Source organism: Streptomyces poriticola (assembly GCF_036689765.1).
Lineage (GTDB): Bacteria > Actinomycetota > Actinomycetes > Streptomycetales > Streptomycetaceae > Streptomyces > Streptomyces poriticola.
The window spans coordinates 1-41,626 of sequence record NZ_JBAGKH010000042.1; the positions used below are offsets into that span (position 1 = coordinate 1).

Here is a 41,626-nt window from a genome sequence, read left to right on the forward strand (position 1 = left end):
CGGCAGCTCGTCCAGATCGGGGATGCGCCAGGGCTCGCTGCCGTTGGCCAGGTAGCCGTCGGAGAGCAGCATCACCGGGGTGCGGTAGGTGAGCGCGATACGGGCCGCCTCCAGAGCCGCGTCGAAGCAGTCGGCGGGTGTGCGCGGCGCGACGATCGGGACCGGTGCCTCGCCGTTGCGTCCGTACATCGCCTGCAGCAGGTCCGCCTGCTCGGTCTTGGTGGGCAGACCGGTGGAGGGGCCGCCGCGCTGGATGTCGACGATCAGCAGCGGCAGCTCAAGGGAGACCGCCAGACCGACGGTCTCGGCCTTCAGGGCGACACCGGGGCCGGAGGTGGTGGTGACGGCGAGCGAGCCGCCGAAGGCGGCGCCCAGCGCCGCGCCGATCCCGGCGATCTCGTCCTCGGCCTGGAAGGTGCGCACGCCGAAGTTCTTGTGCCGGCTCAGCTCGTGCAGCACGTCCGAGGCCGGTGTGATCGGGTAGGAACCCAGGAACAGCGGCAGGTCCGCCTGGCGGCTCGCGGCGATCAGGCCGTAGGCGAGGGCGAGGTTGCCGGAGATGTTGCGGTACGTGCCGGGTGGGAAAGCGGTGGCGGCGGGCGCGACCTCGTAGGAGACGGCGAAGTCCTCCGTGGTCTCCCCGAAGTTCCAGCCGGCCCGGAATGCGGCGATGTTCGCTGCGGCGATGTCCGGCTTCTTCGCGAACTTGGTCTTCAGGAAGGCCTCGGTGCCCTCGGTGGGCCGGTGGTACATCCAGCTGAGCAGACCGAGCGCGAACATGTTCTTGCTGCGCTCGGCTTCCTTGCGGGTCAGGCCGAAGTCCGCCAGTGCCTCGACGGTCAGCGTGGTCAGCGGTACCGGGTGCAGGTGGTAGCCGTCCAGCGAGCCGTCCTCCAGGGGGGAGGCGGTGTAACCGACCTTCTGCAGGGCCCGCTTGGTGAACTCGTCGGTGTTGACGATGATCTCCGCGCCGCGGGGCATGTCGGTGATGTTGGCCTTCAGCGCGGCGGGGTTCATGGCGACCAGGACAGTGGGCTGGTCGCCGGGGGTGAGGATGTCGTGGTCGGCGAAGTGCAGCTGGAAGGAGGAGACGCCGGGCAGGGTGCCGGCGGGGGCGCGGATCTCGGCAGGGAAGTTCGGCAGGGTGGACAGATCGTTGCCGAACGACGCGGTCTCGGAGGTGAAGCGGTCGCCGGTGAGCTGCATCCCGTCGCCCGAGTCCCCCGCGAACCGGATGATCACCCGATCCAGCCGGCGGACGTCCTTGGCTCCCGCCGGTTTGCGCTGCTCTCCTACGACGGCTCCGTCGGCCTGCTCCGCTGGGCTGCTGACCTGGCTGGTCACTGAACTGGACCTCCCTCGAGGCGGCTGTCCGGGGCGTGGTCTCCCGCAGACCATCCCAGGCTCAACCCTACGTCTGCAGGGGTTGACGTCTGCTGGACATTTGCATGATGGACCTCTTCGGGACCGCCCCCCGACCCTGCCGCGCCGCGGCTTCTCCGGCCCGGCAACGGAGAGGACGCCCGCCACTCGGCTTTCGGTTTCTCGTCCGTTCGGGGGACGGGGGCGTGGCTGCGCAGGCCGGCCCCCGGTCGCGGAGGGTGCGGCCGGGACATCGGGCCGCCCGGACGACGGGGCCCGGCCGCGCACGGGGACCCACCAGCGGCGGCGGCCCCGGGCCCGACCGAGCCGACGGCAGCAGCGGGCGTGGCGACGGCCGTGCGCCGCCCGACCGCGGCGGAGGTCCCGGGACCACTCACCGGCCTGCTCACCCCGCGCTCACGAGTTCAGGTACGTCAGGACCGCGAGCACCCGGCGATGGTCGCCGTCGCTCGGGGACAGACCGAGCTTGAGGAAGATGTTGCTGACGTGCTTCTCCACGGCTCCGTCGCTCACGACGAGCTGACGGGCGATCGCCGAGTTGGTCCGGCCCTCCGCCATCAGCCCCAGCACCTCACGCTCCCGCGGGGTGAGCCCGGCGAGCACGTCCTGCTTCCGGCTGCGCCCCAGCAACTGCGCGACCACCTCCGGGTCGAGAGCCGTACCGCCCTCCGCGACCCGCACCACCGCGTCCACAAACTCGCGGACCTCGGCCACCCGGTCCTTGAGCAGATAGCCCACCCCGCGGCTGGAACCGGCCAGCAGCTCCGTGGCATAGCGCTCCTCCACGTACTGCGACAGCACGAGCACGCCGACACCCGGGTGTGCCTTGCGCAGCTGCACCGCCGCCCGCACCCCCTCGTCGGTGTGGGTGGGCGGCATCCGCACATCCGCCACGACGACGTCCGGCAACTCGCCCTGCGCCGCCAGCTCGGCAATGGTCTTGATCAACGCCTCGCCGTCACCGACCCCGGCCACGACCGCGTGCCCACGGTCGGTCAGCAGCCGGGTCAGCCCCTCCCTGAGCAGCACCGAGTCCTCGGCGATGACCACCCGCACTCTGTCCTCCACGATCTTCGGCCCCCCACAGCCCACGCCGGCACCATGCCCGCTCTTGCGACAAGTCCAGCATTCCAGCAATGACCGCCGCGTGCCTGGGCTGTGGAAAACGTGGGCCGCTGAGCTGTGGAAGACGTGCGCCGCGAGAGCGATGCAGGGCGGTCCTGCAGGTCATGCTGGGGCCTGCAGGCCAGGGGCCGCCCGGTTACGGGGCCCGCCCGGTTGCGGCGCCCGCCGTTACAGGGGTGGCCCGGTCATGCGGGCCCCCGGTCATGCGGGCTCGGGCCCCGGTCTTGCGGGCCCGGCCCCGGTCTTGCGGGCCCGGCCCCCGTCGACCGGCCGGTCACGCCGGAGCGGTCCCGCTGGTCGGTTCGGCTGGTGCCGTCCCTCGCCATGGCAGCTCCGCTGGTCGGTTCGGCTAGCGCCGTCCCCGCCACGGCAGCTCCGCCGTCACCCGGGTCGGGCCCCCGGCCGGAGAGTCCACCACCAGGATCCCGTCCACCGCGTCGAGCCGCTCCGCCAGGCCGGCCAGCCCCGACCCGGCTGATGCCTCGGCCCCGCCCACCCCGTCGTCCACGACCTGGAGCAGCAGCCGGTTCTCCACCCGCCAGACCTCCGCTGCCGCCCAGGTCGCCCGCGCATGCTTGCTGACGTTCTGCAGCAGCTCCGACACCGTGAAGTATGCGATGCCCTCGATCGCCGGAGCCGGCCGCTCCACGAGGTCCACCTCGACCCGCACCGGGACGGTGCAGCGCGAGGCGACCGAGGACAGCGCGGCGTCCAGACCGCGGTCGGTCAGCACGGCCGGGTGGATGCCGCGGGCCAGATCACGCAGCTCCTGCAGAGCCGTCTTCACCTCGCCGTGCGCCTCGCCCACCATCCGGGCTGCGGCCTGCGGGTCCTCCTGCAGCTTCTCCTTGGCCAGCCCGAGATCCATGGCGAGGTTGACCAGGCGGGCCTGGGCGCCGTCGTGCAGATCGCGCTCGATGCGCCGCAGATCTGCCGCGGCCGTGTCGACCACGACCCCCCGGTCCGACTCCAGCTCCACTACCCGCGTCGCCAGCCGCGACGGCCCGAGCAGGCCGTGCACCAGCACCCGGTCCACCGTCGTCAGCCCCCGAACGATCCACGGCGCAGCCAGGACGAACAGCAGTCCCACCAGTGCGGTCACCGTGATCTCGAAGGGGTTGTCCAGATAGACCTGGTGGGTCTCGTCGCCGTAGAGCTGGAGCCCGTCCTGCCCGACGTAGGCCGGGAAGACCCAGAACCACAGCGGATACGTCAGCATGGACCAGCCCCACGCCCAGACCGTCACGGCGACGGTGAACGAGAACACGGCCCAGGGCAGGTGCAGCACGGCGTACAGCAGCGCCCGCCATGAGGTGCCGCTCTTGAACACGGCCCCCATCCAGGCCGACGCGCCCCGCCGCGGAGCCCGTAGCGGCTCCGGCTCTGCCACCTGGAGCCCCAGCAGCGAACGCGCCCGCATCCGCTCCAGCACCCCGAACCCCCGGCAGCCCGCGAGCGCCGCCGCCAGCACCGGAATCCCCAGGAACGTCACCAGCAGGCCCGCCCCCAGCGACACCATCGTGACGGCGTACGTGAAGACCAGGATGCTGATCGGCAGGCTCAGCAGCACATAGCCGAACTCCCGCCAGCTGCGTCCCTCGAACGGCGCACCCAGCCCCGCCGGCAGCCGGCTCCGCCGAGCGCGGGCGGGGCGGCCGAAGCCGGGCTCGCTGGGCAGTCCGTAGTCCTGTCCGTACTCCGTGGCCATCGGCGTCTTCCCTCTCCCTCGTCCCTGCGGCCGGGTCTGCCGTCCTACCGCCACCCTCCTCGCCGACGAGGCCGTCCACCATGGAGCCCGTCGGCGTCCTGGACGGGGGGTTTTCCCCACCATGGGCACCGCCATGGTGGGGAAACCACCATGGGCACCGCCTTGGGCACTGAGCGTTGACACCGCTATGGCGCCGAGCGCTGGCGCCGGGCATGGGCACCCAGCATGGGCACCACGTTCGGCACCGACATGGGCACGACATGGGCGCCCCAGGGTGGGCCGGTCCGGAGCTCAGCGCCCCGCCCGCTGGGCGTCGCGGTCGCCGTCCTCCCGGTCGCGCCAGGGCAGCTCGGCCGTCACCGTCGTCGGACCTCCCTCCGGCGAATCGACGACGAACAGCCCGTCGACCGCGCCCAACCGGTCGGCGAGCCCTCTCATCCCCGTACCGCCGTCCAGATGCGCACCCCCGCGTCCGTCGTCCCGCACCTGGATGAGCAGCCGCTCCCGAGTGCGCCACACCTCCACCGAGGCGGCCCCGGCCCCGCTGTGCTTGCTGACGTTCTGCAGCAGCTCGGAGACGGTGAAATAGGCGATGCCCTCGATGGCTTCCGCCGGCCTGGCCGGCAGATCGACCGTCACCTTGACCGGGACGGTGCAGCGCGAGGCGACCGAGGACAGCGCGGCGTCCAGACCGCGGTCGGTCAGCACGGCCGGGTGGATGCCGCGGGCCAGATCACGCAGCTCCTGCAGAGCCAGCTTCACCTCGCCGTGCGCCTCCTCGACCATCTCCGCCGCCGAATCGGGGTCCTCCAGGAGCTTCTCCTTGGCCAGCCCCAGCCCCATGGCCAGGTTGACCAGGCGGGCCTGGGCGCCGTCGTGCAGATCGCGCTCGATGCGCCGCAGATCTGCCGCGGCCGTGTCGACCACCACCCCTCGGTCCGACTCCAGCTCGGCGATGCGCCGCTCCAGCTCGTCGGAGGGCGACAGCAGGCCGCGCACCAGCACCCGGTCCACGTTGGTCAGCGCCCGCGCGACGAACGGCAGCACCGGCCACAGCACGAACAGCGAGATCAGCGTCACGGTGAAGGTGAGGATGCCCCACGGCATCCGGATGAAGTCGTACAGCACCGTGCGCCAGCTCACCGGGTCCTTCAACGCCATCCAAAGCCGCTGGACGAGGCCTCCCCGGCCCCGCAGCGGCAGCGGACTCGGCTCGTCGACCCGCACCCCGAGCAGCGCCCGGGCTCGCGCCCGCTCCAGCTTCCCCAGCCACCGCGCACCCATCAGCCCGGCCGCGAGCAGCGGGAGGCCGATCACGGTGACGGCCAGCCCCAAGCCGGTGAACAGCACCGTCACGACGTAGACGAATCCCAGAAGCGCCAGCGGCAGATTCGCCAGCAGGTGGGCGATCTCCTTCCAGGTGTGCCCGCTGTAGGCGAAACGGACCGGCGGCAGGCGGTCGTTGTCCGCTGCGGCGCCGCTTCCGGTGGGCGTCGGTGACGAGAGGTGTTCGGTCATACAAGTCAGCGTGCCGTCCGACGGGGGCCCCGCGCCATGCGGTGGGCTGCCGGGATCCCCTGGGGAAAACCCCACCCTTTGTCTCAAGGTGTGACGGGCTGCTTACCGTCTCTTTATCAGGGCCTAGACTCCCGTGCGTACAGATCGTCGAACGCAGACACACGGGCCACGAGCACAACACGGGCAGAACAGGGAGCGAGGGACGGACGTGCGGGAACCGACCGTCGCACACACGACTGTCGTGGACACGACCGTCGTGCACACGGCTGCCGTGGACACGACCGTCGCGGACATGACCGTTGTCGCGGCCGACTACTTCGAGTCCTACTCGGTCGTCGGGCTGCTCGCCGTCGTCGGCGTGCTCTTCGTTGCCGTGGCCTTCGGCGCCGGGCGTCTGCTGCGGCCCGTGGTCCCCACGCCCGAAAAGCTCCTGACCTACGAATGCGGGGTCGACCCCGTCGGCGAGGGCTGGGCCCACACTCAGGTCCGCTATTACGTCTACGCTTTTCTGTACGTGATTTTCGCGATCGACTCGATCTTCCTGTTCCCGTGGGCAACGGTCTTCGCCGACCCCGCATACGGTGCGACGACCCTCGTGGAGATGTTCGTCTTCCTGGGATTCCTGGCCGTGGGCCTGCTGTACGCGTACAAGAAGGGCGTCCTGGCATGGACGTGAACCCCACCCCCGTATCCGAAGGGCCGGAGCAGGCACCGGATCCGACGCCGGGCCGGGACCCGCAGCCGGTGCCGCTGCCCGAGCCCAAACGACTCGGTGGGCTCGCCCGCCTCGCCCCCGAGCCGATGAAGGTCGTCCTGAACTGGGGCCGCCGCTACTCGCTCTGGGTCTTCAACTTCGGCCTCGCCTGCTGCGCCATCGAGTTCATCGCAGCGTCCATGGCACGCCACGACTTCATCCGCCTCGGCGTCATCCCGTTCGCGCCGGGCCCCCGCCAGGCCGATCTGATGGTCGTGTCGGGCACGGTGACGGACAAGATGGCGCCCGCAGTGAAGCGCCTGTACGAGCAGATGCCCGAACCGAAGTACGTCATCTCCTTCGGCGCCTGCTCCAACTGCGGCGGCCCGTACTGGGACTCGTACTCCGTGACCAAGGGTGTCGACCAGATCATCCCGGTCGACGTCTACGTCCCCGGCTGCCCGCCGCGTCCGGAGGCGCTGCTCCAGGGGGTCCTCAAGCTCCAGGAGAAGATCGCCAGGGAGTCGCTGGGGGAGCGCTACGGCACGGGTACGTCGTCGCGACCGTCGCCGGCGGCGCTGCAGAGCGGCCTGGTGCAACCGCCCGGCAGAGGACGGGAGCAGCCGCCGGGCCCGTCGTCCGGCACCGGCACTGGCACCGGCATCACCGGCATCACCGGCACCGACACCGGGGAGGGCCGATGACCGCGGTCGGCTGGCTGCCCGGCGACGCCGAGGAAGTCTTCGGTACGGGGGCCACGGCCGAGGAGGCGTACGACGTCCTCACCGTCGACGTTCCGCCCACGGCCTGGATCCCCGCGCTGGAGACCGCGCGTGACCGGCTGGGCTGTACCTATTTCGACTGGCTGAGCGCGGTCGACGAGCCGGGCACCGGCTTCCGCGTCACTGCGCATGTCGTGGCTCTGTCACCGGTACGGCGCCTGCTGCTGCGGACCACGATCCCGCACGAGTCCCCGGTACTGCCCTCGGCGGTCGACGTCTACGCGGGTGCGGCCTGGCACGAGCGCGAGACCCATGAAATGTTCGGCGTCGTTTTCGAGGGCCACCCGGCACTGGACCATCTGCTGCTGCCGGAGAGCTTTGAGGGACACCCGCTGCGGAAGGACTTCGTCCTCGCGGCCCGGGTGGCCAAGGCCTGGCCGGGGGCGAAGGAACCGGGCGAGCCCGCCGCAGGCGCCGGTCACGGTGGCGCCCGGCGCCGGCAGATGCTGCCGCCCGGCGTCCCCGACCCCAACGAGTGGGGCCCGCTGAAGGGGCAGCTCCCTCCTGCCCCGGCCCGGCCCGCGCGTGGCGCCGGCCGTGCGGCGGGTGCCGACCGGCCGGCCCGAGCGGCGGGTGCCCGTGCCGCGGGGGACCGGCCGGTTCGCCGGGCCCGCACGGCCGCCCAAGGCTCCGCCAGCCAGACGGCCCCGGATTCCGCTGCCGCCCCCGAGGCACCGGAGCCACCGGCCGCTCCGGAGCCACCGGCCGCTCCGGAGTCCCCGGCCGCTCCGGAGTCCCCGGCCGCTCCGGAGTCCCCGGCCCCGGTCGCGCGGCGTACGCGGAGCGCGACCGAGGGCTCGGCATCGCAGCGGCCGGCGGCCGGCGGCCGCTCCGCCGGCCCGCGGCGCGCGCGCAGCGCCTCGGAAGGCTCGGCGAGCCAGCGCACCCCGTCGACCGACGCGACACCCGACGGCATGAGAGAAGACGCCGAGGGCACGAGCGGCACGGAAGAAGACGCCGGGCGCCACAGCAGCACGGGAGAGGACGCCACTCCGCCGAGCAGCGCCGGAGTGGGCACCGGGCAGCCGAGCGGAACTGGGGAAGGCACCGGACGGCCCGGCAGCGGTGGGGAAGGCACCGGACGGCCTGGCGGCACCGGAGCGGGCCGTTCACCACAGGGTGGCGGGGAGCAGCCGCCCCCGCAGTCGACCTCCCTGGCGCCGAAGCCCGCACCAGCCACCCCGCGCAGCCCGGACGCGCCCTGGCACCACGCGCGCCCGGCCTTCGAGGAGTCCGGCACGGAGTCGCGTGACGAGGCGGGGCCGCAGGACGAGGCCGAGCCACGAGGGGAGGGCGAGCCCCACGGCGAGCAGCCACCGGACAACTCCGAGGACTCGGAACACCCCCAGCACTCGGACCCCCCTGAGGATCCACAAGACCCCCAGGCCGCCGAGGATCCCCAGAACTCCCAGAACCTCCAGGACCTCCAGAACCCTCAGAACCCCCAGAACCCTCAGAACCCTCAGAACCCCCAGAACTCCGCAGGAGGCTCGCAGTGAACGACGCGGTCGACGTCGCCCTGCGACTCCTGATCGTCTTCGGCGTCTTCCTCACCTTCCCGCTGCTCATCGGCCAGACCGAGCACAAGGTGATGGCCCATATGCAAGGCCGAGTCGGCCCCATGTACGCCGGCGGCTTCCACGGCTGGGCCCAGCTCGTCGCGGACGGTGTGAAGTTCGCGCAGAAGGAAGACGTGGTCCCCGCCGGCGCGGACCGCCGCATCTTCCAGCTGGCGCCGGCGGTCGCCCTCCTGCCGTATCTCCTGGTGCTCCTGGCCATCCCCGTCGGCCCCGGCGAGGGCGCCGTGGGGCAGGTCATCGACGCCGGCATCTTCTTCGTCCTCGCCGTCATGGGCGTCGGCGTCCTCGGCTCGCTCATGGCCGGCTGGGCCTCTGCCAACAAGTTCTCCCTCCTCGGCGGTCTGCGTACCGCCGCCCAGCTGCTCGCCTACGAACTGCCGATGCTGCTCGCCGCCGCCTCGGTCGCCATGGCGGCCGGCACGGTTTCGCTCGTCGGCATCCTCGAGGCCTTCGAGTGGTGGTGGCTGCCCTGGCAGATCGTGGGAGCGATCGTCTTCTTCGTCGCCGGTCTCGCCGAACTGCAGCGCCCGCCGTTCGACATGCCCGTCGCCGACTCGGAGATCATCTTCGGTGCGTACACCGAGTACACCGGTCTGCGATTTGCTCTCTTCCTCCTCGCGGAGTACGCCGGAATCGTCATCCTGTGCGGCCTGACCACCGTCCTGTTCCTGGGCGGCTGGCACGGCCCCTGGGGCGCTGACGGGCTCGGCTGGGTGTGGACCCTGCTCAAGACGGCAGTCCTCGCCTTCATCGTGATCTGGCTTCGCGTGACCTACCCCCGGCTTCGCGAGGACCAGCTCCAGAAGCTCTCCTGGACCGCGCTCGTCCCCCTCTCCCTCGCCCAGATCGCCCTCACCGGCATCGTCAAGGTGGTGATCCAGTAACCATGGCCCCCATCCCCGGCTCGGGCCTGGCCAAGGGCCTGGCCGTCACCCTCCGCACGATGACGAGGAAATCGGTCACCGAGCACTATCCGGACACGCAGCCCGAGCTCCCGCCCCGCACCCGGGGCGTGATCGGTCTGTTCGAGGAGAACTGCACGGTCTGCATGCTGTGCGCCCGCGAGTGCCCGGACTGGTGCATCTACATCGACTCCCACAAGGAGACGGTCCCCGCGGCGACCCCGGGCGGCCGTGAACGCAGCCGCAACGTCCTGGACCGCTTCGCCATCGACTTCTCCCTGTGCATGTACTGCGGTATCTGCATCGAGGTGTGTCCTTTCGACGCCCTGTTCTGGTCCCCGGAGTTCGAGTACTCCGAGACCGACATCCGCGACCTCACCCATGAGCGCGACAAGCTCCGCGAGTGGATGTGGACGGTCCCCGCCCCGCCCGCGCTCGACCCTGCGGCGGAGGAGCCGAAGGAGCTCGCCGCCGCCCGCAAGAACGCCGAGAAGCTGGCAGCCCAGCAGACGGACCGGCCGGGGCAGGAGGGCCGGGAATGACGCTGTCCCTCGCCGCAACCGCTGGTCTCCTCACGGCGGAAACCGCCTCGGCCGGCTTCCCGGCCGCCTCCGAGCTCGCCGCCGAGTCCCCCGGCTTCCTCTCCCCGACCGGCGTCGAGATCGCCTTCCTTCTCGTCGGCCTGGTCACCTTCGGCGCCGCCGTCGTCACCGTCACCACACGGCAACTGGTGCACGCCGCGCTGTGGCTGGTGGTGACCCTCGGCGGGCTCGCCGTCGAGTACCTCCTGCTCACCGCCGAGTTCATCGCCTGGGTGCAGGTCCTTATCTACGTCGGCTCCGTCGTGGTCCTCCTCCTGTTCGGTCTGATGCTCACGCGGGCCCCCATCGGCCGCTCCCCGGACGCGGACTCCGGCAACCGGTGGGCCGCGCTCACCGTCGCCGTCGCCTCCGCCGGTGCGCTGGTGTGGGTGGTCGTGGACGCCTTCCGGACCACCTGGATCGACCTGGACGGCCCGGCCGCCGGCTCCACCGCCGTGACCGGGGCGAGCCTCTTCCAGAACTGGGTCCTTCCGTTCGAAGCCCTCTCCGTCCTCCTCCTCGCCGCCCTCGTCGGCGCGATCGTCCTGTCCCGCAAAGCCGCGAGGGCGGACCTCCCAGCCGGCACCGACCCGGACACCCCGGCCAAGTCCGATGCCGGGTCCGGCCGTGGAGCCGACGCGGACCGGTCGACCTCCGCCGACGGCACTGGCACCGGCACCGGTACGGGCACGGGCACCGGCACGGACGGTGACCGCTGATGCACCTCGCCTATCCCGCCGTCCTCTCCGCCCTCCTGTTCTGCACCGGCCTCTACGGCGTCCTCGCCCGTCGCAACGCGATCCTCGTGCTGATGTCGGTCGAGCTGATGCTCAACGCCGTCAACCTCAACCTGGTCGCCTTCGACGTCTGGCTGAGCAGAACCGCCCGGGAGACGCTCCACTCCGGCCAGGCCCTGACCCTCTTCACCATCGCCATCGCCGCCGCCGAGATCGGTATCGGCTTGGCGATCGTCCTCGCCGTCTACCGCAACCGCGGCACCTCGGACATCGACAAGCTCCGCGACACCGCCGAGGGCCCCGGCCCCGAGGACCCGGAAGCCGACGGCCCCGACGGCAGCACCCCCGCGGCCGGGACGACCGAGAAGGCTGAGGCCAGCGCGTGACCACAACCACTCTCGCCGTCCTCGTCCCCCTCCTTCCGTTCCTCGGCGCAGTGACCGGTCTCCTCCTGGGCCGCCGCGCACCCGGCTTCGTCCGTCCGCTCGCCGTCCTGCCGACGCTCGCCTCGCTCGCGCTCGCCGCGGTGGTCGCCGCACGCCAGGGCGGCGGCCGGGCGATCGATGCCGCCTCGGAACTGACCCCTACCGGATCGGTCCCGATCGAGCTCGCCCTGCACATCGACGGCTTCGCCGCCCTCGTCGCCGTCCTGGTCGGGGTCGTCGCCACCTGTGTGCAGGCGTACTCCACGGGCTATCTGCGCGACGACCCGCGCTACTCCTCCTACGCCGCCCTCGTCTCCCTGTTCACCTCCGCCATGCTCCTCGTCGTCTACTCCGGCGACCTGATGGTGCTGCTGGTCGGCTGGGAGATCATGGGCATCTGCTCCTACTTCCTGGTCGGCCACTACTGGGAGACCCCCGAGGCGCGCGCCGCCTCGCTCAAGGCCTTCCTGGTGACCAAGCTCGGTGACGTCCCCTTCCTGATCGGCCTGTTCGCTCTCGCCACCGACGCCGGCTCCTTCCGCATCACCCAGATCCTCGGTGTGGTCGCGAGGGGCGGGCTCGACCATCCGACACTGATCGCGGTGCTGCTCCTGGCCGGTGTGGCGGGCAAGTCGGCGCAGTTCCCGCTGCACACCTGGCTCCCCGACGCCATGGCGGGCCCGACACCCGTCTCCGCGCTGATCCACGCCGCGACGATGGTCGCCGCCGGTGTCTACTTCATCGCCCGGCTCCTTCCGGTCTTCGAGGCCTCCCAGGCCGCGATGGTCGTCCTGGCCGTCATGTCTGCGATCACGATGGTCGGCTCTGCGCTGGCCGCGCTCGCCCAGGACGACATCAAGCGCGTCCTCGCCTACTCGACCATCGGCCAGCTCGGCTATATGACCGGTGCCCTGGCCGTCGCCGACCGCGGTGCCGCCGTCTTCCACCTCCTGTCCCACGGCGCCTTCAAGGCGCTGCTGTTCCTCGCCGCCGGCGTGATCATCCACGCCGCCGGCACCAACTCGCTGGCCGCGATGTCCCGGATGCGGAACCTGCGCGACCGGGTCCCCGACGCCTTCTGGACCATGACCGTGGCACTGCTGGCGCTCGCCGCGATCCCGCCGTTCAGCGGCTTCTTCTCCAAGGAGTCCGTCCTCGGCGCCGCCGAGCACGTCGTCACCGGCCACACCGGCCACAGCCCCGGCGCCGCGGGCTGGACCGTCCTCGTCGCCGGCCTGCTGACCGCCCTGCTCACCGCTGCGTACGCGATGCGCCTGTGGCTGCTCACCTTCCGCGGCCGGGGTGCCGAGGCTCCCGACCACGGCCGGCAGCCGCTGGTCATGAACGCCGTGCTGTGGGTGCTCGCCGTCCCGTCCCTGGCCGTCGGCGGGCTCGCCTTCCGGCTGCTCCCCGACTGGTTCGACGGTCACGACCTGACCCCGACCCTCACCACTTCCGTGCTGGGCACCGGCATGGCCCTGGTCGGCGGCCTCGTCACCTACGGCGCCTGGCGGCACACGACCGCGATCGCCGCCGGTGTCCCCCTGGGCGCCGTCGCCGCCCACCCGGAGGGTGACGCCGGGCGGGTCGAGGCCGAGGCCGTCGCCACCCACGAGCCCGCCTACGGAGACCTGGCCTACGCCCCCGACCCGGCCGACCCCGGTCGGCTCCTGCTCGGGCCGCTCCACCGGCACGCGGCCGTCGGCTTCCACCTGGACGCCGTGTACACGATCCTCTTCGTCCGCCCGGTCCGGTCCGGGGCGAGCCTCGTGGCCTTCCTGGACCGAGAGGTCGTCGACACCTACGTACGCGGCGCGGGAACCCTGCCCCGCTGGCTGGGCGCGGCCGTCCGCCGCGCCCAGACCGGCAACGTCCAGACCTATGTGAGCGCGCTGCTCGCCGGCACCGTCGTCCTCGCGGTCGCCGCCGTCCTCTTCGCCACGGGAGCGTGAGCAGGCGTGATCGATATCAGCGAGTCCGTGATGCAGTTCCTTCTGGCGTTCGTCGTGGTCGGTCCGCTCCTCGGGGCCGCCGCCGCCCTGCTGCCCGCCCCGCCCGGGCTGAAGGGGAAGTCACCCGAGCAGGCCGTGCTGCGGCACGGGGTCACCGTCACCGGCGCCGTCCTCATCGCCGCGATCGTCCTCGCGCTCGGCTTCGACCACGACCAGCCTTCGAAGATGCAGGCCACGACCGACATCAGCTGGATCCCCGCACTCGACGTACGGATCCACCTCGGCATCGACGGCATCTCCCTCCCCCTCCTGGTCCTGACCGCGCTGCTGACCTTCCTCTGCGCGCTCTACTCGTACTTCAAGATGCCTGCGGGCCCGGCCCCGAAGGCCTTCGTGGCCCTGCTGCTCGTCCTGGAGGCCGGCACCCTCGCCACCTTCGCCGTCCTCGACCTGCTGCTGTTCTTCCTCGCCTTCGAGATGGTCCTCATCCCGATGTACTTCCTCATCGCCCGCTGGGGTGGCGAGGGCCGGGCGGCGGCAGCCTGGAAGTTCATCCTCTACACGCTGCTCGGCTCCGTCGTCATGCTGCTCGGCCTGCTTCTGATCGGAATCACCGCAGGCACGTTCGACATGATGGCACTCGCCACTGACAACGGCCGGTCGCTGACCACATCCGTGCAGGTCATCGGGGTTCTGGCGGTCGGGATCGGGCTGGCGGTCAAGACGCCGATGTGGCCGCTGCACAGCTGGCTGCCCGACGCCCACACGGCTGCGCCGACGGTCGGCTCGGTCCTACTGGCCGGGGTCCTGCTGAAGATGGGCACCTACGGGTTCGTCCGGATCCTCCTGCCCGTCGCACCGGACGGCTTCCGCACCTTCGCGCCGTATCTCGCCGCATTCGCCGTCGTCGGCATCATCTACGGGTCCCTGGCCTGCCTGGCCCTCGCCAAGCGCGGTGCGAAGGGCGACCTGAAGCGGCTCATCGCCTATTCGTCCGTCGGCCACATGGGCTTCGTTCTGCTCGGCATCGCCACGATGACCCCCACCGGGGTCAACGGCGCCCTGTTCGCCAACATCGCCCACGGCCTCATCACCGGCCTGCTGTTCTTCCTGGTCGGCGCTTTGAAGGACCGCACGGGCAGCACCGACCTGGACGCACTCGCCGAAGAGACCGGCGCCGCCCTGTACGGCAGGGCGCCACGGCTGGGCGGACTGCTCGCCTTCGCCGCCGTCGCCTCGCTCGGCCTGCCCGGCCTGGCCGGGTTCTGGGGCGAGATGCTCGCCCTGTTCGGCGCCTTCGAGCCTGCCGCAGGCCTCAGCCGGCCCGCCTTCCTCACCTTCATGGCCGTCGGCGCGTTCGGGACCCTGCTGACCGCCGCGTACCTGCTGGTCGTGGTGCGCCGCGTGTGCATGGGCGCCGGCGCACAGGACGCCCCCGCGCTCACCGATGTACGCCGCTACGAGTTCGCGGCCTGGACCCCGCTCGTCGTCCTCACCGTCGTCGCCGGGCTGTGGCCGAAGGCCCTCCTCGGCCTGACCGACCCTGCCGTGCAGCAGCTCCTCGCAGGAGGCACCCGATGAGCTCCCTGGCCCAGCCGACGGCCCAGAGCCTCGTCCAGTCCGTCGACTGGCTCGCCATCGCGCCGCCCACCATCGCGGCGGTCGTCGGACTCGTCGTGCTCGTCGCCGACCTGTTCGTCGGAGCCCACCGCAAGGCGCTGCTCGGCTGGATCTCGGTCGCCGGACTCGCCGCCGCGCTGCTCATGCTGCTGCCCCTGCTGGACGGTGACGGCAGTACCTTCTGCCTCAACCGTGCCCCCGACGTCTGCAGCTATGTGGCGGACCCGTTCACCCTGGTCATCCAGTTCCTGGTACTGGCCGGAGCCCTCGTGACCGCGCTGCTGTCGCTCACCGCACTCAAGGACGCCGGCCGAAGGCTCCCCGAAGGGGAGTTCTGGTTCCTGCTGCTCACCTCGGCGGCTGGCGCCGCCCTGCTGCCCGCCTCGCGCGACCTCGCGACGCTCATCGTCGCCCTGGAGGTCGCCTCCCTGCCTGCCTTCGCCCTCGTCGGCCTGCGGTACGGCGACCGGCGTTCCTCCGAGGCCGCCCTGAAGTTCTTCCTGTCCTCGGTCACCGCGACCGCGGTCAGCCTGATGGGCGTCAGCTTCCTGTACGCCTCCACCGGCACCCTCTTCCTCGACCAGATCGCCGAGCGTGTCCAGACCGTCGACGGCCAGCTCACCACCCTCGCCCACGCTGGCGTCGTCCTGACTCTGGTCGGCTTCGCGTTCAAGACCGCCGCAGTGCCCTTCCACTTCTGGGTGCCCGACACCTACGTGGGCGCGCCCCTGCCCGTCGCGGCCTATCTGTCCGTGATCGGCAAGGCCGTCGGCTTCTCCGGCCTGATCCTGGTCACCGTCGTCGCGCTCCCGTCGTACGCCGACGTGTGGGGGCCGGCCGTCGCGGTGCTCGCCGCTCTCACCATGACCGTCGGCAACGTCGGAGCCCTCCGCCAGCAGGGCACGCGCGCGTACAGCGCGGTACGCCTCCTGGCCTGGTCGTCCATCGGCCAGGCCGGCTACCTCCTCGTACCGATCGCCGCCGCCGCGTACTCCGACGACCCGGAGCGCTCGATCGGCTCCACCATCGCCTACGCCCTCATGTACGGCGCTGTGAACCTCGGTGCATTCGCAGTGGCAGCCCTGGTGGGCCGTACGAGGTCCCGTAACCGGGTCGCCGACTACCGCGGCCTGTACGCGACCAACCCCCTGACCGCCCTGCTCCTTGCGTTCTTCCTGCTCTGCCTCGCCGGGCTGCCGCCAGGCATCATCGGCCTGTTCGCCAAGGTCACCGTCTTCTCCGCAGCCGTCGACGCGGGGCTCGGCTGGCTGGCGGTGGTCATGGCCGCCAACGTCGTGATCGCGCTCTACTACTACCTCCAGTGGACGGCCCTGCTGTTCCGGGCCCCCGAGGGCGTCCCGCGCAGGTACCAGGCCCCCGCTCCGCTCACGGCGTCACTCGCCGTCACCGCGGTCCTCGCCGTCGCCCTCTCCGGAGCGCCCCAGCTGGTGCTGCGTTTCACCGACACCGGCCTCTTCTGAGCCCGGGCCGCTGCTGCGGCCCACGCGCGCGGAGGGACGTCACGTCCGCACGCGCGCGTGCAGCATGCGGACACGGTCACCCGGACGGCTTACCCCGCCACCGCGTCCACCAGGGAACTGGGGACCTTCGCCTGGCGTTGACCAGTACGGGAGGGTCCACTGGACGTGACATCACGGCACCGGTGGGCTCGTCGGACCGGGGAAGCAACCACAGCGAACATCAAGAGCAAGCAAAGGGTTCCCCTGCTGCACCACATGGAGGGCGTACCGTGCACCGCCGGCACAACGGGCTCAGGACCGCAGTACTCCTCGGGGGGCTGTCGGCCCTCATCATCGTCATCGGCAGCTTCTTCGGCCGAACGGGGCTCGTCGTCGCCGTCCTGGTAGCCCTGGGCACGAACGCATACGCGTACTGGAACAGCGACAAGCTGGCGCTCCGCGCGATGCGTGCCCGGCCGGTGAGCGAGTTCGAGGCACCGGCGCTCTACCGCATGGTGCGTGAGCTGTCCACCCAGGCCCGCCAGCCCATGCCGCGCCTGTACATCTCCCCGACGGACGCGCCGAACGCCTTCGCCACCGGCCGCAATCCGCGCAATGCCGCCGTGTGCTGCACTGAGGGCATCCTCCGCCTTCTCGACGAGCGTGAGCTGCGCGGCGTCATCGGCCACGAGCTCAGCCATGTCTACAACCGCGACATCCTTATCTCGTCGGTCGCCGGAGCCCTGGCCTCCGTGATCATGTTCCTGGTCAACTTCGCCTGGCTGATCCCGGTCGGCCGGTCCAACGACGACGACGGTCCCGGACTGCTCGGCCTGCTTCTGATCATGATTCTCGGCCCGCTCGCCGCCAGCCTGATCCGGCTGGCCATCAGCCGCTCCAGAGAATACGAGGCCGATGCCTCCGGTTCCCAGCTCACCGGCGACCCGCTCGCACTCGCCAGCGCCCTGCGTAAGCTGGACGCAGGCACCAAGCAGTTGCCGCTGCCTCCGGAGCCCCGTATCGAGACGGCCAGCCACATGATGATCGCCAACCCCTTCCGGCCCGGCCAGGGGATGTCGAAGATGTTCTCGACCCACCCGCCGATGTCGGAACGCATCGCCAGACTCGAGAAAATGGCAGGTGGACCCCGATGAAGACTATTCTCAACGTCATCTGGCTCGTCCTCAGCGGCTTCTGGCTGTTCCTCGGCTATCTGGCCGCGGGCCTGCTGCTCTGCATCACCATCATCGGCATCCCGTTCGGCATCGCCGCCTTCCGTATCGGTGTCTACGCCCTGTGGCCCTTCGGGTACACCACGGTCGAACGCCGCGATGCGGGTGCTCCGTCCTGCATCGGCAACGTGCTGTGGCTGGTCCTCGCGGGATGGTGGCTGACCATCGGCCACATCGTCACGGGTCTCGCGCTCTGCGTCACGATCATCGGCATCCCGCTGGGCATCGCCAACTTCAAGCTGATCCCGGTCTCACTGCTCCCTATGGGCCGCGAGATCGTCCGCACGGACGAGCCGTTCACAGGCCGCTGAGACACGGCCGACGGGGCGAGTTGTCCACACCCGGCGGTTTATCCACAGGCCGGCCCGGCTGTCAGCGGCGCCTTGCATGATGAACCCATGAGCGCGAACGAGCAGTTGCTTGCACGACTGGCGGACAGGACCCACAACACCCGACCACGGGGCTGGGCTTCACCGCCCGGGCCGTCTGCCGGGCCACCCCGGGCGTCCCCATGCCCCCGCTGCCCGCCGAGCCGGACCTCCGCATAGCGGGCGGCGAGTTCAGACCGGAGCAGGGGTTGCTGCCCCTGCTCGACAGCCCGCCCTCCGGCGAACGGGCTGCGGCGGCGGTGCGTCGCCGACTGCGACCACGGACGCAGGAACCCCGACGAGGAGGTCTGGGGGCCCACTCCGGGGAGGGCCTACCGCGAGACGCCCCGCCGTGCCCGATATCCCCGGCGCACTCCGTAGGCGATCGCCCCCGCCATCAGCACACCTGCACCCGCGGCGACCGAGGCCACCGGCAGTGAGAAGGCCAGCACCGCACAACCGGCGAGCCCCACCGCCGGTACGAAGCGCGCCGCCGGAGCGGTGTCGAGCGTCCAGGCCGAGGCATTGGCCACCGCGTAGTAGGCCAGTACACCGAAGGAGGAGAACCCGATCGCGCCCCGGACGTCCACCGTGGCCGCAAGCAAGGCGACCACCGCACCCACGGCCAGCTCCGCCCGGTGCGGCACCTGGAACCGCGGATGAACGGCGGCCAGTGCGCCGGGGAGATGGCGGTCGCGGGCCATGGCCAGCGTGGTCCGTGAGACACCCAGGATCAGCGCCAGCAGCGAGCCCAGCGCGGCCACCGCGGCACCCGCCCGCACCACCGGCGCCAGCCCCTGGAAGCCGGCCACCCGGACTGCATCGGCCAGCGGCGCCGTGGCCTGCCCGAGCCCGGCAGTCCCCAGGACGGAGAGGACAGCCACCGCCACGCAGACATACACCGCGAGGGCGATGCCCAGGGCCAGTGGGATCGCGCGGGGGATGGTGCGTGCCGGGTCGCGTACTTCCTCACCGAGCGTGGCGATGCGCGCGTACCCGGCGAACGCGAAGAACAGCAGACCGGCCGCCTGAAGCACGCCGCCGGCATCCACCGAAGTCCCGAACTCCAGACGCCCTGCATCGGACCGATCCGAGGCCAGACACCCGACCACGACCATCGCAAGGACGGCCATGACCACAGCAACGATCACCCGGGTCAGCCAGGCGGATTTCTGGACGCCGCCGTAGTTCACCGCGGTGAGTGCCACCACCGACGCGACCGCGACGGCGTGCGCCTGTTCCGGCCAGACGTAGGCGCCCACGGTGAGCCCCATCGCGGCACAGGACGCCGTTTTGCCGACCACGAACGACCAGCCGGCCAGATAGCCCCAGAACTCCCCGAGCCGCTCACGCCCGTAGACGTAGGTCCCGCCGGAGGCCGGGTAGCGGGCTGCCAGCCGGGCCGAGGAGGCGGCATTGCAGTAGGCGACCAGGGCAGCCACCGCGAGTGCGAGGAGCAGCCCGGAACCGGCGGCACGCGCGGCGGGGGCCAGGGCGGCGAAGATCCCCGCTCCCACCATCGATCCGAGCCCGATGACCACGGCGTCGCCCACGCCCAGGGTGCGCCGCAGTCCGGGACCGGCGGGAGATGTCATGAACGGCACCCTACTGATCACTGCAACCGCAGGGTGCGGTCGTGTCGTCCTTCTCGCCAGGACAGCGTGAAATCGCGTGGTCGAGAATGTGTGAACACCATAGGAAGGGCAGGTTCAGGGCATGACCGTCATCAGTTGGATCATCCTGGGGCTGCTGGCCGGAGCCATCGCCAAGTTCCTGTTGCCGGGCCGAGACCCGGGCGGCCTCATCGGCACCACCCTCATCGGCATCGCCGGTGCTTTCCTCGGTGGCTGGATATCGGCCCGCTGGCTGGATCACCCCATCACCAAGGACTTCTACGACGGTGCCACCTGGGCAGCGGCGGTAGGCGGCTCACTCGTCCTCCTGATCGCCTACCGCATCCTGTTCGGCAACTCACGCGACTGACCCGGAAGACCGCGGGCGCAGCCCACAGCGGAAGGGTGGACACCGACAGGTGCCCACCCTTCGTCCCAGCCGCGGCTGACCGGCTTCCTCAGAGCCGGATCGGCCGTCCGGCTTCCGCCGGTTCAGCGTCTCACCGGTAGTTGACGAACTGCAGCGCGAAGTCGAAGTCCTTGCCCTTCAGCAGGGCGATCACTGCCTGGAGGTCGTCGCGGCTCTTGGAGGTGACCCGGAGCTCGTCACCCTGCACCTGCGCCTTCACGCCCTTCGGGCCCTCGTCGCGGATGATCTTTGCCACCTTCTTGGCGTTGTCCTGGGAGATGCCCTCCTGGAGCGACGCGAAGATCTTGTACTCCTTGCCGGAGATCTGGGGCTCGCCCGCGTCCAGCGCCTTCAGCGAGATGCCGCGCTTGACCAGCTTGGACTGGAAGACGTCGAGAACGGCCTTCACGCGGTCCTCGGAGTTGGCCTCCAGGAGGATCTTGTCACCGGACCAAGAGATAGAGGCACCCACGCCCTTGAAGTCGTAGCGCTGCGAGATCTCCTTGGCGGCCTGGTTGAGGGCGTTGTCGACCTCCTGCCGCTCGACCTTCGAGACGATGTCGAAACTGGAGTCGGCCATGTCCTGTGGCTCCTTGTGTCCGAGTGCGTGTGGGGTGCGGGTCGGGTCCGTACCGGCAAACGTGGACGGCCGCCGAGCCCCGGCAGGGCCCGGACCGCATCCGGACAAGCCTAGCCACACCCCGCCCCCGCGGTGCAGATCAATCCGGTGGCGAAGCACCCCTCCGCATCGGGTATTGTTTACGTCGTTGCCACGGAGCACCGCCGAAGAGCGGCGTGACGGGCAGCGACCCAGGCGGTGTGCCCGAGCGGCCAAAGGGAGCAGACTGTAAATCTGCCGGCTCAGCCTTCCCAGGTTCGAATCCTGGCGCCGCCACAAGATCAAAAGGGCCTGTGACCAGCAGCAATTCTGGTCACAGGCCCTTTCGGCGTTCACGGGCGAGGCTTGATCGCTATGGGTGCTTTTTCCCAGTGTGTCTCACTCTGATTCGGGTGCTGATCAGCCCGTGTGGGGCAGGTGTGGGGCAGCTTCCGGCCCTTCCTACCTGCCGTTCTTTAGTGCCCGCTCGATCCGGGAGTTCGCCGTGGCGGCGGCGCCGTCCAGGCACTTCGCGTACACCCGGAACAGCACGGCCACACTGTGGCCGGCGCGCGCGGCTACCTCCTGCGGTTCCACCCCGGAGCTGAGCCACGTGGACACGGCGGCATGGCGAAGATCATAAGGGCGCTTCGCCAACGGCGACGCGCACTGAGCGGGCGCGAGAGCGAGTGCGCGGGCTTCCGCCCATACCTCGCCGTATCCGGTGTCCTGGATGAGTCCGCCGCGTTGCGTCCGGAACAGCCGCCCGTCGGGGGCCACGCCGTACGCCGTGACGTGCCACCGCAGCAGGTTCACGAGATCGGGCGGGATCGGCACGGTGCGGACTGCCTTCCGAGGCCGGTGCTTGAGTCCGCGCCGGTCGTGCGCTTCCCCGCTGTCCGTCCAAGCCGACCCCGAGCGCGGACGGGTCTCTCGCAGTCGCAGAGCTCCCCATCCCCGGCGGGGCAGGTCGCAGTCCTGGAGACGCAGACCGATGACTTCCGCCGGCCGTGCCGCCGCGTAGTACATGCAGCCGAAGAACGCGACCAGGCGCCGCCCGCGGGGGCTCTGCTTGCGGACGGCATCGAGCAAGGCGAGAGCCTGCCGGGGCTCTGGCACTGAAGCGAGGTCCAGTTCCTCAGCTACCTGCTCCGGAGCCTTCCACTGCACCTGTGGCAGGGGGTTGTCCGTCAGGCGTCCGGCGTCAACAGCGTAGCCGAGTGCGTTGTGGAAGATGGCCCGCTTCCGGCGGATGGTCGACGCCGCCGCTGTGGCGCCGTCCAGCTTCCTGGTCAGAGCGTCCAGGGCGGCGCGTACCTGCATACGGTCGGCCAGCGCGGACGTGGGCAGGGACTTCCGCTCGAACCATGCCAGCACGGCGGCCACCTCGTCGGGAGGGTCCTGGTCGCGGCGGCTCACGTTGAATGCCCAGCTGTAGAGGGCCGTGCGAACCGCCGTGGCATCGGCCATGCCCTTGGTGTCTTTGACGAGAGCCGGCGTCACGGTGGCCATGGCTTCCGCGAGCGTCCGGCGAGTCGAGCCGGGGGAGTGCTGCCATTTCATCTCGATGTACTCGCGGGCGTGCTGGTACCAACTCACGTCGTTGCGCTGCCGCAACTCGGAGAGCGGAAACCCGGTGGACTCGTCGAACGGCTCGCCGGCGTGCGCAGCCCGCAGCAGTTCAGCGCGCCGGCCCTCCGCCAGTGTCTTGGTACGGAACGTCTGTGAGTGAGGCGTCCCGCCCGTCTTCCAGCGCAACTCTGCGGAGCTCTGTCCACGGTCCTTCCGCTGGCGGACGGACCAAATCCGAACGTCGTACGTCTTCCCCATCGAGGGCCTTCCTGCGAAAGGGGCCCCGCCATGGCGGGGCCCCATCGGTGCGGTCAGGGATCAGGCTGCTATCTCGTGCGTGGCCCACCACGCGTCCAGGTCGCTGCGGCGACACCGGAGATGTCCGTTGGGGAGCTTGATGAGTTTGGGGGCCTTGCCGCGGGCGCGCATGCGGTAGAACGCGGCGCGGCTCATCTCGATCTCTTCGAGTACTTCGCGGAGCTTGAGCATCTTGGGGCGGGCCATTGTTGCGACTCCTCGTTCGGGGTGGTCTTGGGGGAGTGCGTCTGTCCGAGGTGCGGATTTCTGCGTCATCTGCGTCATCTGCGTCATTCGTGGGTCTGACCTGCAATTTCGGGGTGACGCAGGGCCTTGGGGGTGTGTCACCGGTGACGTAGAGCCGCCTCAGGGGGTGACGCGGGTGACGCGGGGTGACGCAGGATTCGGCCGTCTGCGTCACCCGTCTTTCGGCAGGTCACCGGCCGCTTCAGGGGCCCGGGTGACGCAGGTGACGCAGGGTCTTCCTACTTCGGACAAAGGAGGGGGTGGTGGTGTCTGTTGCGGTGCGGCTCAGAGAGCGAAGAAGGGGCCGCTTCGCGGCGCGACCCTCGCAGGGCGGCGCTGCCGCCGAACAGCAAGAGGAGCACGCGGGGACGGGTGCTCCTCTTGCTGTTCGGGCGGTCGTGGTGCCGCTCGGTCAGAACGCCGTTTCCTGCTCGGACGGTGACGGGGCGGCGGCCGGCCGCGCGATCTGGATGTAGCGGGCCGTTTTGGTGCGTCCCCAGTCGATGAGGACGCCTCGGGCGGCGAGGGTGGGTTGTAGGCGCTTGAGGCGGTCGGAGAGCACCTTGCCGGTGGTTGGCCACCCTTTGGGCAGGGGACGGAAGTCCTCGCCCGTGTAGAGGCCGGTGAGGCGGTGCAGCCATTCGGCGGATGTCATCCGATGTTCGGTGCCCGGGTCGATGTCGGCGGCGTGCTTGAGGACCGTCTGTGCCAGCAGGTCGCCCTCGATGACGTCGTCGTTGAGGTCGTCCAGGCTGGCCCGGTAGGCGGCGAGAGCTCCGAGGCCGGTGGCTGCGTCGAGCTGTGCGCACAGGTGCGCGAAGTCGGCCATGCGCAGGTCCGTGGGGATGTCCGCCTCAGCCGCGCGGACCTGCACGGTGAGGTCCAGGAGCGAGCCGAGGATCACGGGCAGCGCTTCGGCGAAGTCGGACCACAGTTCCGCCTCGGTGCGCCGGAAGCGGGGGCGTTCCAGGCGGAGCGGCAGGAGCCGTTCGGCGAGGTCGGGCCGGATCACGCCGACGTCGATGCCGGTCAGGAGCAGGGGGCGGCGGTAGCCGATGCGGAAGACGTCCCCGTCGGTGAACAGGGCGCGTTTGACGTTCTCGGCGCCGGTGACGATGCAGCACATGGCGTCGGAGAGGTCCGGGGTCATGTGGGAGAGGTTGTCCAGGGCGGTGATCCATCCGGCGGCCACGGCCGTGGTCAGGTTCTCCTCGTCCTTCGGGGCCCGGCGCAGGTCCCCGGTCATGCCCTCGATGATCCGCACGAGCATCCGCCCGCCGGTGGACTTGCCAGCGCCCTGCGGGCCGGTGAGGAACGGCGCCGGGACAGGTACCGATGGTGCGAGGCAGCCGATGAGCCAGGCGATGGCCAGGCACTCGGTCTCGGCGGTGGCGAAGTTGCACAGCCGCATCAGCAGATCGATGCCCTTGCCGTCGGTGTCCTTCACCGGCAGGGGCAGCTCCCCTGTGAGCTGGGTGCGCCGCCAGCAGACTTCCTGCGGGTCGGGGGTGAGGATGTCCCAGCCGGTGGGGTGGACGCGTACGGACTGCCCGTCGCTGCGCCCGAGGTCCAGCCAGGAGGCCCCGTCGTATCCGGGGGCGACGCGGATGTGCACGGGCTGGACGTCCTCGGTCAGCGCGAGCGCTTCGATCAAGTCGAGGGCCTCTTTCATGGCGGTGCCGTTGAACACGCCGATGCCGTCCCGAAAGAGGCCGACCATGAGTTCCTGCCGGTGGCTTCCCGTGGTGCCCTGAGAGCGGATCGGGCGGGCCACGGGGTGGCCGTTGCGCTGCGCGTACACGGTCCCGTCGGCGGTGCGGAAGTACCGGAAGTGGGATTGCGCGTAGTCGGTGATGATCTCGCGGGCGGGGCTCTTGTCGTCGTCGGACATGGTCACAGTCCCAACGTGGTGCGGGCGTTGGTCCACGCGTCGGTGCAGTGCCGGGCCGTCTCCCCCTTGGTCTGCGCGGCGGTGAACAGACGGGCGACGTGCGTGTCGGTGAGGCAGCCGCACCGGCCGTGCGTGGACAGCACGGCGAGGAAGGTGCGGTACACGGTCGCGTGGACCGCGCTGGACGCTTCGGTGATGCGCTGCTCTGCCATGGCGATGCCACGGGCCAGGTAGGCGGGCGTGCGGTGGGGGCACTCCCCGCCCCCGGCACCGGTGGGCACGACGGCCGCATGTGGCGCCGGGCGGGCCGGGGAGGGTTCCTTGGCGGCCAGCGCGCGCACGGCGTCCGGCAGGTCGGCCATGTGGCCGGTGCCGGGTCCGAGGTAGCGGGCGTAAGCCATGGTCGATTTGATGTCGACCCCGGGACGGGCCGCGTTCCGTGACGTCATGGCGCCCCGGTAGATCCAGTGCTGACCGCGCGTGGTCGGCACGGTCCGTGTGGTGGGCAGGGCGGTGCGGGCCCAGGCGATGGCGTCCGCGTCGTCCAGGTCGACGACGGTCAGGCCGGCGCCGCCGGGGTGGTAGCCGACGCACACCGCCCGCCGCCACGCCGCCGCCCACTCGGGCGAGACGATGACGGCCGGGTCGGTGGTGGCGGCGGCCCAGGCGTGGCACGGGGCCGGGCAGCGGCACGGGCCCGGGATCTTCATGTTCGGCCGGCCGCCGCACGCGTTGTCCGCGCACGCCGTGCAGTTGGAGAACGGGCCCTTGCCCCGGCGCAGGGGCAGCACGGGCACGCCGGAAGCGGCGAGACTCAGCGCCGTGTGCTGCGGATAGAGCGTGGGTTGCGTCATGCTGGGGTATCTCCAGTTCCTTGACGGGTTCTGGCTGGCAGGGGCGGCCCCGCGTTCTTTGGCGAGAGGTGGGGGCCGCCCCTGGCGTAGCTACTGGTGGTCGGTCAGGGTGAGCGCGTACTGCTGACGGACGTAGGCGCGCGGGTCGCAGATCACGTCGGGCTGGTCCATGTCGAGCAGGAACACGGCCGCCGCGCACGCGGTCTCGGTGGCGTCGCCGTCCGTGGCGCCGGGCTCGTCGAGCAGGTCGATGCGGTCCAGCAGGGCGGCCTTGCGCAGGTAGAACTCCCGGTCCAGCTCGGTGAAGCACTCGGCGTCGGCGAGGAAGCGGGCCGTCCATCCGATCTCGCTGTTGATGCTGGGAGCGTTCGCGTACGCCTGCTCCGGGGTGGGCCATACCGGCGGTGTGGGGCGGTGGCCGGCGGTGAGGTAGAGGCGGGTGCGCTTGCCGTCACGGGTCGGGTAGCGGCGCACGTCGCCGGTCGTGAACGCGGTCGTCAGCGCAGTGGTGACGCGATCGGTGTCGGCGGGGTCGCAGATGACGCGGATCTCGAACACGCAGGGCTCCTTGTCAGCCGTGAAAGTGGTTGCGCTTGAACGTGGCCTTGCGGACGTTGACCGTGGTCCCGCCCCGGCTGGGGTCGCTGGCGCGGAAGACCTGCACGGCGATCCATCCGCCGAAGACGACCGCGGCGAGGGTGATGAGTTGGGTGATGAGCGCGGTCAGCGCGGTGATGAACGCGGTGAGAAGCAGCAGCCCCCCGCATACGGCGGCGAAGCCGAGACCGCCGAGGGCGACGTTGACCGCGGTTCGGGACACGGCCGGCTTGGCGACGGCCGGTTCGGGCTGTGCGGGGTTGATGGCGTAGCCGGTGACGACGCGGCCGTCCGGCAGGACGACGCTCGCCACCGCCGGAACACTGCCGGGCTGCACCGGCACGACCGGCGCCAGCTGCACGGCGGCGGGCGGGAGGAGGGTGGGCTGGTGGACTTCCACGGCCCGCTGAACGGGCACGCTGTGCGAGTGATCGGGGTACATACGGAATCCCTTCCGGTGTTCGATGGGGGAGGTGGAGGCACCCCCTTCGGGGTGCCGTGTGGAGGGGTGTTTCGGGGGTCTGACCAGGGCGCCTCCCCGCCTCCCCGAATGGATGTTTGTGCTGATCAGCGCGGGGAAGTGAGCCCGGGGAGGCGATTGGGGAGTTCTCCCCGCTTCCCCGGGCCGGACGGGTGTTCCTCCCCGCTACTCGGCGGCGGAAGCGGAACCCTCACAGTCGCGGTTGGCGAGCGCGCGGGCCACGTCGTCGCGGCGCACGACCATGACCCCGTGGGACTTCTTCGGCTCCTCGCCGTGCTCCTCCAGCAGCCGCTTCAGGCGGACGTTGTTCCACTCGCGGTAGACGGCCACATCCAGCGCGTGCAGCCGCTTCAGCACCTCATCCGTGCGCATCCGGGCCGCGTCCCCGATGACTGCCGCCACGTCGGCGAGCGCATCGCGCTCCTCGTCACGCTCGATTGCGTGCAGGGTGGCCACTCCGTCGCGCAGGGCCTTGGCCCGTGCGGCGATCTCGGCGGCAGGCTCGTTGTCGATGAAGTGGGTGCGCACGGTGATGGAGGACTGGCCGGCGGGAATCGCGATGCCGTCGGAGGCGACCACAAGCGTTCCCTTGTCCAGGCCCTGGCGCAGCAGGTGCGGGGCGGCGCCGGCGTTGACGGCCTTGGCTCCGAGCGCCATCTCAGCCTGAGATTCGGTGCCGACCACCAGGGAGGCACGGGTGTGGGCACCCTCGCGGACCAGCTTGGGAAGGTTCTGGTCGGTGGGGTCCTGCGTGCCCTGCCACATCAGCACGTCGACCGCACGGCCCTGGTTGTGGATCTCACGCACCGCCATGAAGTACCGGGAGGTGGCCTTGGCGCCGCCGTAGGGGCGGCCGTCCTCGCCCTTGGCCGGGCACATGAACGCCTTCTGCGCCTCGTCCACCAGCACGATCAGCGGCGGGAACACCAGGGACGGGTCCTTGCGAACCGCCTCGATCCGCAGGTTCATCTCCTCCACCGCGTCCTCAACCATCTCGGTCGCCTGAATGCAGTGGCTGTCCGAGGGACCCTCGATCAGGACCTTCGCGATGCCATCGAACGGTGCCCAGTCACCGACACCCTTCAGGTCGGCAATCCAGAACTGCACCGTCCTATCCAGCGCCAGCCACAGCGCGAGCGCCCGCAGCGCGGCCGTCTTGCCCTGGTTCGACAGACCCGTGACCAGCAGGTGGCGCTGATACACGCTCAGCTCAGCCGCGTCCCCGCGCAGATCCTGCCCCCACGGGGCCCGACCCGTCTTGTAGTTCGCGGTCAGCGTCTCATCTGTGACCAGCGGTGACGGGCCGATCGGCTCATCCAGCGCGCCCGAGTCGGCGATCCACAGCCGCACGGTTCGCGCCGCCTCGGGGATGGTGATGAACACCTCGTGCTCGTGCCGGGTCAGGTTCTCGGCGAGCTTGCGGCGCTTGTTCTGCACCTCCACCGTCGACACCCCGGACGGAAGGGTCACATCGACCTCTACGCCGCATCCGGCGATGGTGATCGGTCCGAGCATGGACGCGCCGGCGTCTCCCATCTCCTTGATGGCGTTGCGCAGGGCAGGGACTCCGAGGTCGCGCAGGGCCTTGACGACGATGGACGGGGTGATCGGCTCACCCTCGCTGCCCCGGACGTTCGCCGGCAGCGCCCACTGCGGCGCTGCGCGCTGTTTGCGGCCGACCGACCACAGGGCGAGCAGGGCGACGAACGGGCCGATCGTGAGCGCCGGGCCCCACACGATCTGCACGATCCGGATCAGCAGGGCGATGAAGTCGATGGTCGCGGACAGGGGGGTGATGACGTCTGCGGCGTGGCCGGTGTTGAGGGCCATGATGACGCCGAGGGCGACCAGCGCGCCGATGCTCATGCCGGCGCCGACGGCGACGCCTTTGGCGGCCTCCACGGGTGAGTGCAGCAGGTCCATGCGGCGGTGGTGGCGGGCGGCGCGGAAGCGCTGCAACCGGTCCTCCCACTCCTCGGCCGCTTCCAGGTTTCCCGCGGCCTCGGCGGCGCGGATCATCCGCTCGTAGCGGGAGCCGGTACGGCCGTCCCAGGTGCGGCGGGCCACGATCCGACCGCCGTTGAGGGTGTAGAGGCTGTGCCGGGCCACCGCCCGGCCGGTCGACCGCGTCCGCTCGTGCGTCACGGCCGTCTTGACCGCGCGGCCGGAGCGTACCCACAACGGCACCGGCGGGGCGGGCGGGGTGTCGGGCACGACGGTGAGCACGGTGGGGGCGTTGTCGGCGGTCGGGGGGTCGGTGGGCTTGTTCAGGTGAACGACGTTGTCACCCATGATGAGAGACGTCTCCTGACTGCCCCCTGCGGGGCGGGAGTGAGCGGAAGGGCCCGGGGTGGCCGGGTCCGTGGCAGGGACGGCCACCCCGGGCGGAAACAGAGGTGCCGGTGAGCGTCACGCGGCGGGCAGTACGCCGGCCGGGGCGGTCACCACCACCCCGACGCCTTCCGGGCCGCCTTGGCGCGGGCGGCCTCGGTCACCAGCCGCTGCCGCTCGCCGTGCAGCGCGGACAGTTCCGCAGTCAGCCGCGTCTCGGCGGCCGTGCCGGTGGAGTCCATCCGCTGCTCGGCGCGGTCCGTGCTGCGACCGCGCACCACCCGGTACGAGCCGCCGACCAGGGCGCGGGTCATCGCCCTGCGCTCACGGCCGTTCAGCGGCCACCACTCACCCCGCCGCACGGCTTCGAGCTTCTTCTCCGTCGCCCGGATCGCACGGTCCAGACGGCGCAGGTCGGAGTTGCCCATCAGGTACTCCCTTCCAGCCCCTGCGGGCCAGCGGTGTTGGCGGAGTCAGCGCACAGCACGCACATGCCGAGCGACGTCGGCAGGCAGTAGCTGTAGGTGATCTGGCATTTGGGGCAGGTACGGCGGGCGAGCATCGCCAAAGCGAGCGCGCCCCACTTGCGTGAGGTCATCGGCCGCACGGGCTTGGCGTGGTCGAGCCGGTACAGGTAGGCCACCCGCACCCCGCCCACGGCTTTCCGGCCGGCCCGCATCACCTGCGCCGCGATCGGCTGTCCCCCGGGGCGCAGGCCGCGGGCCCGTAACTGCCCACGCGTGGCAAGGCCGTCGGGGGCGTAGCGCCAGGGGTAGGTGGGGATGCCGTAGCGGGCGCCGGCCGGGTCGAAGCACTTGCCGAACGCCGCCGACATCAGACCGCCACCCGCTTCCACGCGGCCCGCAACCGGACCTCGGAGGCGGCATGGCCGGCGGCGCGGAAGCGGGCCGCCATGTCCCGGTAGGACAGCGGCGGTGCCTGGCTGTGCCGGATCTCGTCGACCAGCACATCCAGCGCGTCATCGGTCAGCGCCGGGCCCGTCTCCAGCGCACGGCCGGAAACCGGCTCGGTCGGGCCCCACACCGGCAGCTCCCAGCGGGGTGTGACGCCGGGCGTGACCCGGTGCGTCACGCTGGTCAGCGCCCTGCCGGTGTCCTCACCCTCGCGGGCCGCCTCCAGCGTCGACCACGCCGCGGAGAGGGTCTGTGCGGTCTTGGCCTGGACGCGTGCGACGCGGGCACCGGCCTCGGTCACGGCCGTCAGCCGGGTCTCCTCCGTGGCCGCCTCGGCCCGCAGCCGGGCCCGCGCCACCGCCGCCTCGTCCCGCGCCTCCTGCTGGATACCCCGGATCGCCCCCAGCGCGTTCGCCGTGAGCGCGGTGCGCTCCCACAGCCCGTGCACCAGCCACAGCGCCTTTGCGGCGACGGGCAGCCAGGCGACGGCCAGCCACGCGGCAGCACCGTCACCGACGCTCGCCGCGTGCGCGACCAGGACCCCGGTCGCGACCAGGCCGAAAGCCCAGCCGACACCGGTCACCGTGCGGTTGTGGTCGCCCTGCGCGGCGAGACGCCGTTCGTAGGCGAGGGTGGCCAGCCAGCCACCGTCGATACCGACACCGACCACCAGCGCAACCGGCCACGGCACCGCCGCCCCCAGCCACATCACCACCACAGCCAGCGTGAGGACCATGGACACCGCCGTCATCGCAACAGCGGGCAGAACCGTCCTGGCCCTCATGCCGCACCGCCCGCCGCCGTGGTCGTGGTGGCGGTCGGCGGGGTGTCCGCGTAGGCGGTCAGGGCGGTGCTCACACCGCCGTAGGAGCCTTCCGCGCGCAGAACGCGGGTGGTGCCGTTGCCCTGGACCCGGAAGGTGACCGCGTCCGTGGCGAGGCCGAGCGCCTCGCGCCACACCTCGAACACCGCGAAGGTGTCACCCGACAGGTCCACGTCGTGCAAGGACAGCTCCAGCCGCTGCGGGCCGAGGGGCGACAGATGCACGAACGGGGCAGGCAGGTCCGCGCACTCGGCCGCGAGCATGCGCAGCGCCCGCAGACCCGCGGTCATCTCCGCCAGGGTGATGGCGTCCGTCATGCCGCACCCCCCGGAAGGCTCGCGCCGCCGGCGGTGCGGTTGGCCAGCTCCCGGCGCTCGGCCAGCACCCGGGCCAGGGCCCGGCGGACACGCCGCGCGTCCAGCTCGCACGGCACCCGGTCCAGGGCAGTGATCTGCGCGTCGACCAGGTCGACGTCCGCCAGGACGACGGGCATCTCCTGCTCGATCGCCTCCAGCTCCGCGTCCGTCGGCTCCAGCCACTCCGCGAACGCGGTAACAGCTTCCTGAACAGTGACGATGTGATTCATGGGTCGTGGTTCTCCCTCGCAGGTGAAACGGCCCGAACAGCGCCCCCGGAGTTGCAGCTCCGGGGGCGCGCGCCGTTGCGGTGAACCCCGCTCGTACGGGGTGGGTGATGGCGGTCTCAGCGGCGGCGGTCGACCTCATGGATCGGCACGTTCCTGCCGTAGCCGTCACGCAGGCGGACCAGCGTGAAGCAGCCACCGCCCACATCCGTGATCACGTGCCGCTCACCCTCGTAGTCGACGTACCTGCCGACCTGATCGGCCTTGTAGTGCTTGGGATTGGTGATCCTGCGCATGACCTCTCCTCTCGACTCCCCGCGCCCCCTCCCGTACGCCCTCACGCCATGCGCGAAGCGGACGGGAAGGAGAGGCAGCCGACCGCGGCATCAACACCGCGGGACCAGGGGCGTGGCCTCCTGCCGCGCGATCCGTCTTTTCGACTCGGGGAGACGGGACCCACCTATGCAGTTCTCAAAGAGCTGGCGCTTCCTTCAAGCCCGTTTCACGGAGCCCTCAGGGCGTTGCACTGCACACCGTGATGCCGGGACCAGCCCGAAATCTGGTGCGCACCAGTAGAGTGCATCTGGTGCGCACCAGTGTCAAGGTGGTTCGCGGATTCGAACGGCAATCGAACCGCCGCGGTGCACTTCCAGAAGACCTCTGGAAGTAGGGCCGCCGGTAGCCAACAGGGCTTAACATCCGTCCTGTTAACCCCTGTTGACCTGCGGCGATGTGCGCCATGCTGGCAAGGTGGTGGGAGGGGAGCCAACACCAGGAGGTGGCCCGTGAGTGCGGGACTTCGAAGCGCGCGAACGGCGCGCGGATGGTCGCAGGAGCGGCTGATCCGGGAGATTGAGCAGTTCGCCCTGCGGAACCTCACGGACGTTGCATCAACCGCGAGTTTGCGGGTGTACGTGTCCGAGTGGGAGAACGGCAAACGCACCATCTCCGACCGGTACGCGCGTGTCCTGCGGCAGCTCCTCGGAGTCACCGACGGGGAGCTGCGGGACGCCGCACCAGCACCGGCGGCACCCTTCGCAGACGGCTACGACGACCTGCTGAGCCGGATCGACTCGGCCAGCAGCGTCAGTGAGTCCATGGTGAAGACGTTCAACGACCAGACCGAGCTACTGCGCACCATGGACCGGCAGAGGGGTGCAGCGGCTCTGGTCGACCAGATGAGTGGACACCTTGCAGCCCTGGAAGATGCCCTCAACTTCGCAGTACTGCCCGCTACGCGTCGACCCGTGGCGCTCGCACTCGCCGGTGCGTCAACTCTCGCGGCGTGGCAGGCAATCGACTCGGGAGCTGTTGAGCGGGCGTGGCGGCACTACGAACTCGCCAAGCGAGCAGCGCGCGACGCTGAAGAGCCTATGTATCTAGCGCATGCGATGGGTGAGCAGGCCTACGTGCTCTGTGAGGCGGGGCGGCCGGCGCTCGCTGTTGACCTGGTGCGCGATGCTCAGCGCACCGTCGGGCAATCTGGTTCCGCGAGGCTTCGGGCGTGGCTCTACGCCGCGGAAGCTGAGATGTGCGCTCATGCCGGGATGCCGGACGACGCAAGGCGTGCACTGGATGCGGCCATGGCTGTCATCCCGCCGGGCCCCGAGGATCGGGACCCGGACATGTTGAGCATCTTCCTGAACGGTGCCCATCTCGCCAGGTGGCACGGGAACGTGCTCGCCCTGCTTGGGGAGGATTCAGCGGTCACCAGCCTTTACAGCGCGCTGGAAGTGATGGACCCGACCTTTGTGCGCGCGCGGAGCGGCCTCCACACCGACCTGGCCCAAGCGCACCTCACGCGAGCCGAGTACGACGACGCCAGTACGCACCTGCGACAGGCTCGCCTGCTGGCGAGCCGGACCAGTTCAGTGCGGCAGCGCCGTCGCGTCGACCTGCTCACTGCGCGGTTGTGAGTCCCTGAGTGCGTCGAGCCGCCAGAATGTGGAGCAGCGCGACCAGGGTGCCTGAGCCCAGCAGCTCACCCCGGGCCATGAGCCCGGGGATGTCCGCCAGAGGTACCCACTCGATGTGGCCGGCCTCTTCCAGGTCGGTCGGCTCACCGACCTTCTCAGCGCCGTGCCCCACGAAGATCTCGTGCGGTGAGTCGACCATGCCGACCATGGGCTGATAGCTCACGACGTGTTCCAGCGACTTGGGCCGCCACCCCGTCTCTTCGACGGTCTCCCGCAGCGCCGTGTCCGCCGGGTCTTCCCCTTGGTCGACGATGCCGCCCGGGAGCTCCCAGCCGAATTGCTTCGGGACGAAGCGGTAACGCCACATCATCAGAACGCGGTCCTGATCATCAATGACAGCAGTGACCGCTACGTGGTGAAGCCTCACGACGTGGTGCTCGAACCGCTTCACTCCCGGCGGTTCCACATCCCAGAGCTGGAGTTTGACCCATCGGTTGTCGTACACGTCGCGCTCGCCATGGATGCGCCAGGGCTCCACCCCTTCGGGCCGCTCAACGCTCACCGCGCCCGGTACCCGGTACGAACTCCGTCCGCGGACCTCCAACAGTCCCTCTGAGACGAGACGGGCGAGTACCTGCCGTAGGGCCGTCCGGCCGATGCCGAGTTCTTCCACAAGCGTGCGTTCCGAGGGGAACTTGTCGCCAGGGGCGTACTCGCCTGCCGCGAGTCGCGCGCGAAGCGTCTCGTAGACCTTGGTCGTCTTCGGTCCCATCCGCGGAGCACTCTCCGTTCTGACGTGGTGCGTACCAGCGTAGCGGGGATGGGTCACGCTTCCTCCGGTCGTCGGATGGCCTACGGGGCACGTGTGGGGCAGTGGAGCCTCCAAGGGGAGATAGCCACAGGTCACGGCGTGATCGTCGCGCAGACTGTAAATCTGCCGGCTCAGCCTTCCCAGGTTCGAATCCTGGCGCCGCCACACGGAGCAAAGAGCCCGTGATCTGCTATTCAGCAGGTCACGGGCTCTTCATCGTGCGGCCGTGAAGCCGGTCCGCCGACACGGTCCGTCTTGCCTTCGTCCTCTCGTTCCCGGACTGCGTGACGGGGGCGCGGACCCCCCCGCCCTCAGGGCGTTCCGGTCCGGTCCGGGGCGCCGTGTCTCGCCTGGGCCTCAACTCGGCCGACGACACGGGGGCACGGGGACACGAGGACACGGCGACACACCGGCAACACGACGACCGACCGGCTCGGCTCGGGCGAGGATCTGCTCAGTTTCCGGCGATCGACTTCACCGCCACCGACACCGGTGCCGAGCCGCCGATCAGTTCCAGCGTCAGGCCCGCCGTCGCGGGGGTGTCGACCAGCTCGGCCAGGACCGCGGCCACGTCGTCGCGGGGGATCGGACCGCGGCCCGTGTGCGCCTCCAGACGGACCAGGCCGGTGCCCGCGTCGTTGGTCAGCTGACCGGGCCGCAGGACCGTCCAGTCCAGCGCGTCCAGCGTCCGCACATGCGCATCGGCCTCACCCTTGGCGCGCAGGTAGACGTCGAAGACCTCGTCCCCCTCGCGCCGGGGATCCGCCCCCATGGACGACACGATCACGAAGCGCCCTACACCCGCCCGAACCGCGGCGTCCGCGAAGAGGACCGCCGCCGCCTTGTCGACGGTGTCCTTGCGGGCCGTCCCGCTACCGGGACCCGCGCCCGCCGCGAAGACCGCCGCGTCCGCGCCCCGCAGCCGTTCGGCGACCTCCTCGACCGAGGCCGACTCCAGGTCCAGGACGACCGGTTCGGCACCGGCTGCCCGCAGGTCGTCCGCCTGCTCGGGCTTGCGGATGATGCCCGCGACCTCGTCTCCGCGCGCGGCGAGCAGCCGCTCCAGCCGCAGCGCGATCTGACCATGACCACCAGCGATGACAATGCGCATGCCTTCGACCGTACGCCCGGACGGCGGTGTGCGCCGCACGAGTTCGGCGTGTCCGGGCAGGAAACGGCCACCAGAGCCCGCCGGTCCGTATCGTGCAGCCAGTTCGTACGCCTGGCCGTCCACCCGGTCTTCGGTTCTGCTACCGGCCTCGGGGCATCGCCGTCCGTCGCGGCGGCCGCTGTTCCGCTCCGCGCCGCCTGTCCGCCTGCCCGGCCCCGGTACTGCGGTCGCCCTCAGGGCACCTCGCCCCGTCCCTGTCGCGGCAGCCCCGGTTCCGCGCTGTCTGCTGCCTCCGCGTCCCCGTACTCCCGCACCGCGCTCGTCCGGGCCACCACGCGCCCCCGGTGCACCACGATCCGGCTGTACGCGAGGGACAGCGCCCCGGCCAGCCGGTCCCCGCGGACCGCAAGCAGCTCGGCCGGGAATCCCGCCTCCACGCGTACCTCCGGCAGGCCGAGCGTCGCCCGCGCCGAGGTGCTCACGGCGTCGTAGGCCTCGTCCGGACGCAGTGCATGGCGCGAGGCCAGCAGATAGGCCGCCTCCAACGGATCACCGCGCCCCACCGGGTTGGACACGTCCCGCAGTGCGCCGCTTCCCGCCGCGACCCGCACCCCGGCGGCTCGCAGCAGTCGTACCGGCGCGGTGTCGGCGCGGCCCGCGACGGTCCCGCAGCCGCCCTGCGGCAGGCACACCACTGCCACGCCGGACGCCGCCAGCTGGTCCGCCGCCCGGGAGGCCACCTCGGCGGGCAGCCGGCCCAGCCCGCCGCAGGGCCCCAGTGTCACTCCCGGGCGCAGCCCGCCCGCCATTGCCGCCAGCCGGGCCAGCCGTGCCGGCTCCGCGGCGTCCGTGTGCAGGTCCACGGGGCAGCCGTGCTCGGACGCGAGCTCCAGGACCGCCTCCACGTACCCGGTCGGATCGGGGTCCAGATCCGGACACCCGCCCACCACGCCCGCGCCCATCTTGACGGCGTCCCGCAGTATCGCCAGCCCGTCGGCCCCGGCCACCCCCGTCAGCACCCTCGGCATCGCCACCGGGGTCAGCTCGGCCAGCCCGCGCAGCGCCCGCCGCGCCTGCAGCACGGCGGTGAGCGCGCCCAGGCCCGGCACGTCCCCCACCCGCACATGCGCGCGCAGCGCGGTCGCACCGTGTCCGAGGTGCAGCAGCGCCGCCTCCGTGGCCCGGCGCTGGACGTCCCACGGGTCGTGCGAGACCGGTCCGTCGCCGTGGCCGTCGCCGTCGGCGGTCAGTGCCGTGTCGGCGTGTGCGTGGGGCTCGGCCGGGGCGGGCAGCAGCAGATAGCCCCTGAGGTCGACGCGGACGCCGGTGCCGGGCACGCCGGCGACGGTGAGGCTGCCCGCGGTGCCGACCGCCTCGATGCGCCCGCCCTGCAGCCGTACGTCCACGGTCCGGCCGTCGGTGAGCCGGGCCCCGGACAGCAGCAGCGAGCTCCGGTCGGCCGGACCCGACGGGGAGGACGAGTGGGGTGGCTGCGGCTGGCTGTCGGGCATCGCGCTCCTCTGGGCTCGGGGCTGCGCCGTGGGGGAGAAGGAGGACGCAAGATCACGCAGAGTGAGTCGAGCCTAGGGCGGTGACCAGCCGGGAGCGCGCAGGAGCGCAATAGTCGTACCGGTGTGGTGCGCGGTCCCATGCCCCCGGCCCTGGTCCACACCTCGGGACGTAGGGCGGTGCGGAGGAAGGCTGGTAGTACGGCCGAGGCGCCTGGGGCGGCCCGGCGACCAGGCTGTCGGCCCGCGGTGCCGGGGCCAGGGAGGAGCCGGTCAAACGGATTTGGGTGAACGGCGGCCGAGCGTGTAATGTCTTCATCGCTCGCCCCAATAGCTCAGTCGGCAGAGCGTCTCCATGGTAAGGAGAAGGTCAACGGTTCGATTCCGTTTTGGGGCTCTGGTGAGAGAGGCTCCCGTCGCGAGGCGGGATCTGCTCACACCGCAGCGGTGTAGCTCAGTCGGTAGAGCAAGCGGCTCATAATCGCTGTGTCACCGGTTCAAGTCCGGTCACCGCTACTGTCAGTAGCCGATTGCGGGGTCGGTCCTTCGATCGGCTACTCTTCTTGCGTTATATCAGTCAATCCGTTCGTCAAGGAGCACTCACGTGGCTGCCACCGACGTCCGCCCGAAGATCACGCTGGCCTGCGTGGAGTGCAAGGAGCGGAACTACATCACCAAGAAGAACCGGCGTAACAACCCGGACCGTCTTGAGATGAAGAAGCACTGCCCGCGTTGCAACGCGCACACTGCGCACCGCGAAACGCGATAAATCAGGCTCGTTCGTGAGGCCGTCCCCGAATAATGGGGGCGGCCTCACGTCGTTTCGTCAGCAGCAGGCAGCAGGCAGCAGGCAGCAGGCAGCAGGCAGCAGGCAGCAGGCAGCAGGCAGCAGGCAGCAGGCAGCAGCAGAGATCAGCAGGAGGTAGCGAGCCCATGGCGCTCGACCAGTCCTTCGTGGGGCAGGCGTACCCGCCCACCGCGCCCTACGAAGTGGGCCGCGAGAAGATCCGTGAATTCGCGGAGGCGGTGGGGGACGCCAACCCTGCCTACACGGACCCGGAAGCCGCCAAGGCGCTCGGACACCCGGATGTGATCGCTCCGCCGACCTTCGTCTTCGCGATCACCTTCCAGGCTGCCGGTCAGGTGATCGAGGACCCTCAGCTCGGCCTGGACTACAGCCGGGTGGTGCACGGCGACCAGAAGTTCGCCTACGTCCGCCCGGTGCGCGCCGGTGACCGCCTCACGGTCACCTCGACGATCGAGTCGATCAAGTCGCTGGCCGGAAACGACGTCCTGGACATCCGCGGCGAGGTCCACGACGAGGCCGGCGAGCATGTCGTGACCGCCTGGACCAAGCTGGTGGCCCGCGCGGCCGAGGAGGCGTGAGCATTCCGATGACGGCGAAGATCTCCTATTCCGATGTCGAGGTCGGCACCGAACTGCCCGCCCAGGCCTTTCCGGTGACCCGCGCCACCCTCGTCCGGTACGCGGGTGCATCCGGCGACTTCAATCCGATCCACTGGAACGAGAGGTTCGCCAAGCAGGTCGGCCTCCCGGACGTCATCGCGCACGGCATGTTCACCATGGCCGAGGCGATCCGCGTGGTGACCGACTGGACCGGCGACCCCGCCTCGGTCGTCGAGTACGGCGTCCGCTTCACCAGGCCCGTCGTAGTGCCGGACGACGATCAGGGAGCCGTGATCGAGGTCAGCGGAAAGGTCGCGGCCAAGCTCGACGACGACCTGGTCCGCGTCGACCTGACCGCGACCAGCGCCGGGCAGAAGGTCCTCGGGATGTCCCGGGCGGTCGTGCGGCTCGGCTGAAGAGCCGGTACCTGAACGTCGGTAAGGGGCGTCCTCCACTGGAGGGCGCCCCTTACGCACACTGGAGTGCGACGGAGTGCGACGTCAGCGCCTTCTCTGCGCTACCTCCTGCCCGCCCTTGCTAAGTTAGTGATTGAGTACTAACTTCGTTGCCGTGGTCAGGATGAGCGCAGAGGAGAGGCGTGAGAGCGTCATCCGCGCGGCGATGAGCGAGTTCGCCCGGGGCGGCTACTACGGCACGTCCACGGAGGCGATCGCCAAGCGGGTCGGGGTCTCCCAGCCGTACCTCTTCCGGCTCTTCCCGGGAAAGAAGGCGCTGTTCCTCGCGGTGGCGGAGCGCTGTCTGCAGGACATGCGCCGGCACTTCGAGGAGGCGTCGGAGGGGCTGAGCGGGGAAGAGGCGCTGAAGGCGATGGCGGAGTCCTACGCCCGCCTCATCACCGAACACCCTGAGCGTCTGCAGTTGCAGCTGCACATCTATGTCACGGTCGCGGCGGCCGAGTCGGCGGGCGACCACGAGTTCGGCGAGATGGTGCGCCGGGGCTGGATGGAGCTCTGGGACACCGTGCACATCCCTCTCGGCGGTGACGTCGAGGAGACGACGAGTTTCATGGCGTACGGCATGCTCATCAACGCCCTGGCCGGTATGGGGTTCCCGCGGGGGCACCGGGTCTGGGAGGGGCTCAACGTCTCGGCCCGGATCATGCAGGACGATGCCCGGTCCGTCGGCGCCCCGCAGGACGCCGAAGGCGCCTAGCCGGAGAGGCCGGCGCGCCGTGCGTGCCGCTGGCATGCCGGTGCCGGTCCCGGTCCCGCTGCTGGTCCCGTGTCGTGTGCTCCGGACGGGGGGACGGCTTCCTGCGATCCGGTTTCCGTCGCCCATGAAGTTAGTCATCAATCACTAATCAAGATCGACGATCACTCACTGGGGGAGAGATGTCAGCACAGCCCGCTCATCGCGGGGGAGCTCTATGGGCCCTCGCCATCACCAGCGTCGCCGGTTTCATGGCGGCCCTGGACAACCTCGTCGTCGTGACCGCGCTGCCCTCCATCCGTGAGGATCTCGGCGGAGCGCTGCACGACCTCGAGTGGACCGTGAGCGCCTACACCCTCACCTTCGCGGTCCTGCTGATGTTCGGCGCGGCCCTGGGCGACCGCTTCGGCCGCCGACGGCTCTTCCTGGCCGGCATCACGATCTTCACCGTCGCCTCCGCCGCCGCGGCCATGGCACCCGGCATCGACGCACTGATCGCCGCCCGCGCGGTCCAGGGGGTCGGCGCGGCGATCATGATGCCGCTGACGCTGACCCTGCTGACGGCCGCCGTGCCCGCCGAACGGCGCGGGATGGCGTTCGGGATCTGGGGCGCCGTCAACGGGCTCGCCGTGGCCTCCGGGCCGCTGGTCGGCGGCAGCCTCACCGAGTACATCTCCTGGCAGTGGATCTTCTGGCTGAACGTACCGCTCGGCCTCGCCCTGCTGCCGCTGGCCCGGCTCCGCCTCGCCGAGTCGTACGGCACCGGCGCCCCGCTGGACCTCCCCGGCACGCTGCTCGCCAGCGGTGGACTCTTCGGCGTCGTCTACGGACTGGTCCGCGGGCCGGTCGACGGCTGGACCGGGACCCCGGTACTGACAGCCCTGTTCGCCGGGGGAGCGCTGCTCGTCGGCTTCGTCCTCTACAGCACCCGTGCCGCCAACCCCATGCTCCCGATGCGGCTGTTCCGCTCCCGGGCCTTCTCCGGCATCAACGCGGCGAGCCTGCTGATGTTCCTCGGCATGTTCGGGTCGATCTTCCTGCTCAGCCAGTACATGCAGGGCGTGCTCGGCTACTCGCCGACCGAGGCGGGGCTGCGCATGCTCCCGTGGACCGGCATGCCCATGCTCATCGCGCCGGTCGCCGGCATCCTCTCCGACCGGATCGGCGGCCGGCCGGTGGTCGCCACCGGCCTGTTCCTCCAGGCGGCGGGCCTGGGCTATCTCGCCTCCGTGGTCACGGCCGACGCCTCCTACGGCAGCCAGCTGCCGGGGCTGATCATCAGCGGCATCGGCATGGCCCTGTTCTTCGCTCCGGCCTCGGCCCTGGTGATGTCCAGCGTCATACCCCGGGAGCAGGGCATCGCCTCCGGCGCCAACAACGCGCTGCGCGAGGTCGGCGGCGCGCTCGGCATCGCCGTCATGGCGTCGATCTTCGCGGCGCAGGGCGGGTACGAGTCCGGGCAGGCGTTCGTCGACGGGCTGCGTCCGGCCGTCGCAGTGGGCGCGGCCATGGTCGCCCTGGCGGGAATCGCGGCGCTGCTGATCCCGGCCAGTGCCCGCGGGCCGCAGAGACTGGGGGTGACCGAGCCCACATCCCCGCCCGCCGCCACCAGGTTCACGGCCACCAGGTCCAAGGCCACCGAGTCCACGACCATCGAGTCCACGACCACCGGGTCAACGACTGCCAGGTCCACGACCGGCACGCCCGACGCGCAGTCCGCGGGGAGCGCCGGAACCGGAGCCCGCTGACCCGGATCCGACCCGCAGCGGCGTACCCGCGTCGCCGACGTACCTGCGTAAACCGGCGGGCACCCGCCCCGCTGAAAGGAGCCCGACATGCCCACCCTGCCCTGGACCGTGCCCCACCAGGCCCCACCCGCCACCGAGGTGCACGTCTTCGCCTCCCGCTTCGAGACCCGCACCCTCTGGGGAGCGCTGAAGTTCCTGCTCCGCACTCCCGGCGTGTGGCGGCAGGTCGGCCACGCTCCCGGTGCGTACGGGGCCACGCTGAAGGCGGAGCCGTTCAAACGGACGTTCTGGACGCTGTCCGCTTGGGAGTCGCCCGAGGCGCTCGGGGACTTCGCCCGCTCGGGCCCCCACGCGCCCACGTCCCGGGGGCTGGCGCCGCAGATGCTGGACGCCAGGTTCACCACCTGGGCGTCGTCCAGCGACGACCTCCCGGTGAGCTGGGCGGAGGCGCAGCGGCGCCTGAAATGACCCCGCGCGCGAGGCGTGGGGCGCAACGTCCTCGACCCGCTCCAGGACGAGGCGAGTGACTTCGCGTGCGCGAGGCGTGGGGATCTGGGCAAACTCGTCGACGCCGTCCGCACGAAGTGACCCCACGCGCGCGAGATGCGGGAAATCGCGGCGGGGGGCCCCCCCCCCCCCCCCCGGGCCCCCCCCCCGGGCGGGGGGGGGGGGGGGGCGG

General features: G+C 70.8%; 42 protein-coding genes and 4 tRNA genes. 24 read left to right on the forward strand and 22 right to left on the reverse strand.

Translation table 11 applies throughout. The features are described from left to right. From V5O46_RS29370 to V5O46_RS29385, 4 genes are all read right to left on the reverse strand, one after another. On the reverse strand, nt 1–1,344 hold a 1,344-nt coding region (locus V5O46_RS29370; RefSeq protein ID WP_332887761.1), incomplete at its 3' end, for a 2-oxoacid:acceptor oxidoreductase family protein. Nucleotides 1,345–1,779: 435 nt separating this feature from the next. Further along, nucleotides 1,780–2,439 (reverse strand): response regulator transcription factor, encoded by a 660-nt coding sequence (locus V5O46_RS29375; RefSeq protein ID WP_332887797.1) that lies wholly within the window; start codon nt 2,437–2,439, stop codon nt 1,780–1,782. Nucleotides 2,440–2,857: 418 nt separating this feature from the next. Beyond that, nucleotides 2,858–4,216 (reverse strand): sensor histidine kinase, encoded by a 1,359-nt coding sequence (locus V5O46_RS29380; RefSeq protein WP_332887762.1) that lies wholly within the window; start codon nt 4,214–4,216, stop codon nt 2,858–2,860. A gap of 291 nt (nt 4,217–4,507) precedes the next feature. Next, the gene (locus V5O46_RS29385; protein ID WP_332887763.1) at nt 4,508–5,734 is read right to left on the reverse strand and encodes a sensor histidine kinase; all 1,227 of its coding nucleotides are present in this window, start codon (nt 5,732–5,734) and stop codon (nt 4,508–4,510) included. Nucleotides 5,735–6,026: 292 nt separating this feature from the next. On the opposite strand from V5O46_RS29385, the gene V5O46_RS29390 reads away from it, so the two are divergent. From V5O46_RS29390 to V5O46_RS29445, 12 genes are all read left to right on the forward strand, one after another. Then, nucleotides 6,027–6,410: an NADH-quinone oxidoreductase subunit A gene (locus V5O46_RS29390; protein ID WP_332887764.1), complete on the forward strand. Its 384-nt coding sequence runs from the start codon at nt 6,027–6,029 to the stop codon at nt 6,408–6,410. Continuing rightward, a complete protein-coding gene (locus V5O46_RS29395; protein WP_332887765.1) occupies nt 6,401–7,132 on the forward strand; it encodes an NADH-quinone oxidoreductase subunit B in 732 nt (243 codons plus the stop codon). Before V5O46_RS29390 ends, V5O46_RS29395 begins: the two co-directional genes overlap by 10 nt. Further along, nucleotides 7,129–8,709 (forward strand): NADH-quinone oxidoreductase subunit C, encoded by a 1,581-nt coding sequence (locus tag V5O46_RS29400; protein ID WP_332887766.1) that lies wholly within the window; start codon nt 7,129–7,131, stop codon nt 8,707–8,709. Before V5O46_RS29395 ends, V5O46_RS29400 begins: the two co-directional genes overlap by 4 nt. After that, nucleotides 8,706–9,674, forward strand: coding sequence for a complex I subunit 1/NuoH family protein (locus V5O46_RS29405; RefSeq protein WP_332887767.1), 969 nt, complete (start codon nt 8,706–8,708; stop codon nt 9,672–9,674). Before V5O46_RS29400 ends, V5O46_RS29405 begins: the two co-directional genes overlap by 4 nt. A gap of 2 nt (nt 9,675–9,676) precedes the next feature. Further along, nucleotides 9,677–10,234, forward strand: coding sequence for a NuoI/complex I 23 kDa subunit family protein (locus V5O46_RS29410; protein WP_332887768.1), 558 nt, complete (start codon nt 9,677–9,679; stop codon nt 10,232–10,234). Nucleotides 10,235–10,236: 2 nt separating this feature from the next. Then, nucleotides 10,237–10,992: an NADH-quinone oxidoreductase subunit J family protein gene (locus tag V5O46_RS29415; protein WP_332887798.1), complete on the forward strand. Its 756-nt coding sequence runs from the start codon at nt 10,237–10,239 to the stop codon at nt 10,990–10,992. Continuing rightward, nucleotides 10,992–11,396: an NADH-quinone oxidoreductase subunit NuoK gene (gene nuoK / locus V5O46_RS29420; RefSeq protein ID WP_332887769.1), complete on the forward strand. Its 405-nt coding sequence runs from the start codon at nt 10,992–10,994 to the stop codon at nt 11,394–11,396. Before V5O46_RS29415 ends, nuoK begins: the two co-directional genes overlap by 1 nt. Then, on the forward strand, nt 11,393–13,387 hold the full coding sequence (locus V5O46_RS29425) for an NADH-quinone oxidoreductase subunit 5 family protein (RefSeq protein ID WP_332887770.1): 1,995 nt from the start codon (nt 11,393–11,395) through the stop codon (nt 13,385–13,387). Before nuoK ends, V5O46_RS29425 begins: the two co-directional genes overlap by 4 nt. A gap of 6 nt (nt 13,388–13,393) precedes the next feature. After that, complete coding sequence (locus V5O46_RS29430; RefSeq protein WP_332887771.1) at nt 13,394–14,968, forward strand: complex I subunit 4 family protein; 1,575 nt, start codon at nt 13,394–13,396, stop codon at nt 14,966–14,968. Continuing rightward, nucleotides 14,965–16,488, forward strand: coding sequence for an NADH-quinone oxidoreductase subunit N (locus V5O46_RS29435; protein WP_332887772.1), 1,524 nt, complete (start codon nt 14,965–14,967; stop codon nt 16,486–16,488). The genes V5O46_RS29430 and V5O46_RS29435 overlap by 4 nt, the downstream gene beginning before the upstream one ends. Before the next feature lie 269 nt (nt 16,489–16,757). Next, nucleotides 16,758–17,621 carry a zinc metalloprotease HtpX gene (htpX, locus tag V5O46_RS29440; RefSeq protein ID WP_332887773.1) on the forward strand — a complete coding sequence of 288 codons (864 nt, stop codon included), beginning with the start codon at nt 16,758–16,760 and terminating at the stop codon, nt 17,619–17,621. Continuing rightward, on the forward strand, nt 17,618–18,010 hold the full coding sequence (locus tag V5O46_RS29445; protein WP_332887774.1) for a YccF domain-containing protein: 393 nt from the start codon (nt 17,618–17,620) through the stop codon (nt 18,008–18,010). The genes htpX and V5O46_RS29445 overlap by 4 nt, the downstream gene beginning before the upstream one ends. 389 nt (nt 18,011–18,399) lie before the next feature. On the opposite strand, the gene V5O46_RS29450 is transcribed toward V5O46_RS29445, so the two are convergent. Continuing rightward, nucleotides 18,400–19,662, reverse strand: a complete 1,263-nt coding sequence (locus V5O46_RS29450) for an APC family permease (protein WP_332887775.1) — start codon at nt 19,660–19,662, stop codon at nt 18,400–18,402. Nucleotides 19,663–19,783: 121 nt separating this feature from the next. Between V5O46_RS29450 and V5O46_RS29455 the strand changes: the two genes are divergently transcribed. Then, the gene (locus tag V5O46_RS29455) at nt 19,784–20,050 is read left to right on the forward strand and encodes a GlsB/YeaQ/YmgE family stress response membrane protein (RefSeq protein ID WP_332887776.1); all 267 of its coding nucleotides are present in this window, start codon (nt 19,784–19,786) and stop codon (nt 20,048–20,050) included. 130 nt (nt 20,051–20,180) lie between these two features. Here the strand turns inward: V5O46_RS29455 and V5O46_RS29460 are convergent, their stop codons facing one another. Next, nucleotides 20,181–20,669, reverse strand: coding sequence for a YajQ family cyclic di-GMP-binding protein (locus V5O46_RS29460; protein ID WP_332887777.1), 489 nt, complete (start codon nt 20,667–20,669; stop codon nt 20,181–20,183). A 233-nt stretch (nt 20,670–20,902) separates the two neighbouring features. On the opposite strand from V5O46_RS29460, the gene V5O46_RS29465 reads away from it, so the two are divergent. Then, a tRNA-Tyr gene (locus V5O46_RS29465) sits at nt 20,903–20,984 on the forward strand. Nucleotides 20,985–21,149: 165 nt separating this feature from the next. Here V5O46_RS29465 and V5O46_RS29470 read toward each other — a convergent pair. From V5O46_RS29470 to V5O46_RS29530, 13 genes are all read right to left on the reverse strand, one after another. Continuing rightward, nucleotides 21,150–22,517: a tyrosine-type recombinase/integrase gene (locus tag V5O46_RS29470; protein ID WP_332887778.1), complete on the reverse strand. Its 1,368-nt coding sequence runs from the start codon at nt 22,515–22,517 to the stop codon at nt 21,150–21,152. Between the two features lie 60 nt (nt 22,518–22,577). Beyond that, complete coding sequence (locus tag V5O46_RS29475; RefSeq protein ID WP_332887779.1) at nt 22,578–22,763, reverse strand: helix-turn-helix transcriptional regulator; 186 nt, start codon at nt 22,761–22,763, stop codon at nt 22,578–22,580. A gap of 451 nt (nt 22,764–23,214) precedes the next feature. Further along, entirely contained in the window at nt 23,215–24,693 is a 1,479-nt protein-coding gene (locus V5O46_RS29480) for an ATP-binding protein (RefSeq protein ID WP_332887799.1), read from the reverse strand. 2 nt (nt 24,694–24,695) lie between these two features. Beyond that, nucleotides 24,696–25,547 carry a bifunctional DNA primase/polymerase gene (locus tag V5O46_RS29485; RefSeq protein WP_332887780.1) on the reverse strand — a complete coding sequence of 284 codons (852 nt, stop codon included), beginning with the start codon at nt 25,545–25,547 and terminating at the stop codon, nt 24,696–24,698. Nucleotides 25,548–25,637: 90 nt separating this feature from the next. Next, nucleotides 25,638–26,105 (reverse strand): hypothetical protein, encoded by a 468-nt coding sequence (locus V5O46_RS29490; RefSeq protein WP_332887781.1) that lies wholly within the window; start codon nt 26,103–26,105, stop codon nt 25,638–25,640. A gap of 13 nt (nt 26,106–26,118) precedes the next feature. After that, on the reverse strand, nt 26,119–26,586 hold the full coding sequence (locus V5O46_RS29495; protein WP_332887782.1) for a hypothetical protein: 468 nt from the start codon (nt 26,584–26,586) through the stop codon (nt 26,119–26,121). Between the two features lie 204 nt (nt 26,587–26,790). Further along, nucleotides 26,791–28,917, reverse strand: coding sequence for an FtsK/SpoIIIE domain-containing protein (locus tag V5O46_RS29500; RefSeq protein ID WP_332887783.1), 2,127 nt, complete (start codon nt 28,915–28,917; stop codon nt 26,791–26,793). Nucleotides 28,918–29,066: 149 nt separating this feature from the next. Further along, nucleotides 29,067–29,384, reverse strand: a complete 318-nt coding sequence (locus V5O46_RS29505; protein WP_332887784.1) for a hypothetical protein — start codon at nt 29,382–29,384, stop codon at nt 29,067–29,069. Further along, nucleotides 29,384–29,791, reverse strand: a complete 408-nt coding sequence (locus tag V5O46_RS29510) for an RRQRL motif-containing zinc-binding protein (RefSeq protein WP_332887785.1) — start codon at nt 29,789–29,791, stop codon at nt 29,384–29,386. Before V5O46_RS29510 ends, V5O46_RS29505 begins: the two co-directional genes overlap by 1 nt. Further along, the gene (locus V5O46_RS29515) at nt 29,791–30,654 is read right to left on the reverse strand and encodes a protein spdB (protein WP_332887786.1); all 864 of its coding nucleotides are present in this window, start codon (nt 30,652–30,654) and stop codon (nt 29,791–29,793) included. The genes V5O46_RS29510 and V5O46_RS29515 overlap by 1 nt, the downstream gene beginning before the upstream one ends. Then, nucleotides 30,651–31,010 carry a hypothetical protein gene (locus tag V5O46_RS29520; protein WP_332887787.1) on the reverse strand — a complete coding sequence of 120 codons (360 nt, stop codon included), beginning with the start codon at nt 31,008–31,010 and terminating at the stop codon, nt 30,651–30,653. Before V5O46_RS29520 ends, V5O46_RS29515 begins: the two co-directional genes overlap by 4 nt. Next, nucleotides 31,007–31,279 (reverse strand): DUF6284 family protein, encoded by a 273-nt coding sequence (locus V5O46_RS29525; RefSeq protein WP_332887788.1) that lies wholly within the window; start codon nt 31,277–31,279, stop codon nt 31,007–31,009. Before V5O46_RS29525 ends, V5O46_RS29520 begins: the two co-directional genes overlap by 4 nt. A gap of 116 nt (nt 31,280–31,395) precedes the next feature. Beyond that, nucleotides 31,396–31,572, reverse strand: a complete 177-nt coding sequence (locus tag V5O46_RS29530; protein WP_332887789.1) for a hypothetical protein — start codon at nt 31,570–31,572, stop codon at nt 31,396–31,398. 612 nt (nt 31,573–32,184) lie between these two features. Between V5O46_RS29530 and V5O46_RS29535 the strand changes: the two genes are divergently transcribed. Next, nucleotides 32,185–33,192 (forward strand): XRE family transcriptional regulator, encoded by a 1,008-nt coding sequence (locus tag V5O46_RS29535; RefSeq protein ID WP_332887800.1) that lies wholly within the window; start codon nt 32,185–32,187, stop codon nt 33,190–33,192. Here V5O46_RS29535 and V5O46_RS29540 read toward each other — a convergent pair. Continuing rightward, nucleotides 33,176–33,964, reverse strand: coding sequence for an NUDIX domain-containing protein (locus V5O46_RS29540; protein WP_332887790.1), 789 nt, complete (start codon nt 33,962–33,964; stop codon nt 33,176–33,178). The two genes, V5O46_RS29535 and V5O46_RS29540, sit on opposite strands and share 17 nt — an antisense overlap. A gap of 114 nt (nt 33,965–34,078) precedes the next feature. On the opposite strand from V5O46_RS29540, the gene V5O46_RS29545 reads away from it, so the two are divergent. Then, nucleotides 34,079–34,168 (forward strand) — tRNA-Tyr (locus V5O46_RS29545). A gap of 289 nt (nt 34,169–34,457) precedes the next feature. Here the strand turns inward: V5O46_RS29545 and V5O46_RS29550 are convergent. Continuing rightward, nucleotides 34,458–35,114 carry an NAD(P)H-binding protein gene (locus V5O46_RS29550; protein WP_332887791.1) on the reverse strand — a complete coding sequence of 219 codons (657 nt, stop codon included), beginning with the start codon at nt 35,112–35,114 and terminating at the stop codon, nt 34,458–34,460. Nucleotides 35,115–35,347: 233 nt separating this feature from the next. Beyond that, nucleotides 35,348–36,625 carry an amidohydrolase family protein gene (locus V5O46_RS29555; RefSeq protein WP_332887792.1) on the reverse strand — a complete coding sequence of 426 codons (1,278 nt, stop codon included), beginning with the start codon at nt 36,623–36,625 and terminating at the stop codon, nt 35,348–35,350. 321 nt (nt 36,626–36,946) lie between these two features. On the opposite strand from V5O46_RS29555, the gene V5O46_RS29560 reads away from it, so the two are divergent. From V5O46_RS29560 to V5O46_RS29595, 8 genes are all read left to right on the forward strand, one after another. Then, nucleotides 36,947–37,019 (forward strand) — tRNA-Thr (locus V5O46_RS29560). 46 nt (nt 37,020–37,065) lie between these two features. Further along, a tRNA-Met gene (locus V5O46_RS29565) sits at nt 37,066–37,138 on the forward strand. An 88-nt stretch (nt 37,139–37,226) separates the two neighbouring features. Beyond that, complete coding sequence (gene rpmG / locus V5O46_RS29570) at nt 37,227–37,391, forward strand: 50S ribosomal protein L33 (RefSeq protein WP_003948671.1); 165 nt, start codon at nt 37,227–37,229, stop codon at nt 37,389–37,391. 164 nt (nt 37,392–37,555) lie between these two features. Then, nucleotides 37,556–38,008, forward strand: coding sequence for a MaoC family dehydratase N-terminal domain-containing protein (locus tag V5O46_RS29575; RefSeq protein WP_332887793.1), 453 nt, complete (start codon nt 37,556–37,558; stop codon nt 38,006–38,008). 8 nt (nt 38,009–38,016) lie between these two features. Further along, the gene (locus tag V5O46_RS29580; protein ID WP_332887801.1) at nt 38,017–38,445 is read left to right on the forward strand and encodes a MaoC family dehydratase; all 429 of its coding nucleotides are present in this window, start codon (nt 38,017–38,019) and stop codon (nt 38,443–38,445) included. A 154-nt stretch (nt 38,446–38,599) separates the two neighbouring features. Continuing rightward, nucleotides 38,600–39,202 carry a TetR/AcrR family transcriptional regulator gene (locus V5O46_RS29585; protein ID WP_332887794.1) on the forward strand — a complete coding sequence of 201 codons (603 nt, stop codon included), beginning with the start codon at nt 38,600–38,602 and terminating at the stop codon, nt 39,200–39,202. 179 nt (nt 39,203–39,381) lie between these two features. After that, nucleotides 39,382–40,947, forward strand: a complete 1,566-nt coding sequence (locus V5O46_RS29590) for an MFS transporter (protein WP_332887795.1) — start codon at nt 39,382–39,384, stop codon at nt 40,945–40,947. Nucleotides 40,948–41,034: 87 nt separating this feature from the next. Continuing rightward, the gene (locus tag V5O46_RS29595) at nt 41,035–41,415 is read left to right on the forward strand and encodes a DUF3291 domain-containing protein (RefSeq protein ID WP_332887796.1); all 381 of its coding nucleotides are present in this window, start codon (nt 41,035–41,037) and stop codon (nt 41,413–41,415) included. Nucleotides 41,416–41,626 lie beyond the last annotated feature (211 nt).

Bases quoted from the DNA above. Each gene is read 5' to 3' on its own strand.
- V5O46_RS29380 (WP_332887762.1), bottom strand. From the start codon at position 4,216: ATGGCCACGGAGTACGGACAGGACTACGGACTGCCCAGCGAGCCCGGC.
- V5O46_RS29385 (WP_332887763.1), bottom strand. From the start codon at position 5,734: ATGACCGAACACCTCTCGTCACCGACGCCCACCGGAAGCGGCGCCGCA.
- V5O46_RS29390 (WP_332887764.1), top strand. From the start codon at position 6,027: ATGACCGTTGTCGCGGCCGACTACTTCGAGTCCTACTCGGTCGTCGGG.
- V5O46_RS29395 (WP_332887765.1), top strand. From the start codon at position 6,401: ATGGACGTGAACCCCACCCCCGTATCCGAAGGGCCGGAGCAGGCACCG.
- V5O46_RS29400 (WP_332887766.1), top strand. From the start codon at position 7,129: ATGACCGCGGTCGGCTGGCTGCCCGGCGACGCCGAGGAAGTCTTCGGT.
- V5O46_RS29410 (WP_332887768.1), top strand. From the start codon at position 9,677: ATGGCCCCCATCCCCGGCTCGGGCCTGGCCAAGGGCCTGGCCGTCACC.
- nuoK (WP_332887769.1), top strand. From the start codon at position 10,992: ATGCACCTCGCCTATCCCGCCGTCCTCTCCGCCCTCCTGTTCTGCACC.
- V5O46_RS29435 (WP_332887772.1), top strand. From the start codon at position 14,965: ATGAGCTCCCTGGCCCAGCCGACGGCCCAGAGCCTCGTCCAGTCCGTC.
- V5O46_RS29445 (WP_332887774.1), top strand. From the start codon at position 17,618: ATGAAGACTATTCTCAACGTCATCTGGCTCGTCCTCAGCGGCTTCTGG.
- V5O46_RS29450 (WP_332887775.1), bottom strand. From the start codon at position 19,662: ATGACATCTCCCGCCGGTCCCGGACTGCGGCGCACCCTGGGCGTGGGC.
- V5O46_RS29455 (WP_332887776.1), top strand. From the start codon at position 19,784: ATGACCGTCATCAGTTGGATCATCCTGGGGCTGCTGGCCGGAGCCATC.
- V5O46_RS29460 (WP_332887777.1), bottom strand. From the start codon at position 20,669: ATGGCCGACTCCAGTTTCGACATCGTCTCGAAGGTCGAGCGGCAGGAG.
- V5O46_RS29470 (WP_332887778.1), bottom strand. From the start codon at position 22,517: ATGGGGAAGACGTACGACGTTCGGATTTGGTCCGTCCGCCAGCGGAAG.
- V5O46_RS29475 (WP_332887779.1), bottom strand. From the start codon at position 22,763: ATGGCCCGCCCCAAGATGCTCAAGCTCCGCGAAGTACTCGAAGAGATC.
- V5O46_RS29480 (WP_332887799.1), bottom strand. From the start codon at position 24,693: ATGTCCGACGACGACAAGAGCCCCGCCCGCGAGATCATCACCGACTAC.
- V5O46_RS29485 (WP_332887780.1), bottom strand. From the start codon at position 25,547: ATGACGCAACCCACGCTCTATCCGCAGCACACGGCGCTGAGTCTCGCC.
- V5O46_RS29495 (WP_332887782.1), bottom strand. From the start codon at position 26,586: ATGTACCCCGATCACTCGCACAGCGTGCCCGTTCAGCGGGCCGTGGAA.
- V5O46_RS29500 (WP_332887783.1), bottom strand. From the start codon at position 28,917: ATGGGTGACAACGTCGTTCACCTGAACAAGCCCACCGACCCCCCGACC.
- V5O46_RS29505 (WP_332887784.1), bottom strand. From the start codon at position 29,384: ATGGGCAACTCCGACCTGCGCCGTCTGGACCGTGCGATCCGGGCGACG.
- V5O46_RS29510 (WP_332887785.1), bottom strand. From the start codon at position 29,791: ATGTCGGCGGCGTTCGGCAAGTGCTTCGACCCGGCCGGCGCCCGCTAC.
- V5O46_RS29515 (WP_332887786.1), bottom strand. From the start codon at position 30,654: ATGAGGGCCAGGACGGTTCTGCCCGCTGTTGCGATGACGGCGGTGTCC.
- V5O46_RS29520 (WP_332887787.1), bottom strand. From the start codon at position 31,010: ATGACGGACGCCATCACCCTGGCGGAGATGACCGCGGGTCTGCGGGCG.
- V5O46_RS29525 (WP_332887788.1), bottom strand. From the start codon at position 31,279: ATGAATCACATCGTCACTGTTCAGGAAGCTGTTACCGCGTTCGCGGAG.
- V5O46_RS29530 (WP_332887789.1), bottom strand. From the start codon at position 31,572: ATGCGCAGGATCACCAATCCCAAGCACTACAAGGCCGATCAGGTCGGC.
- V5O46_RS29540 (WP_332887790.1), bottom strand. From the start codon at position 33,964: ATGGGACCGAAGACGACCAAGGTCTACGAGACGCTTCGCGCGCGACTC.
- V5O46_RS29550 (WP_332887791.1), bottom strand. From the start codon at position 35,114: ATGCGCATTGTCATCGCTGGTGGTCATGGTCAGATCGCGCTGCGGCTG.
- V5O46_RS29555 (WP_332887792.1), bottom strand. From the start codon at position 36,625: ATGCCCGACAGCCAGCCGCAGCCACCCCACTCGTCCTCCCCGTCGGGT.
- V5O46_RS29575 (WP_332887793.1), top strand. From the start codon at position 37,556: ATGGCGCTCGACCAGTCCTTCGTGGGGCAGGCGTACCCGCCCACCGCG.
- V5O46_RS29580 (WP_332887801.1), top strand. From the start codon at position 38,017: ATGACGGCGAAGATCTCCTATTCCGATGTCGAGGTCGGCACCGAACTG.
- V5O46_RS29590 (WP_332887795.1), top strand. From the start codon at position 39,382: ATGTCAGCACAGCCCGCTCATCGCGGGGGAGCTCTATGGGCCCTCGCC.
- V5O46_RS29595 (WP_332887796.1), top strand. From the start codon at position 41,035: ATGCCCACCCTGCCCTGGACCGTGCCCCACCAGGCCCCACCCGCCACC.